We start from the raw sequence: 57,671 nt of genomic DNA, 5'->3' as shown, positions 1-57,671 counted from the left end.
AGTGGAATTGTTTCTTCAGAGCGCGTATGCTGTGCATAATCATAGACCGGCTTTTGAACAGGCCGGCCATTGATCAGCTCATTTACCTGTTCAATCAGCAGGTCATTATCAAATGCAAGCGGATGGTCGTAATTTGTTTGTAAACGCTCTTCAAACGTTAGATGTGATTGGTCTTTATAATAGTAATCCTGCTCGATCATCATAATCGAGCCATCTTGAAAATAATCATGTATCGCACGGGCAACGCTGGTTTTACCAGAGCCTGATCCGCCCGCGACGCCGATGACAATCGGCTTTTTACTCATCAATGTCACAGCCCTTTCCGCATCATATCATCTTTTGAAACAGGACGGTCTACTTTGAAACGGACAATTTGAAGCGGGTGGCGCGCTGCATCCAGTTCATTTCCGTCTTCATCCACAACCGTGCCGATTACTTGCTGGAAGGTTTCCATCTTTGGCCCGAAAAACTCCACTGTATCGCCTGGACGGAAGAAATTACGCTGCTGCAGTGTAACGATTTGTGTTTCTTCATCGTAATCTACAACAAGACCTGTAAAATCGTGGGACGCTTTTTTGCCATGAACGCCGAAAAGCTGTTCGTCAGCTCCTGGTGTTCCTGCAAAGAATGCTGGTGCTGCCGGCCGGTTAGCACACTTCTCCAGTTCTTCAAGCCACTCATCTTTGATGGTGAAATTTTCAGGGTCTGCACAGTATGCGTCAATTACTTTCCGATATACACCGACTACCGTTGCTACATAGTGAATCGATTTCATGCGGCCTTCAATTTTTAAGCTGTCAATGCCCAGTTCAATCAGTCCCGGAATAGACTGCAGCAGACGCAAATCTTTTGGACTCATCGCAAACGGCGAATCGCCTTCCTGCGTGATTGCTGTTTCAACACCGTCTTCCATCTCTACCAGGTTATAATCCCAGCGGCATGATTGACAGCAGCCGCCACGGTTGGAGTCACGCGCAGTCATATGGTTACTCAGTACACAGCGGCCTGAATAAGCAATACACATCGCTCCGTGAATAAACGTTTCAATTTCAATATCGACTTTTTCTTTCATTAAGCGCATTTCTTCCCCGGTTGTTTCACGGGCAAGAACAACACGGTCAAGGCCTTCATCTTTCCAGTATTTCACTGCACGCCAGTTTGAAAGAGACTGCTGTGTGCTCAAGTGAACTTCCACATTCGGCGCTACACGGCGGCATGTTTCAATAATAAGCGGATCCGCTACGATAATACCCGTAACACCAGCTTCACCCACTCCACGCAAGTAGTCTTCCAGGCCGTCGATGTTTTCATTATGTGCAAAAATGTTGGTCGTTACATACACTTTTGCACCGTAAGCTTTAGCAAACTCAACGCCTTCTTTCATTTCTTCAAATGTAAAGTTGCCGGCATTTGAGCGGAGGCCATACTCCTGACCGCCAATATATACCGCATCCGCTCCGTAACGGACGGCGATTTTCAGCTTTTCAAGTGTTCCGGCCGGCGCCAAAAGCTCCGGCTTTTTCACAATGACCCGTTTGCCATCGACGATCTCGGAGATCGCATCGTTTATCAATCCGTTCATTTCCGTTTCCTCCTTTATTAATAAACCGTTTCTTTAAAGAAAAAGCCTGAATCAAGTGGACGGTGCTCGGGCTGAAGTGCTTCCGCAGCTTCAAGCAAGTCCTCTTTTTCATCTTCATATTGATCCGGCTGATCTACGCAAAGGTCAATCGCTTTCCGATACAATTTCGTTGTTTCAAGACGATATTCTTCTGTTTGCAGCACACCGTCAATTTTAAATGAATCGATACCTGCTTCCACAAGTTCCTGCAGTTCATCAATAATGCACATATCGTTCGGGCTCATAATATGAGTGCCATTTGCATCTTCATAAATAGGGTATTTGTTGCTGCGTTCTGGATCGTGAAGCAGCATGTTTTTCGCACCCTGCCGGTTTTCTATTTCCATATTTTTCCCCATGTATTCAAAATAATGGCCTAGAAGCGGACGCTTTGACTGGAACATGCATGTCATCCCATGAACCTGCACTTCAATTTGAACATTCGCCTGTTCTTTCGTTTCAATAACCGCATCCATGCTGAGTTCCCGGGCAAGTACGGCACGAACAGCCCCGCGTTTGCCCCAGTAGTTTGCTGTGTAGTAATTGGTCGCCGTTGTTTCCGGATTCCAATGCATTGGAATAGCCGCGCCTGTTTCCCGAACGGCCATAATAACAGCCGGATCACCGAATACGATAGCATCAGCACCTGCTTGTTCAACAAACGTTACGTATTCATCAAGTTCGTTCGCGATATTGTTATGAAAAAGGGCATTAACTGCCACATATACTTTTTTGCCATGCTCATGCGCAATGCGAATGGCTTCCTTTACCTCCTCACGGGTAAACTCACCCGCAAGGCGCAGACCATACCGCTGCTCTCCAATAAGAAAAGCGTCAGCACCCGCTTCTATTTGTTTGATCAGTTCATCAACACTGCCCGGTGTCACAAGCAATTCTGGTTTTTTCATTTTTCTTCACTCCGTTTTGTGCTGATGGCAATGCCATCACCGGCTGGGATAATAGATGTATCATAGCCGGGATGCGCCATCAGCCATTGATTGTAATCCATAATTTTTTGTGCCATCTTCTCAAGACGTTTCGACGGTGCATCTGTTCCAGCAGCGTACCCTTTAAACAACACATTGTCTGAATAAATAACGCCGCCCGGCTTTAACATCGGTTCGTATAATTCAAAAAAGCGGCGATATTGTCCTTTTGCCGCATCAATAAAGATGGCGTCAAACGGTCCGTCTTCCGCTGCCTGTTCCGCTAGTTCAAGCGCATCGCCTAACAGGATTCGGATCCGGTTTTGCCCGCCTGACTGGCTGATGTATTGAGTAGCTTTGTTAAATCGTTCCTCGTCACGCTCAAGCGTTGTAATGTGCAGCCCCGGAACCGCCTCTGCCATCCGAAGAGCCGAATACCCGATCGCCGTGCCAATCTCAAGCAGACGCCCAGGCTTTTGTAGCTTCATGACAGCCAGCAGTGTGTCCATGCCGACCGGTTCCATAATCGGAACGCGGTGCTCGGCCGCATATTGCTCCATCTCTGCGAGCAAACCCGTACGCGGCTGAAGCAATGACTCAATGTAGCCATGTATATTGTCGTTCATGGTAATAATACCCTCTTTTCTAAGAAAAAGAGAAAGCTATGAAAGCTTTCCCGTGTCTTTTTGCGCCCGAACTATTTTATCATAGAAAGCGCGGAAAATCTATGTGTGCTTTTTCACTCGGCGTTTGTGATATATTTTGCTTTTAATTTATTGTGTTCCTCGAGTGTTTTTGAGTAGTAAACATCTCCTGCCGGTGAAGCAAGGAAGTAAAGGAAATCTGTTTGCTCAGGTGACAGCACAGCTTCCATCGAATCAATGCCGCTGTTGCCGATCGGTCCTGGCGTTAAGCCTTTGACTTTGTACGTATTATATGGAGAATCCACCTCGAGGTCTTCGTATAGAACTCGATCTTTATGCTCTCCTTTCGCGTACAGCACTGTCGGATCTGTTTGCAGCGGCATGTTTGCTTTCATTCGATTATAGAAGACGCTGGCAATTTTCCTGCGGTCCGTTTTACCGGTTGCTTCCTCCTCGACGAGTGAAGCAAATGTTAAAAATTCGTGAACGCTCATGCCGGATGCTTTAATTTGAGCGGAATAGCCTTGTACGACTTCATCCATTTTGGCAATCATTTCTTCTGCGATCTTCTCAACCGGCTTTTCCGGATTTTCTATATCATAGGTCGCCGGATACAAATAGCCTTCGAGCGGATAGCGAATATTTTCATTCATCACTGCGTTTGTGACAAGTGCAGGGTGGTTTGTCATCATTTTTTGAATAAATGCTTCGCTGTTCAGCACAGCCAGCACGTCTTCTGCTTCCCGGTTCGTTTGAACAGCGATCAGCTCCGCAATCTGAGCCAGCTGATAGCCTTCCGGAATGGCTAAGCTGCCGTCCCCCAGTACTTTCCCTTCTTTTAAGGAAGCCATAATGGCGTCAGGGGTCATGGAAGGAGACAACACATATTCTCCCGCCTGAAAATCACCTTCGCCTTTATACTTTACGTAATATTTAAACAGGATTGCATTTTTTACAATGCCTTTGTCTTCAAGCGTTTGTGAAATGGAAGACAGGCTTGAACCAAGCGGAATGGATACATTCACTTGTTTATCATTTCCTGCATCCGCAGGGTCTGATGCGCTTTTCCAGACGTAATAAGCTCCCGCCGCAAGCGCTGCTGCCAGCAGAAGTAGTAAAAAAAACACGATTAAAACTGCTCTTTTCAACCGCCTTTTACGCCCCGAAGGCGGCAGAAAAATATCATTCGACATAAAAATCTCCTTTCGACACCATTTTCTTTTTATAGTATACAAGAATGATGCCCAAAAGAAAAAGAACAGGCGCTTATTTTAGCGCCTGTTCCTGCTGATTATTCTTGTTCTTCATCATCAAGAAATGTGTTAAGCATTTCTTCGATCATGTTCCACTCTTCATCCGACTCGATCGGCTGAAGTTCTCCGTCTTCTCCTTCGTCACCCGGCGTAAAAGAAGAAGCATGAATTTCAATTTCCTCGTTATCGTCTTCTTCTGCGCCTACTGGGAAGTAAAGTACGTAGGACTTGTCAAATTCATCGTTGTGGAAAGTAAATAAAACTTCACAAAGCTGTTCATTACCGTTTTCGTCAATTACCGTGATTTGCTTTTCACCATGTTCCATCAATGGTCACCTCATCATTTTTGGCTGTCGAGATATCCTTGCAGAATCATCACCGCAGCCATTTTATCAATTACTTTTTTTCGTTTTTTCCGGCTTACATCTGCGTCAATAAGCATTCTTTCCGCTGCCATTGTTGTCAGCCGCTCATCCCACAGTACAACCGGAAGGTTAAAGGATTCCTCAAGAAGACCTGCAAACATCTTGGCAGCTTCTCCTCTCGGCCCTACTGTATTATTCATGTTTTTCGGAAAGCCGACAACAAATTTGCTCACTTCGTGCTCCCGCACAAGCTCGCCGATCCGATCAAGACCAAATTCGCCTGCCGCCTCATCAATCTTTATCGTTTCAATGCCTTGCGCTGTCCAGCCAAGTGCGTCGCTGACGGCAATGCCGATTGTTTTTGTGCCGGCGTCAAGGCCCATAGTTCTCATGATGTAGGTTCCTCCTGCTGTTCTTTCAGGTACGTTTTGACAAGCTCCTCAATAATTTCATCCCGCTCAAGCCGGCGGATTAAATTCCGGGCGTCATTGTGACGCGGAATGTAAGCCGGATCTCCGGAAAGCAAATAGCCGACAATTTGATTGATCGGATTGTACCCTTTTTCCTCCAGTGCGCCATGAACCTTTAGCAGCACCTCTTTTACATTTTCTTCATACGGCTCTTCTGGAAAATTAAACCGCATCGTCTTGTCAAAAGAACTCACTGTCAGCACCTCACTTCAGGCGGATCTTACATGCCCGCTTCTGTACGATATGTTTCATTGTACAACAAATGACAACATATTCAAATGGATTTCACCCATTCAATGGCAATTTGCAGTGCTTCGTCAATTTTCGATGGGTCTTTTCCACCTGCCTGTGCCATATCTGGACGGCCTCCACCGCCTCCGCCAAGGCATCCAGCCACTTCCTTCACTAGTTTTCCAGCATGGAAGCCTTTTTCGGTTAAATCGCCTGTCACCGCTGTGACGACGTTTACTTTGCTGTCTGCTTCAGCAACCAGCACAATGACACCTGGCGTGACTTTTTGCTTTAACTCATCCGCCATTGTCCGAAGAGCATTCATATCGGCCGCCTGCACTTTTGCCGCGAGCAGCTGTACGCCATTCACTGTTTCGATGTTATCGGTGAGGCTGCCTGCTTCTATGTTTGACAATTTCTTTGAAAGTGATTCATTTTCACGCTGCAGTTCACGCATTTCTGTCTGCAGGCTGTCCACTTTCGTTAAAATATCTTTCGGATTGGATTTTAGTTTTGACGCTGCTTCTTTTAATACAGCTGCCTGCTCATTCAAATAGCGGAATGCCCCTTCGCCTGTTACCGCTTCGATCCGGCGTGTCCCTGCACCAATGCCGCTTTCAGACAAAACCTTAAACAAGCCGATTTCCGCTGTGTTTACTACGTGGCAGCCACCGCAAAGCTCAAGGCTGTAATCCCCAACTGAAACGACCCGGACAATATCGCCGTATTTCTCGCCGAACAGGGCCATCGCTCCCATTGCTTTTGCTTCTGCGATTGGTTTAAACGCTGTTTCCACCGCGATCCCCTGCCAGATCTTTTCGTTGACAATCGCTTCTACCTGGGCAATCTCATCTGCTGTTACCTGGCCGAAATGCGAAAAGTCAAAGCGAAGGCGGTCTGGTTCAACGAGAGATCCCGCTTGGTTTACGTGCGTGCCAAGTACATCTTTTAATGCTTGGTGCATTAAGTGTGTAGCTGTGTGGTTTTTAATAATTTTGCCGCGCGACAGTACATCTACTTTTGCTGTAGCCGCACTTCCCGCTGACAATGTTCCGCTTTCCACGACCGCACTGTGAACGTTTTGGCCGTTCGGTGCTTTTTGCACATCTTTTACCACAACACGCGCTGTTTCCGATACTAAAATTCCTTTATCGGCAATTTGGCCGCCGCTTTCTGCGTAAAATGGCGTTTCTTTTAGAATAAATTGAATTTCTTCTCCTTCGTGCGCTTCCTCAACAAGAACACCGTCTTTGATTAAAACCGCTACAGTGGTATCGACGGTCAATCGGTCGTACATAAATGTGCTTTCTTCTTTCACAGAGGACAGCACACCGCCCTGCACCTGCATGGACTCGGTATCCTGACGAGCGGCACGTGCACGCTCACGCTGCTGCTGCATCTCACGCTCAAAACCGGCTTGGTCTGCTTTCATGCCTTCTTCTTCCGCATATTCTTCCGTCAATTCAACCGGGAAGCCATACGTGTCGTATAAACGGAAAACATCCGCGCCTTCAATGGTATTCGAGCCGGCCGCTTTCGCTTTTTCGATGACAGCTGAAAGAATGGCAAGCCCTTCGTTAAGCGTTTCATGGAAACGTTCTTCTTCATTTTTGATGACTTTTTGAATGAACGCCGATTTTTCTGATACTTCCGGATAATAATCATTCATCACTTCACCGACTACCGGTACCAGTTCATACATAAATGGACGGTTAATGCCAATTTGCTTTGCATAACGTACAGCACGGCGAAGTAGACGGCGAAGCACGTAGCCGCGGCCTTCGTTTGATGGCAGCGCGCCATCGCCAATCGCAAATGCAACCGTACGGATATGGTCGGCAATCACCTTAAATGCTGTGTCTTTCTCCGGATCCACCCCGTATTGTTCACCCGAAACCCGCTCTGTTTCACGAATAATCGGCATAAAAAGATCGGTATCGAAGTTGGTCGGCACATTTTGCACAACAGAGGCCATGCGCTCAAGACCCATACCTGTATCAATATTTTTCTTTGGAAGCGGTGTGTAAGTACCGTCTGGATTATGGTTAAATTCAGAGAATACAAGATTCCATACTTCTAAATAACGTTCATTTTCGCCGCCAGGATATAACTCGGGATTGTTTTCGTCGTCTCCATATTCGGCGCCGCGGTCATAAAAGATTTCCGTGTTTGGACCGGATGGGCCTTCTCCAATATCCCAGAAGTTTCCTTCTAAACGGATAATCCGTTCGTCCGGCACACCCACTTCGTTTTTCCAAATAAGATATGCTTCTTCATCTTCTGGATGAATCGTAACAGACAGTTTCTCCCGATCAAAACCGATCCATTTTTCGTCTGTTAAAAACTCCCATGCCCAGTGAATCGCTTCCGTTTTAAAATATTCACCGATGGAAAAGTTGCCAAGCATCTCAAAAAATGTATGATGACGCGCCGTTTTACCGACATTTTCAATGTCATTCGTCCGGATTGACTTTTGCGCATTTGTAATACGCGGATTGTCCGGAATAATACGCCCGTCAAAATATTTTTTTAGTGTTGCCACCCCGCTGTTAATCCAGAGCAGACTTGGATCGTCAATCGGCACAAGCGGCGCGCTCGGTTCAACACGGTGTCCTTTTTCTTGGAAAAAGTCTAGATAAAGGCGGCGGATCTCCGCACCTGTTAATGTTTTCATGATCAAAATCCTCCTTATCGTATGTACACAACCGAAAAAAGACAACAAAAAAAGCCCCATCCCCCAACAGGGACGAAGCTTGTTCGCGGTACCACCCTGATTGCCAATTCCTTCACTGGAATTCGCCTCTCAAATGCCTTAACGCGGCAGACGGCAGTGTTTGCTGCACTCAGGACCCAGCTTTCCATCATTCTTCATCCGAAATATTTCTCAGCCATGAATATTTCTCTCTTTGAATGGGCTATGATGTACTCCTGTCCTTCTTCGATTTGTCACAATTCATATACCCGAATTATAAAAAGGAATGGGACGTTTGTCAATGACTCAAGACCACTCATCAATCTGAACAAGTGTCCCGTCTTCTTCTACTTGGTGAATCACAAGGCCGCCTTCAAGCTCGGACATTTCCACACAGCAGTCATGACAGTAATAATGGTCGGAGCCGATACGACCTACTTCCCGGCTTCCACAGTTCGGACATGATTGCACGATGATCCCTCCTGTTTTTGCCATCAGTATGTCCGAAACAGCTCCCTCTTATACCACCATAAAATCGAAAGGCGTAATACCTTTCATGCCGATCATTGGATCGATCGACATCCATGTTTCTTCTGTCAGTGCTTCTGCTTCTTTTTCGGGGGCTTCTTGACCGGAGAGCCGGTCCGCAAGGCCTGTTTTTCGCACCAGGTCATCGTTGCGGGCAATGCCGATTCGAAACGCTTCTTCTTCGCCGCACAGGATTAAAAACTGCCGGCTTCTCGTAATGGCTGTGTACAGAAGATTCCGCCTCAGCATGCGGTAATAACTTTTAACGACCGGCAAAATCACGATCGGGAATTCACTTCCCTGCGACTTATGAATTGAGCAGCAAAACGCATGTGTGATTTGGTTTAAGTCATTGCGTGTATAGGTTACTTCATTGCCTTCGTATGAAACAATGACCATGTCTTCTTTTTCTGTGTTTTCTTTTGCATAAAAAATGGCGACAATCTCCCCGATATCTCCATTAAATACATTTTGCTCCGGCTGATTTACAAGCTGCAGCACCTTGTCGCCAATTCGATATTTAACCGGGCCAAACGCAATTTCTTTCCGCCGGCCGTCTTCGTTTGGGTTGAGCACCTGCTGGAGCACCTCGTTGAGCTTATCGATGCCTGCCGGTCCTTTGTACATGGGGGCGAGCACTTGAATGTCCCGCGGCTCATATCCTTTCCCCGCAGCATTTTTCACGACTTTTTCGATGACATCCGCAATTTGTCCAGTTCCGCACCGGAGAAAAGAACGGTCTTTCTGGGGAGCCGTGAGTGTTTCTGGAACCACGCCGTCTTTGATACTGTGGGCCAGGCTAATGATGGAAGAGCCTTCTTCCTGGCGGTAAATATCCGTCAGGCGCACGGACGGAATGACGCCTGAGGCAAGCATATCTTTTAATACCTGCCCTGGTCCAACCGATGGAAGCTGGTCTTCATCTCCCACTAGTATGACCTGCATATCGTCTGGTATGGCTTTAAACAGCTGATGGGCAAGCCATATATCTACCATTGACGTTTCATCGACAATCAACAGCCGTCCTCCAACTGCATTGCCTTCTTCCTCCGGATCTTCCTGTCCATTGAATCCAAGAAGCCGATGGATGGTCACAGCAGGAAGCCCGGTTGACTCCATCATCCGCTTTGCCGCACGGCCCGTCGGCGCGCAAAGCTTGATTGGAAAAGGCTCGTCTTTGTCATATTTTTTCGGGTCGAGCGATAAGCCATGAAGTTCACCGTACAATTCAACAATCCCTTTTATAACCGTTGTTTTCCCCGTTCCAGGCCCTCCTGTTAAAATCATCACCGGTGAAGTAAGCGCGGTTTGAATGGCTTCCTTCTGGGAAGGCGCGTAAGAAATGCCGGTACGGTCTTCGAGCTCACCGAGCGCAAGCAAAAACTCCGACTCCGGAAACGAATGAGGCTCCTGCTCCATTACACGCTGCACGTTGGTAACGAGCCCTTTTTCCGAAAAATAAAGAGACGGCATATAAACCCGCTGCTCTTCTCCAGCTACTTTCCCTTCTTCCTCCAGCTCAATCAGCCGTTTGGCGATCGCCTCGAATTCCGCTGTGCCATTCGCGCTTTTATCGAGCAGCTCCTTTACGTTTTTCAGCAGTTCTTCTGCCTCTATATAGCAGTGGCCATCTTGAAGACACTGCTGTTCAAGAGAATATAAAATCGCAGCTTTCAGGCGGTCGGGATGCCCTCCGCTAATGCCAATTTGAGCACCGATTTCATCAGCCCGTACAAAACCGATTCCTTCGATGTTTTCCACAAGCCGGTATGGATTTTCTTGAATGACGTTCAATGACTCTTCGTAATACATTTGATAAATTTTCATAGACAGCTGCGGTCCGAAGCCAAATTCATTCAGAGCCACCATAATCTGTTCAAGCCCTTGGTGCTTCATCAGCGTATCGTAGAGTACATCCGCTTTTTCAGCCGGGAGGCGCGGTACATTTTGCAGGCAGCTTTTATCCGCAATAATTTTGGAGATCGCCTGCTCGCCGAGGATCTCTACAATCGATTCAGCCGTTTTTTTGCCGATGCCTTTAAATAAGTCCCCGGATAAATAAGCCACAAGCCCCTGCTTCGTCTGCGGCATTTCTTTTTGAGCCGTGCGGGCAATAAACTGCCGCCCAAACCTTGGATGATCTTTGAAATGACCGCGAAACTCATACATTTCATGCTCATGGACAGCAGGGAAATAGCCGGTTACCACCGCTTCTTTTTCATCATACGTTCCGTCCGTTTCGGTCACACGGACACGCAGAACGGTATAAAAGTTTTCATCGTTCCGGAAAATCGTGACAATATGCCGGCCTTTTAAAAACTGCTCTCCTTCTGTGAATAAATCCCGTTTTTCCTGCACGGTGCTGACCACCTCTTTTTATTCTGCTTTTTCCAGCATTTTTTTGCCGTACCCTGCCAGCATATGGTCCGGCTGAATCTCTAACGCCCGATCAAAAAATTGAGCTGCTTTGTCAGCTTGTTCGTAATGACCGGCATATAAAACACCGAGGTTATAAAAAGCATCAGCATGCTCCGGATCCTGCCCGACGACTTTTTGCATGTTTTTCTCTGCTTCTTCATATTGCTCTGTTTTTGCCAGAGCAAGCGCATATTGAAAGCGCGCTTCCACATCGTCTTCATCCAATTCCACCGCACGCATTAAATACGGCAGCGCCATCACAGTTTGATCCAGATATAAAAAAGACAGCCCCAGCATAAAGTAAGCATCCGCTTCTTCCATTCCGCTCCGAATGGCCTTTTCAAAGCGCTGCGCGGCTTCTTCAAAACGCTCATTCGTAAAATAAAAAGAGCCAAGCGCGTATTGGGCTGAACTCGAGTCAGGAGCGACCTCAACCGCTTTTTGATAAAATCTTAATGCCCGTTCACCATCATTCATCTCAGCCAGTACATGGCCAAAATTAATATATGCAGCTGGTTCTTCCGGCTTTTCTTCAATTTGCTCGGTGAAAAGCTTAAGTGCTTCTTCCCATTTTCCTTCTTGTAACAATTCAATACCCTGCTGATTTTTATCCATGTGAAGCCTCCCAGTTTTTCTTTATTATAACAAAGAAAACCGCTCCACGTAGAGAGGAGCGGACTGCAATCAGCCGACATAATCGAGCTGTTTGTTTTCTTTATATACTTTATCGATTGTTCCGCCGCCAAGACAAACATCTCCATCATACAGTACAACCGCCTGACCCGGGGTAATCGCACGAACCGGTTCATCAAAAACGACCCGCGCTGTTCCGTCTCCGGTTTGTGTTACCGTCACGCCGGTATCCGCCTGGCGGTAACGGAATTTCGCTGTACAATGGAACGTCTCCGGCATTGGTTCATTTGTTGTAAAGCCCACTTGCACAGCGTCAAGCGAATCGGAGTACAGTGATTCATGATGGAAGCCTTGTACAACATACAGTTCGTTTGTTTTTAAATTTTTCCCGCCAACAAACCATGGCTCACCGCTTCCGCCAATCCCAAGACCGTGCCGCTGCCCGATTGTATAGTACATGAGTCCGTCATGACGGCCCATTTTACGGCCATCGAATGTAACCATATCACCCGGCTGAGCAGGCAAATACTGACCTAAAAACTCTTTGAAATTGCGCTCGCCAATAAAACAAATACCAGTCGAGTCTTTTTTCGTCGCAGTTGCAAGTCCGGCTTCTGCTGCCAGCTCCCGCACCCGTTTTTTCTCAAGCTCGCCGATAGGGAACATTACTTTTTCCAGCTGGCTTTGAGACAACTGGTTTAAAAAGTAGGTCTGATCCTTGTTATCATCCACACCGCGCAGCATTTTCACTTCACCGCCGGAACGGTCAATACGCGCGTAGTGGCCGGTTGCCAAGTAATCAGCGCCCAGCTTCATCGCATGATCAAGAAAAGCTTTAAATTTTATTTCTTTGTTGCACATCACGTCCGGATTAGGGGTCCGGCCCGCTTTATATTCATCTAAAAAGTAGGTAAATACTTTATCCCAGTACTGTTTTTCAAAGTTAACCGCGTAATACGGAATACCAATTTGGTTGCAGACACGAATAACGTCCTCATAGTCTTCAGTCGCCGTGCAGACACCAAATTCGTCTGTATCATCCCAGTTTTTCATAAAAATGCCGACTACATCATACCCTTGTTCTTTTAATAAAAGCGCCGCTACCGAAGAATCAACGCCTCCTGACATACCGACGACAACACGGGTGTCTTTCGGTGCTTTCATTGCTTCATCCTCTTTCTATTGAAGCCGCTTCGCGATTTTCGCTGTTTCAAGAGCGGCTTGTTCAATTTGTTTCGTTGTATTATTAAACCCAAAGCTAAAGCGGATTGACGACCGAAGTTTAGGTGAATTCTCCCCAAACATCGCCGTTAAAACATGCGACGGCTCAATGGATCCAGCTGTACAAGCCGACCCGCTTGATGCGGCGATACCAGCCATATCCAGGTTCACCAAAAAAGCTTCTACATCTGTTTCGGGAAAAAACAAGTTTAGCACATGCGGCAGGGAATGTTCAACTTTGCCGTTTACTGAAAAAGAAGCGCCCTGCTCGGAAAGTGTATCGATAAAAAGCTTTTTCATTTCTATATAACGGGCAGCTCGTTCTTCCCGTGTTTGTTCCGCGATTTTGGCGGCTTGCGCCATACCAGCAATGGCCGCTGTATTTTCCGTTCCTGCACGGCGTTTACGCTCCTGCTCTCCTCCGTATAAAAGCGGCGCAAGCGCTGTTCCCGGTTTAACATAAAGAGCGCCGATACCTTTTGGGCCGTTAATTTTATGCCCTGAGACGGAAAGAAAGTCGACGTTCAATTTTTTTACATCAATTGGCAGGATACCATATGCCTGGACAGCATCTGTGTGAAAAAGAGCGGAATGGCCCGAAAGCAGCTGTCCGATAGCCTCGATTGGCTGAAGAGCACCTGTTTCGTTGTTGCCATACATGATAGAAACAAGAATGGTATCCTCCCGCAGCGCATCTTCTACTGCTGAAAGAGATACAATTCCTTCTTCATTGACAGGAAGATACGTTACTTCAAATCCTTCCCTCTCAAGGGCTTCACATGCATGCAAAACCGCGTGATGTTCAATAGTGGTAGTAATAATGTGGCCCGCCCCTTTTGAACGCGCGGTACCCAAAATGGCCAGATTATCTGCTTCTGTACCGCTCCCCGTAAAAATGATGTCGTTAAAGCCGGCATTTATCGTAGCAGCAATCACCGTTCTTGCTTCATCGACAATCCGGCGCGATTCCCGGCCAAACGAATGAATGCTTGATGGGTTTCCATAAGTTTCGGTTAAAACTTCTGCCATCGCTGCGGCCGCTTCTGGATGAACAGGCGACGTGGCTGCGTGGTCTAAATAAATTCTTTCCATATTGACACCTCGTTAAATATAAAACATATATGCGTCAGATTCACCGGTTACGGTGTGATTCGCCAGGTCATCGAGTGTTGTATTTTCCAAAACACCCTTGATCGCTTCGCTGATCCGGATCCATAGCTCCCGTTTCGCCGGCTCTTCGTCTTCAATTCCCTCCACAAGCGTGATTGGACCTTCGAGCACCCGTATAATATCGCCTGCTGTAATGTCCTGCGGCTCGTGTCCAAGCACATAGCCGCCATAGGCACCACGAATACTGCGGACAAACCCGGCATTGCGGAGCGGCGCAATCAGCTGCTCAAGGTAGTGTTCCGACAAATCATGGGCTCCAGCAATTACACGAAGAGAAGTTGGCCCATCACCGTGGCGCTTAGCCAATTCAATCATAATGGTTAGTCCGTATCTTCCTTTGGTTGAGATTCTCATTTATTTGTGCCTCATTTCTTTTTTAATCCAACGATCCCTATAGTATATCATTTTATAGGTACAAAAAACATGCCGGAATACTCGGGATATGATACAGTGAATCTACCAAATAAGAAAGAGGGATTCATATGAAGCCGCTCGCCTACCGAATGAGACCGCGCACCATTGATGAGGTAGCCGGACAGGAACACTTAACAGGTGAAGGCAAAATCATCAGACGAATGACTGAAGCCAAAAAATTATCTTCTATGATTTTATACGGTCCCCCCGGAACCGGCAAAACATCGATTGCCAGTGCCATTGCGGGCACAACACGGTATGCGTTTCGCATGCTTAATGCTGTTACCAGCAACAAAAAAGATATGGAAATTGTTGCTGCGGAAGCTAAAATGTCCGGGACCGTCATTTTGCTTTTAGACGAGGTTCACCGCCTTGATAAAGCCAAGCAGGATTATTTGCTGCCTTTTCTTGAAAATGGCATGATTATTTTAATCGGCGCAACAACAAGCAATCCGTATCATGCGATAAATCCGGCGATCCGAAGCCGCTGCCAGATTTTTGAAGTAAAGCCGCTCCAGCCCGATTCGGTCAAACGGCTGTTGAGGGAAGCTCTGCGAGACGAAGAGCGCGGGCTGGGCATGTTCAAAACGGAGATTACAGACGAAGCACTTTCTCATTTTGCCCAAGGTTCCGGCGGTGATGTACGCAGTTCACTAAACGCGCTTGAACTGGCTGTGTCGTCAACCAAGCCGGGTGCAGACGGGATCATTCGTATCTCGCTTGAAACAGCCGAAGAATGTCTTCAGCAAAAAAGTTTTGCCCATGATAAGAACGGCGATGCCCATTATGATGTTTTGAGCGCTTTTCAAAAATCAATTCGCGGCAGCGATGTGAATGCTGCACTTCATTATCTGGCCCGCTTGATTGAAGCTGGCGACATTGTCAGCATCGCCCGGCGCCTTGTTGTAATCGCGTATGAAGATATCGGCCTTGCAAGCCCGCAGGCTGGTGAACGCACACTGGCCGCTGTCGAAGCGGCCGAACGGCTCGGATTTCCGGAAGCGCGCATTCCCCTTGCCAATGCAGTAGTAGAGCTTTGCTTATCGCCGAAATCCAATTCCGCTTACAAAGCGATTGATGCCGCACTGGCCGATGTGCGGGCCGGGCGGTCAGGTACAGTTCCTGACCATTTAAAGGACGCTCACTATAAAAGTGCGGCCAAACTGGGCCATGGAGTGGGCTATCAGTACCCGCATGATTTTGACGGCGGGTGGGTCGCACAGTCTTATCTGCCGGATACCTTAAAGCACAAGCGTTATTTTGAACCGAAAGCAACCGGTAAATTCGAAAAGACATTGGCCGGTATATACGAAAAAATTGAAAAAAGCAAAACATAATATTCCGGTGTACAGTCAGACAAAAACACCAGCCTCTTTTTAGAGGAGCTGGTGTTTTTCATCTGCATCAGTTCATTGCCTCACTGACCTGGCTCATTTCTCCCGCCCACTGCCGGGCCTCTTCATAAATCATTTTCACCGTTTGCGCATTCAGCCCAAGCTCTTGCGCTTTTGTTTCAATGATCTTCCAATCTACAATATCCATCCCGACCACAAGCTCTAAATAAGGAGTGATAGGCGTGATAGTTCCCCTTAACGTTTCATTTACCTGATCAGATAATGAAATTTGTGCTAAAATATCTGAAATGGTGCAGCCAAGCAGTACATCCACGAGTGAAAACATACCTGCAAGAAAAAACTCAGCCGCATTCCCAGTTTGCGTCTCCTTAGCCAGCTCCTCACATGCTTTTGCGCGAAACAGCGCAGATTCCATTAATTCTTTTGTTGTGGCCGGCATGTCCTTCTGAATTTCCCGCAGAGCCAGCATATACAGCCATTTCGTCAGTTCAGTAAACCCAAGCATCATAATTGCTTGTTTAATAGATTTGATCTTGGCTCTTGTGCGCAATGCAGGTGAGTTGACCAGCTTTAATAATTGGTATGACAGTGACACATCCCGCTCAATCAGGCCAGTAATGTTTTCAATATCGATTTCCTCTCCCTGCAAAAGCCTAATCAAATGAAAATAAGTGACTGCATTGATCGGCAGATCTGCTGACTGAATCAGCTGCGGCTTCGCGAAAAAGTAGCCTTGAAACAGCTCATAACCTGCACTTTTTGCCCTCTCGAATTCTTCATGTGTCTCGACCTTTTCTGCCAGAAGCACAATATGCGGAAAATTATTTTTCACTTTTTGTTCGACGGCCAGCCGCTCAGCGGGTGTTGTATGTAAAAAATCTATCTTTATATATGTAGTCAGGTTAAACAGTTCATTATACAGATCCGTCTGCCCGCGTAGAACAAAATCATCTAAAGCAATTGAGTATCCTTTTCGTTTCAGCCGCCGAAGAACGTCAATTAACTGGGGCGTAATCGGAATATCCTCCAGCACTTCAATAATAACATGCTCCGGCGGAAAGTTTTCAGCCACTCTTTCTTTTAACAGCGTTTCTGTGAAGTTAATAAAACAGGGGTGCCCGTGTGCTATTTTTTCTACTCCAACCGTTACAAATGAATGAATTAACACTTCAATTGTTGCCTGATCCGGAGATACATCCGGAAAAGTACTGGCTTCGCTGTTTCGGTACAGCAGCTCATAACCAAATACGTGCTCATGAACGTTGAAAATGGGCTGGCGGGCCATAAATAAATTCATCTTTTTGCACTCCGATCGTTATTAATCTATGACATTATAGCAAAATGTAGATAAAAAGTCCCTTTTTTCAAGCAAAAAAAGTCATCCTTGGAAAAGGATGACTTTTTAGTCGTTTACACGGGTGATTTTCACATCTTTTAAAATATCGCGAACAACATAGCTTGCTGCGATTAAGCCCGCAACAGATGGGACAAAAGCGTTTGAAGCGGGAGGCATTTTCGCTTTGCGAATTTCCGCCTCATCGTTGCCGACGACCTGACGTACATCTTCCCGGATCACAATTGGGCTTTCATCCGAGAAAATAACGGGAATGCCTTTTCGAATGCCTTCTTTGCGCAGGCGTGTGCGAATCACCTTTGCAATAGGATCCGTATGAGTTTTGGAAATATCGGCAATGGTAAACCGTGTCGGGTCTAACTTATTAGCCGCCCCCATGCTGGAGATAATCGGAATATTTCGGTTTAAACATTCTTTCATTAAGTGAATTTTGTAAGAGATCGTATCGGACGCATCAACAACGTAATCAAGTCCGTAACTGAAAAACTGCTCATATGTTTCTTCTGTATAAAACATTTTCAGTGCAATCACTTCACATTCAGGATTGATATCCGCAATTCGTTCTTTCATTAAATCCGCTTTTGGCTGTCCGACTGTTGATAAAAGTGCCGGCAGCTGGCGATTAATATTTGTAATATCGATCACATCTTTATCGACCAGAATTAAGCGGCCGACTCCCGACCGGGCGAGTGCTTCCGCTGCAAATGAGCCCACTCCGCCAATGCCTAAAACGGCAACGGTTGCATTTTTTAATAGGTCAAGCCCTTCTTTTCCGAAGGCAAGTTCATTACGGGAAAATTGGTGAAGCATTTAAACGATCACTCCTGTTTTTAAGCATAAAAAAAGACGGCGAATCCCAATCGTGCCGTCGTTGTAATACATATGTTTTGAACCCGCTCTACAGCAGGTGGGTGCCCTGTTCTGGGCGTTGCAAGTCCCCGCAAAGGGCATGTGCGCTGTCCAAAAACTCAGACTCCCTAACATATAGTGTTCGGTCAAAACAGAATGTGTAACTAACGTACACATCAGGATCCGCCTCATTGGAATCATATTATCATACGTTTTTTTGAAAATCAACTAATGACTACTGCTAATTTATCAGAAAATTAAAAACACTACTTTTTTCTTATTTCGCTGTTTGGCTGATACGCAGATGCAGTTCTTCAAGCTGGGCATTGGACACTTCACCCGGCGCATCTGTTAATACGTCTGCTGCACTTGCTGTTTTCGGGAAAGCAATGGTATCACGCAGATTTGTACGGCCGGCAAGAAGCATAACCAAACGGTCTAAGCCAAGCGCAATACCGCCGTGCGGAGGCGTACCGTATTCAAATGCATCCAGAAGGAAGCCGAACTGTTCTTTCGCCTGCTCTTCTGTGAAACCAAGCAGCTTGAACATTTTTTCCTGCACATCACGTTCGAAAATACGAATCGAGCCGCCGCCGAGTTCATAGCCGTTTAACACAATGTCATAGGCTTGCGCACGTACCGCGCCCGGGTCTGATTCCATTTTCTCGATATCTTCACGGAATGGCATTGTAAATGGATGGTGCGCTGCGTAGTAACGTCCTTCTTCTTCATCATACTCGAGCAGCGGCCAGTCTGTTACCCAAAGGAAATTGTACTTAGATTCATCGATCATGCCAAGCTCTTTACCAAGTTTTAAGCGAAGCGCACCTAATGCATCGGCTACAACCTGCTTTTTGTCTGCGACGAACATGATTAAATCGCCTGTTTTTGCTCCGGCTGTTTCCAGCATCTTCGCTTGTTCTTCATCCGTGAAGAACTTAATAATTGGCCCTTTCATGCCATCTTCTTCGACTTTCAGCCAAGCAAGGCCTTTCGCACCGTAAATCGCTGCAAACTCTGTTAGATGATCAATATCTTTACGAGAATACTTTTCAGCACCGCCTGGTACACAAAGCGCTTTTACTTGTCCGCCTGACTCCACAACCTGCGCGAATACTTTAAATCCAGATCCGCGAACTACATCGGCCATATCGATCAATTCAAGACCAAAGCGTGTATCCGGCTTGTCAGAACCAAAACGGTTCATCGCGTCTTCATATGTCATGCGTTCAAAAGATCCACTGATGTCAAGGTCTTTCACGCGCTTCATCACTTTTTTCAGCATTTCTTCTGTCATTTGCATGATGTCTTCCTGACTCATAAAGCTTGTTTCAATATCAACTTGCGTGAATTCAGGCTGACGGTCTGCACGCAAATCTTCATCACGGAAGCAGCGGGCAATTTGATAGTAACGGTCTACACCAGATACCATAAGCAGCTGTTTGAAAATTTGCGGTGACTGCGGCAGCGCGTAAAACTCGCCTGGGTGCACACGGCTTGGAACCAGATAATCACGTGCGCCTTCCGGTGTTGACTTTGTTAAAATCGGTGTTTCCACATCAAGAAAACGATTTTCGTCTAAATAATCACGAATTGTTTTTGTTACATCGCTGCGCATTTTCAGTGTTTCAAACATCACGGGGCGGCGAAGATCCATGTAACGATATTTTAAACGGACGTCTTCGTTTACTTCCGTTCCGTCTTCAATCATGAACGGAGGTGTTTTCGCTTCGCTCAGTACGTTGATTTCCGTTACGTGTACTTCAATCGTACCAGTCGGGATATTTTCATTTACGGTTTCCGCATCACGCTTTACAATTGTCCCTTTGACATCAAGTACATATTCATTGCGGACTTTTTCTGCTACAGCAAGTGCTTCTGCTGAAATTTCCGGGTTAAACACGATCTGCATGATGCCTGTACGGTCACGCAAATCAATAAAAATGACGCTCCCAAGGTCACGGCGGCGCTGCACCCATCCTTTTAATGATACTTCTTTTCCAATATGTTCTTCGGTCATTTCACCGTTATAAAACGTGCGTCCAAACATTTACTTCGCCTCCATTTTTGTTTTAATATAACCAGCCAGCTCATTCAGTGGCACCTGGTCCTGCGAACCTGCCGCCATGTCTTTGAGGGTAATCCGGTTTTCCGCCAGTTCATCTTCGCCCAAAATCGCTGTAAAGCGGGCGTGCTGGCGATCAGATGCTTTAAGCTGAGCTTTCATTTTTCGGTCCTGGTAGTCACGGTCTGCTGAAAGACCTGCTGTACGCAGCTCATGAACAAGCGAGACGGACCGGTCTTTTGCTGCATCTCCAAGCGCTACTACAAAACAGTCAATTCCTTGATCGATCGGCCATTCTACGCCTTCAGCCTCCATCGCGGCAATAAACCGCTCAATACTGAAAGCAAAGCCGATTCCCGGTGATTCCGGACCGCCAAGCTGCTGGACAAGACCGTTGTAGCGTCCTCCTCCGCACAGCGTCGTGATGGCCCCGAAGCCCTCTGCCTCGCTCATCACTTCAAAAGCTGTGTGGTTGTAGTAATCAAGCCCGCGGACAAGCTTTGGATCTACGGTATACGAAACGCCGATTGCATCTAAATAGCCGGTTACTTTCTCAAAGTACACTTTTGATTCTTCGTTTAAGTAGTCCAGAATAGAAGGTGCTGTCTGCATCAGCTCATGATTCCGGTCTTTTTTGCAATCTAAAATCCGGAGCGGATTTTGCTGCAAACGCGTCTGGCAGTCGCTGCAGAATTCCTCAATACGCGGTTCAAAATGACCGATGAGCGCTTCCCGGTGTGCATTTCGGCTGTCAGCATCGCCAAGAGAATTAATAACGAGATTTAACTTTTGAAGCCCTGCTGCTTTGTAAATATCCATTACAAGTGCAATCACTTCCGCGTCTATGGCCGGATCTTCGCTGCCAATCGCTTCTACACCAAACTGGACAAACTGGCGGTAGCGGCCCGCCTGGGGACGTTCATACCGGAACATCGGGCCTGTGTAAAACAGCTTGACCGGCTGATCCGGGTGGCCAAACATTTTGTTTTCCACAAACGAACGGACAACCGCGGCTGTTCCTTCTGGGCGAAGAGTTAAACTGCGCTCTCCTCTGTCTTCGAACGTGTACATTTCTTTCTGAACGATATCGGTTGTATCGCCGACGCTGCGCTTGAACAATTCGGTATGCTCAAAAATCGGTGTGCGAATTTCTTTATAGTGATAACGGCGGCAGACGTCTTTAGCAATGGATTCTATGTACTGCCATTTTTCTGACTGTCCTGGCAAAATATCCTGCGTACCACGTGGAATATTCACTGACATGGTCGTTCCTCCTTTATTTGTAAAAGCACATAAAAAAACTTCCATCCCTGCACTGCGCGCAGGGACGGAAGTTTTCCGCGGTACCACCCTCGTTAAAGCCGAAGCTTTCCCTTTTTTGATAACGCAATACGCGGTTTTTCCTACTATTGTTTCAGAAAAACGCCTCAGAAGTGTCTGTTCATGAAGGTGCACCGTAAATGCTCTCAGTCGCGGCATTTTTCTCTGTCCGGGCATGGGCTTCACTACTTTTCTTCGTCTATGGCTTTTCATATGTTCTTTTATAATGGACTGGATATCCAGCCGATGAAAAGATTATAAAAAACTTTTCTCCTGATTTCAACCTTAATCTTTTGTATCAAGAATTAAGGTAACCGGACCGTCGTTCACAAGCGACACATCCATCATGGCGCCAAACACACCTGTTTCCACCTGTACGCCTTTTTCGCGGATGAGGCGGTTAAAGGCATTATATAGCCCTTCTGCCTGGGCACCGGCTGCTGCCTTCATAAAATTCGGACGCCGCCCTTTTTTGCAGTCACCGTACAAGGTAAACTGGGAAACCGATAAAATCGATCCGCCCCGCTCAAGTAGTGATTGATTCATTTTTCCCGACTCATCTTCGAAAATACGCAGATGCACAATTTTTTCGGCGAGCCAGGCTGCATCCTGCTCCGTATCCTCATGTGTTACACCGACTAGAAGGACAAGGCCTGAGTCAATGGCTCCTTTGATTACTCCGTCCACCGTCACGCTTGCTTGATTGCTTCTTTGTAAAACCACTCTCATTCTTCTACACCTGCCAACGTTAATTCATAATGCGGCGGACCGCATAAATGTCCGGAATTTGTTTGACCCGTTCCACCACTTTTTGCAGGTGATTCACATTACGAATAAAAATAGACATATCGATTTTGGCCATTTTATTCCGGTCTGAACGTCCAGATACCGCGGAAATATTTGTTTTTGTTTCACTGACTACATGCAGCACTTCATTTAAGAGACCTTGACGGTCGTAGCCAGAAATTTCAATATCAACCAAATACTCTTTTTGATTTGCACCGCCTGACTCCCACTCAACCGGGATCAAGCGATTTTCTGCATCGTCATCCGCCGTCACGTTTGGACAGTCTTCCCGGTGAACAGAGACACCGCGCCCCTTTGTAATATAGCCGACGATATCATCACCCGGCACAGGGTTACAGCAGCGGGACAGCCGAATCAGCAAGTTGTCGATGCCTTTAACCGTAACACCGGCATTTTTCTTTTGAGCGGCTGGATTTGGCGGCGTTTTAATTTCCTTCACCACTTCACTCAGCGCCGCTTCCTGATCACGCTGCTTGCGAAGCTTTTCAGTCAGCCGGTTGGCTACTTGAAGAGCGGTGACTCCGTTATAACCGACTGCTGCATACATGTCTTCCTCATTTAAGAAGTTGAACTTTTCCGCCACTCGCTTTAAGTTCTGCTGCGACAACACTTCTTTTACATCGAATTCCATATTTTTAATTTCATTCTCGACCATTTCCTGGCCTTTTTCCACGTTTTCTTCACGATTTTGCTTTTTGAAGAATTGGCGGATTTTGTTTTTCGCCTGCGACGTCTGCGCCATTTTGATCCAGTCTTTACTCGGGCCGTATGAATGCTTTGATGTCAAAATTTCTAAAATATCGCCTGTTTTTAATTTATAATCAAGCGTAACCATCTTCCCATTTACTTTTGCGCCAATGGTTTTATTGCCGATTTCCGAGTGAATACGGTAGGCGAAATCAATCGGGACAGAACCGGCCGGCAGCTCAAGCACATCGCCTTTTGGCGTAAACACAAACACCATATCCGAGAACAAATCGAGCTTTAATGATTCCATAAACTCTTCTGCATCCTGCGATTCATTTTGAAAATCGAGAATTTCACGGAACCACGTCATTTTCTTTTCAAACGAAGCATTTTCGTCTACCGTTCGCCCTTCTTTATAGGCCCAATGCGCCGCGACCCCGTACTCGGCAATTCGGTGCATCTCTTCTGTGCGAATCTGCACTTCAAGCGGATCACCTTTCGGGCCGATGACCGTCGTGTGGAGAGACTGGTACATGTTCGTTTTTGGCATCGCTATATAATCTTTAAAACGTCCTGGCATCGGTTTCCAGCATGTATGAATAATGCCGAGCGCTGCATAGCAGTCTTTGATGCTGTCTACGACAATACGAACCGCTAATAAGTCGTAAATTTCATTAAACTGTTTGTGCTGCATGGCCATTTTCCGATAAATACTGTAAATATGTTTAGGGCGGCCGGAAATTTCCGCGCTGATATCCATCTCATCGAGCCGTGTTCTCATTAAATCAATGACGTCATCTAAATACTGCTCCCGCTCCTCGCGCTTGCGTTTCATCAAGTTGACAATCCGGTAATACTGCTGTGGATTCAAATAACGAAGTGCTGTATCTTCCAGCTCCCATTTAATCTTCGACATTCCAAGACGATGGGCAAGAGGAGCAAAAATTTCCAGCGTTTCGTTGGAAATACGGCGCTGCTTTTCCTGCGGCAGGTGTTTCAACGTTCTCATATTGTGCAGACGGTCTGCCAGCTTGATTAAAATCACACGAATATCCTGTGCCATTGCGACAAACATTTTCCGGTGATTTTCCGCCTGCTGTTCTTCTTTTGACTTATATTTAATTTTCCCAAGCTTTGTGACACCGTCTACCAGCATTGCTACTTCCGCATTAAATTCATTCGCCAAATCCTGCAGTGTCACATCCGTGTCTTCTACCACATCATGCAGAAAACCGGATGCGACCGTTGCCGGGTCCATTTCAAGATCAGCCAATATGCCCGCAACCTGGATAGGATGAATAATGTACGGTTCGCCCGATTTACGAAACTGGTGCTTATGCGCTTCTTTTGCGTACTCAAACGCACGCCGGACAAATCCGACATGCTCTTCGTTCAAGTAGGCACGGGTCCGGTCGATGACCTGGTCGGCGGTTAATATCTGGTCTTTCGCCATATGTTTTGTTCACCTTCGCCCTTTCCGAAAAAAAACTGATTGTTCTTATTATCGAAAAAAAAGTGCAGGATGTAAAGTCATCCTGCACTTTTTTTGTGAATTAGGCGATTTTTGTCGAATCAGTCGTACGGAATGATGGTTAATATATCATATCCATCCAATTTTTCGCGCCCGTTCAAGTAATTTAATTCAATTAAAAATGCAATACCTACTACAATACCGCCAAGCTGCTCTACAAGCTTGATCGTCGCTTCAATCGTACCGCCTGTTGCCAGCAGGTCATCTGTAATAAGAACACGCTGACCCGGCTTAACGGCGTCTTTATGGATCGTCAGCACGTCTTTTCCATACTCAAGCCCATATTGTACTTTGATCGTCTCACGCGGCAGCTTGCCTTCTTTACGGACCGGCGCAAAGCCAACACCAAGAGAGTAGGCAACCGGGCAGCCTACAATAAAGCCACGCGCTTCCGGACCTACAATTAAATCTACTTGTTTATCTTTTGCATATGTGACAATTTGGTCCGTTGCATAACGAAATGCCTCGCCATTGTCCATAAGTGGTGTGATATCTTTAAACTGAATGCCCGGCTTTGGCCAATCCGGCACAATTTTAATATACTCTTTTAAATTCATGTTAATCGTTCCTCCCAGTGTCTAGCGGGCTGCTTCATCCATTCATCCAGAATTACTTTTAATTCACGGTAAGATGAGTACAGCAGCTTTTGTTCAAGGTTAAATTGCGTCTGCTTTCGTAGGTAGGCAGGCGACTCGCTCAAATCACGCTTGTCCGCTTCTCTTTGCACTTCAATCTTTCCATTCTCTAGTTTAACAAATCCAAGCTCTAAAAACACGTTTGACATAAAACGAACAGCAGCATAAGACCAGCCCTGCTTTTTTGCCAGCAGCTCACCATGCTGTTTCACGTCAAATGAGCCTCTTTTCAATAAAAACGCGTAATACCATTTGAAATGATCCCGTGTTGGCATCGAACTGAAGAAATGATTCTCCTGCGTGCTGAAATGGGCATAAATACGAGCCGGCGACTTTCCGCCCAGGAGTGACCTGATCACTTCTTCCCTTTCCGGCAAATCTAACAGTACTACATTTTTGCCATCCATTTCAACGGCTTGGGCGTCCTGTTCGTTTTGAACAAATACGACATTAGGATCCCCTGGTGCACGGCTGAAGGATACAGCGACCTTTACATCGGGTATGTTCTTGTACCAGCTTGAAACATTTTTTCCGCCGCGCATATCAAACAGCTGACATTCGTCCACTCGAAGGTCGCGAAGCATAAGCTGCGGGCGGCGCATATTATTCCATTCATTAATAGACAGTTCGCCAATCACCGAGATGTCTGATGTTTTCGCTATTTGATCGGCGTACTCTCCCATGCCAAAACCGACTCCGTCAATGGTCTGCCCATTTTGTTCAAACGCTGCTTTTAAGTGCGTTTGGTTGGCGCCAATTTTTTTCATCGAAGCAATTTTAGCATCTTGGATCATAAAAAGCGGTTTCGGGTTGTTCATGCCAAACGGCGCCAGCTTATTCAGCTCCTCAATCCCCTGCACTGTAATATCCGACACCGAGGCCTGTGCATCGACTTGAACAATCGGCGTAAAATCCTCTTCCGTAAGTGTATCCTTAGCGATACGAACCATACGGCTGCGCAGCTCATCTACATCATGAATCGACAGGGTCATGCCGGCAGCCATTGGATGACCGCCGAAATGCGGCAAAATATCCCGGCAGGTTGACAGGCTTTGAAACAAATCAAAGCCTTTAATACTTCTGGCTGAGCCTTTCGCAATGCCTTTCTCAGAATCAAAACCAAGCACGATAGCCGGCCGATAAAATGTGTCAGTCAAACGGGACGCAACAATTCCGACAACGCCCGGATTCCACCCTTCCTTGCCTACCACTATGACCGGGTACTCATCCGGCGGAAACTCCTGGTTTACCATGTCAATTGCTTCTTTTGCCATATCATTGACGATAGACTGCCGTTGTTTATTCATCGCGTCGATTTCTTCTGCAAGCATCATCGCTTCTTCTATGTCTTCCGTTAACATTAATTCTGCAGCAGGACCCGCATCATCAAGGCGGCCGGCTGCATTAATACGCGGTCCGATCATAAATCCGACCGTTTCTTCATCAATAGATGACTGCTCTGTGCCGGTCTGTTTACAAAGCGCGACAATCCCCGGCCGCTCTGTCTGGCGCAAGGCGGACAGCCCTTTTTTGGCAATCAGCCGGTTCTCTCCATACAGCGGCACCAGGTCGGCAATGGTGCCAATCGCAGCCAAATCAAGCAGATGTTCCGGTACTTTCCCATATAACGCATGTGCCACCTTCAGCGCCACCCCTACGCCGGCAAGATATCCAAATGGATACGTGCCCTCTGGATGCTTCGGGTGGATAATCGCTAATGCTTCCGGCAGTACAGGTCCGGGTTCGTGATGATCGGTAATAATTAAGTCAATGCCAATCTCCTTGGCCACCTGTGCTTCATGAACGCCTGAAATTCCGGTATCAACCGTAATAATTAAACCAAAGCCACTTTCTTTCGCATGACGAAAAGCCGGCTCATTCGGACCATAGCCTTCAGTGAACCGGTTCGGAATATAATAATCAGCGAGAACACCATAATCGCGAAGCGCTGTTAAAAGCAGCGACGTACTGCTGACACCGTCAGCGTCATAGTCACCAAAAACAAGAACAGCTTCTTCCCGCTCTTTCGCCTGACGAATGCGTTCGATTGCTTTGTTCATATCTTTTAACAAAAAAGGATCGTGAAAAGCGACACCTTCATCAAACAAAAATGCACGCGCTTCTTCTTTTTCTGTGATTCCCCGTCCCAATAAAAGCGATGCAGCGAGAGGGCTTGTTCCAACTTCTTCCGCAAACGCTTCACTTTTTTTGCGATCCACTTCTTTCAAGGACCAGCGCATTTTTGGTTTCAGCATAATTTCACCCCATAACGTACTCATTATACGGGTCAATTGAACAAATGACAATATGATTCAAAAGAAGAGAGCTGAGTGGGTTTCACTCAGCTCTTCTTTTTCTATTATGAATCACCGTCCGGCGCCAGCCGGGTTGACGTAGCAGCGGGTGTTCTCTGCTCCCGATGCTCAAGCTTTAATTCATGCAATTCTTTTTTCAGCTGCTCATTTTGCCGGACCAGCTCCTTACGCTGCCGCTTAAGCGCCAATGTACGAAACAAACTAAACATAAAGATAGCGAGTCCGCCAAGCAGCACAGAAAACAAAATAACAAGAATAAGCGGCCATTGTGCAGAACCAAATAGGTAATTTACCGTTACCGGATTTACATTAATGACAGCAAAAACAGCGATAACAAGTGCGAAAATCAATCCTAAAATAAGAGCTGTTTGTGTTTTCATCTTTTCCCCTCCTTACATGTCTTTACTTTTCCTTTTTCGAATTCACTTCAAACATTGGCCGGCCGCTTCTCCCTTGAATTCTTTTTCCAAAACAGGCACGATAAGAGAAAAAGAAAGCAGGAGTAGCATGCAGCGTTTTTATATCGACATTCTTCAAGGAAGAGGGAGTTATTATGAGCTCGGGCTTCTTGCCGGCGAAAAATTAAAGGAATCACCGCTTTTTGCGGCTCATCAAAAACGGCGCCAAAAGTCTCTTCGTTCTTATGATATTGATTTCAAAAAGGTAAAAGCCTACTTTCAATCCTTCCTTCCTCTTATATGGGAAGAGCTTGAGGGCCTTGCAGAGTCCCTTGGCTGGTCTTTATATGAGGTGGTTCACGAATACAGCGGTTTTCAAGCTGATGATGTAAACAGCGGATGTTCTGCCCTGATGAACAACGGCATTTTCGCAAGAAACTATGATTATCACCCGAAAACCTATGAAGGCAGACTTTTATTGTGGCAGCCTGATCATGGCTACGCTTCAGTCGGTATAAGCGGCAGGATGATTGGGCGGATTGACGGAATGAATGAAAAAGGGCTTGTGATTGGCTTTCACTTTGTAAACCGGCGCCGTGCCGAAGATGGATTTACATGCAGCGTTATCGCTCGCATGGTGCTGGACTCGTGTGCGACAACAGACCAGGCGATCGACCTGCTTCGTTCTATTCCGCATCGTCATGCATTTAATTACTCTCTTTATGATGCCTCCATGCATAGTGCAGTTGTCGAAGCGTCACCCCGGGGGGTACAAGTGCACAAGCAGGCTGCAGCTTGTGCGAATCATTTTCTCTCGGACACTTTATCGTCCGAAAACCGCCATCATACAGCTGAGTCTAAAGAACGGCTGCAGACGCTGCAGCACTTTTCCGGAACCGCACAAAGCGCCATGGAACGATACAAGCTTTTCAATGATCCTGCTTATGGCATTTTTAAAAAGAAATACGCCAGCTGGGCGGGAACACTTCACACAACCGTATATGAACCGGCTTCTCTCCGGATACTTCTTGGCGTCGGCGAAAGCGCCCATCCTCTTCCCATTGACTTCGGCCGCTGGCTGGCTGGAGAACGGCTTCCCATTACCCGTTTGTTCGGAAAAATTGATTCGAATGAGTCGTTTTTGCATATGTAATGAGCGTACAAAAAAAGACAGGCTTTTTCAGCCTGTCTTTTCTTATTATGCAGATTTCGATTGCTGCATTTGACGCACTTCCTCGAGGTATTGTCTCCCTTTCACTTCATTGTACTGTCCTTCCCATTTAGACATTACAATAGCAGCAAGAGAGTTACCTACGACGTTAACCACTGTACGGGCCATGTCCATGATCCGGTCGATTCCTGCGATGAATGCCAAGCCTTCAACCGGGATTCCCACGCTTCCAAGTGTAGCAAGAAGCACGACGAAGGAAACGCCTGGAACTCCTGCAATCCCTTTAGAAGTAACCATTAACACAAGTACAAGTGAGATTTGTTCTGCCATCGACAAGTCGATTCCATACATTTGCGCGATAAACAAAGCTGCAATCGCCTGGTAAAGGGTAGATCCATCAAGGTTAAATGAATAACCCGTCGGAATAACGAATGAAACGATCGCTTTCGGGCAGCCGAACTTCTCCATTTTTTCAATTAATTTCGGCAGCACTGTCTCCGAACTTGACGTTGTATACGCAAGAATCATTTCGTCTTTTAAAATTCTAAATACGTTAAAAATATTTACTCCAGCGATTTTCGCTGTAATTCCCAATACAACAAGGATAAAGAAAATCATCGACCCATATACAAGAATAACCAGTTTGCTTAGCGGGATCAGTGATTCAACCCCGAATTTAGACACAGTTACACCAATCAAGGCAAATACGCCGAACGGTGCAAATTTCATGATTTGGTTTGTAATATAAAACATCGCTTCTGCCGTTCCCTGGAAAAATTGCAGAACCGGCTTTCCTTTTTCACCGATTGCGGCAATACCAAGACCAAATACAACAGAGAAAAAGATGATGGCCAGCATATCACCTTCTGCAAGAGACGTGAATAAGTTTGACGGCACAATATTGACAAACGTTTCCGCAAATCCATGGCTGGATGTTTCTTCTGTTGTGTCTACGTAGCTGCTGATATCAGTTTTATCCAAATTGGACATATCAACTCCAGCACCAGGCTGGAAAATATTAGCGGCAAAAAGACCAACCAAAATCGCGATTGTTGTAATGATTTCAAAGTAAAGAATGGTTTTACCGCCCAGTCTTCCAAGCTTTTTCGTATCGCCGACACCGGCTACCCCGACAATAATGCTGGAAATGACAATCGGAATGACAATCATCTTAATGAGACGCAGAAAAATATCGCCAATTGGTTGCAGATACGTGGCAACATGCGGGTTTCCGAAAAACATGGCTCCGACCGCTATACCAAGAATTAAACCAATTAAAATCTGCCATGCTAAACCTATTTTTTTCATTTCATCAATCCCTTCCCCTTATTTATCATCCATCGCTGCATTCGGCTGTCCGCCAAATGCGGCTGGTTATTCCCTAAAAAACCAGCTGTCAACCGTGCTTTTTTTGTTTACATCCAGATGACAGGTATACTTCCATGTGTATAACTATATTTCACTACCTACAAAATCATACAGTTACCTACAAAGGGAGCGTTTTTTTTATAAAAAAAAACGTTAAGTTGTATTACGCATCGCCCAATTGTATACTATTCTTCATAAATCGAAACAAAAGGAGGGGTTTTTATTTTTCCTTCCCGCGCCTTTTTGAAAAATGAGCGGCTCCTGGTACTGATTATGATTTTGGCTGTTCCAGCAGCAGGAGAACTGAAGATTTATCCATTTGGAGAAGTATTCCGGATTGGCCTGGGTCCGCCGGTTATGTTTTTCTTTTTGTTATATTTAAGGAAAGAACGAATCATATGGGCCGGCCTGCTTACCGCTGCAGCGGTCTTTTTATTTCGTACCGGACTTGAGACAGCCTCTTTTCATGAACAAGATCTCATCCTTTCTTTTTCGCATCATGTTCCAGCTTTTATTTATTATTTTTCACACGCATGTTTGTTCCGCCTTTTTTACGTAAAAAGTCATCGACATCATCTGCTTGGCGTCGGATTTGCCATGCTTGGAATTGACCTGGCTTCTAATTCTATCGAGCTGTTTGTTGATTATCTGCTGTTTGAAATTTCTCTTTCTTTCGACGACATAAAAGAAATTGTTTTTATTGCACTTGCACGCAGTTTTATCGTTGTTAGTTTGCTGAACATGCTGAAACTAAATGAAGCGTATACAAGAGAAAAGCATATCACGGAGCGAAATGAGTATATGCTCATGCTTATTTCCAGCTTATACGAAGAAACCGTTTATTTAAAAAAAACCCTCACTGATGCAGAAGAAGCGACAAAAGAATCCTATCATCTCTATCGCTCTCTAAAACAGGAAGATCATCCGGGAAGCCAGGAGGCATTGAAGCTGGCAGGTAAAATTCACGATATTAAAAAAGATAATCAGCGGATTTATGCCGGGCTTTCCAATGTGATTACAAACGAAAGCCCGAAAGACTTCATGAGTGCTGAGGAACTTCTTCAACTAACAGTCCAGATCAATGAAAAGTATGCTGTTGCCTTAAAAAAGAAGGTGACCTTTTTATCTACAGTATCGGGGAAGCATCCTCCATATCATGCTTATACGTTCCTATCCCTTCTCAATAATTTGGTTTCAAATGCCGTCGAGGCCATACCGAAGGAAGGGTTTGTCCAGATCAAGCTTTTATCAGAGCAGGAGCACATTGAGCTTCAGGTGCGCAATAGCGGTCTTCCTATTTCCGACAAATATCAGAAGGTAATTTTCGAGCCGGGCTTTACCACAAAGTATGATGAGCAAGGAAACCCTTCAACAGGCATTGGGCTTGCCCATGTAAAAGAGATCGTGAATGGCTTTCATGGCAGCATTGAATTAAAAAATGAACAGGGCAGTGTTTTGTTTCAAATTAACATTCCGGTTCAGGCGTTTATGCAGAAAGGTTGATTACATATGCGTTTTTTTCTTGTAGATGATGATGATGCAATTCGTCTTACGCTGACGAAAATTATTGAAGATGAGGATTTGGGAGAAGTAGCCGGAGAACAAGCAGATGGCGATGGATTAACCGGCGCGTTTTTGAGCATGCAAAAAATTGATATCCTTTTTATTGATTTGCTGATGCCGATCAAAGACGGCCTGGAAACGATCCGCGACCTGGCAGGGTACAATGGCAAAGTGATTATGATTTCACAAGTGGAAACGAAGGAACTGATCGGTGAAGCATACGCCCTTGGTGTAGAATACTACGTTATGAAACCGATCAACCGAATTGAAATCATTACCGTTATTCGAAAAGTAAAAGAGCGGATTCAGCTTGAAAAGTCAATCCAGACGATTAAAACATCCTTAAACAGCCTGCTGCCGCCCGAAGAAGCGGACAAACGCACCGTACAAAGCGAAACGAGCTTAATCGATACAGGAGAGTACCTGCTGGCTGAACTGGGGATTGTCGGCCATAACGGTGCGAAGGATTTGCTTGATATTCTTTCTTTTTTATTTTCAGACGAGGAAGCAGCCTTCGATCAAAACTTCCCTTCTTTAAAAACCATTTTTGAAAAGACAATTCAAAAAAGACTGGGTGAATCTGCTCCCGCCCAGGCGGTTAACAGGGAAATAAAAGCTTCGGAGCAGCGGGTTCGCCGGGCTATTATTCACTCTATCGTCCATTTTGCTTCACTCGGGCTGACTGATTATGCCAATCCTAAATTTGAGTTCTATGCGGCCAAGTTTTTTGACTTTATGACCGTCCGCCAAAAAATGATGGAACTGCAAAAAGATCCAAACGCCGCTTCTGCTCCCGTTAAAGTGAATATGAAAAAATTTATCCAAATGTTCTTTTTTGAAGCAAAACGCTTAAGAACTGAAACAAGCCATCTATACTAACAGAAAAAACCTGCAGGCTGATGCGTCTGCAGGTTTTTTGCATTTATACTTGTAATTCGTCTTTGTTTGCTGCTTTTTCTTTGTACGTAATTAACTTGCCTTTTTTCTTTAATTCTTTCTTTTTCCAAATCAGCCATAGCTGGGAAGCAATAAAGATAGACGAGTATGCTCCACCAATCAAGCCAACCAAAAGTGCAATAGAGAAGTTTAAGATCGACGGGCTTCCAAGCACAATCAGTGCGATAACAGCAATGACGACAGTCAAAACTGTATTGATAGAACGGGCCAGCGTCTGCCGGATACTTTTATTGACAATAACGTCCAGCTGCTCCGGTGCCGTGATTTTCTTTGCTTTCGTCATATTTTCGCGAATCCGGTCAAATGTAACGATCGTATCGTTAATCGAATATCCGACAATCGTCAATACAGCCGCGATAAAAGTAATATCGACTTCAAGGCGCGTTAAACTGAAAAACGCAATGATGAAGAATACGTCATGCAAAAGTGCTAAAACGGCAGCAAGGCCCATATAGAATTCAAAGCGGAACGCCACATACAAAATAATTCCTATTGTGGCAATGGCAAGTGCCTTCATTGCATTTTTCGCCAGCTCTTTTCCAACGACCGGCGAAACGGTGCTGATATTTGGCTCAGATCCAAATTTTTCATTCATGCCTGCTTTGACTTTAGCAATTTCCTGCTGCGCCAGCGCTTCATCAAACCGGGCAGACGCAATGGTTTGATTGTCCCCGCCAAGCGTTACATTTACGTCATGGCCAAGCTTGTCGAGCTCTGCTTCAACCGCCTCCTCGGTTAACGGTTTCTCAGACAGCAATTCCATCCGGGAACCGCTGGAGAAATCAATACCCAGGTTTAAACGGAACACAGCCAGTACAATCATGCCGGCAATAATCGCAACAGCCGACAGTGCAAACAGCTTTTTATGCGGTTTAACAAAATCCAGCTTGTCAAATTTAGTTGGCAGATCCAGTGCATCATATCCTTCACTGATCGGATGAATATCTGCTTTTTTCACGCCAAACCAGCCCGGCTTATTATTTAGCCAGTTGCTTTTTACAAGAATGCTCATCAGCACCCTTGCACCCCAGATAGCGGTAATAAAGCTGACAAGAATACTGATAATCAAAGTTGTCGCAAAGCCTTTTACAGAGCTTGTCCCAAAGTAAAATAAAACGCCGCCTGCCAGCAGTGTCGTTAAGTTTGCGTCAACGACGGTCAGAAAGGCATTGCTGCTTCCTGTCTTGAAAGCGGCTTTGATCGGCCGGCCGATCTTAATTTCTTCCTTGATCCGCTCTGCGGTAATGATGTTCGCATCTACTGCCATCCCAACCCCAAGTATAAGAGCCGCGATACCCGGCAGCGTCATGACTGCACCGAGCAAATCAAAAATAAGCAGTGTTAAGTAAAGAAAGGCTACCAGTGTAATGACTGCTACGAATCCCGGCAAGCGGTAATATAGAATCATAAATAAGAAGATGATCCCGATACCAACAATACCAGCAAGAATCGTTTCATTGAGTGCTTGTTCACCAAACTGTGCCCCAACGGACGTTGAATATATTTCTTTCAGTTTGACCGGAAGAGCCCCCGCATCCAGCAGTGCTGCAAGTTCCTGTGCTTCTTCTACTGTAAAATCCCCTTGAATGGTGACTTCTGTTGTATTGAATACCTCGTCAACATTTGGGGCCGACAAAAACTTCGGATTTTCTTTTTGAACTTCCTTGGCAAAGGAATCTTTGCCTTCTTCAAAATCAAGCCAGATGACCAGCTGATTGTTTGGTGTCATGGAAACAATTTTTTCTGTTACTTCTTTGAATTTATCCTTATCTTTTAACTTAACAGCAACGTTGGGCTGTCCTGTTTCCGTAAAGGACTGTTCAGCTCCACCTTCGACAAGATCGCTTCCATCCATCATCAACTTGTCGTTTACATCGCGAAAAGATAAATTTGCCTGTGTAGACAGCATGCTTCGTGCCTGCTCCTGATCCTCTATACCAGCCAGCTGCACACGAATCCGATTGCCTTCCTCCACTTGAATGCTTGGCTCGCTGACACCGAGAGCGTTAATTCGCTTATCCAGCGCTTCAGCGGTATCCGCTACTACACTTTCCGTTATTTTCTGTCCTTCTTTTGCAGGCTGTACTTCATACAGCACTTCAAAACCACCTTGCAAATCAAGCCCCAGCTTAATATCCTGGACGATGTTTTTTGCCGTGGTACTCATCGCTCCTAACAAAACGAGGACCACGAGCAAAAAAGCAACGATCCGGCTCCGTTTTACCATTCTACATTCCCACTCCTTATGATATATAAAAACCAGTTGATAAAAAAAATTCCGGTAACGAATACCAGAATCCCTCAGCCCTCTACATTATGAATGAGAACAAACAGGCTGTCAATTTACTCCCTTTCTTTAGGCGGAACAAACAAAGCAGCTATTTCCTCATCAGACAGCGGTTCACTCCATTCCGGCGCTTTAAAGGCCGTCAGCTGCGTGTAATTCATATATTCCCCCGGCTTCACCGATAAGATATCTCCTACTAAACGGGAAATCGAACGCTCTGTGTCCATTGATTTCCACCTTTTTTCTTTCAAAAACCGCCATAGCATATCCGTTTCTGCAGTTTCATAGTGAAGCAGCCGAAACTCTTCAACTTTGCTGATTAGTGCCGGCAGCAGCTTGTCGTAATACACATCGTACGGATGATTTCCCATCATGAATGCCCCCTGTCATGCTCGTCCACCTTTGTACATATATCTCATTATACAATACTTTCCTCACAATTACTTTCTTAGAAAAGGCGGTGGCAGATTGTCATCATTTATAAAAGGAACGATGTGGCTTGCAGGCGCTATTTTCCTTGTAAAAATCCTTGGCTTCGTCAACCGGATGGTCATTGCCCGGTTAATTGGCGAAGAAGGCGTCGGCTTGTATATGGCTGTATTTCCAGCTTTTATATTAACAATTACAGCCGTTCAGTTCGGACTGCCGGTGGCTGTTACACGAAGCGTTGCCGCTGCAGAAAATGATGCACAGCGAAAGCATATTTTCTGCACATCGCTTTTTATTACCCTTTCACTGGCAGCCGTTTTAACACCTTTATTTTGTTTGCTGGCACCCTATCTTGCTGAAAACTTATTTCATGATAAACGGGCAGTCCTGCCGCTTTATGCCATAGCACCGTCAATTCCAATTATCGCCATTTCATCTATTGTGCGCGGCTATTTTCAAGGAAAGATGAATATGAAGCCAGCTGCTCTCTCACAGCTGATTGAGCAGATCGTCCGAATTGGCTTGATTATCGTATCAGGGAGGCTTCTTCTGCCTTATGGAATCGAGTATGCTGCAGCAGGTGCCATGGCAGCTGCTTCAGCTGGAGAGCTGATTTCCCTCCTTTATCTTCTCGGCTCCTTTCGTTCGGAGTGGCGGAAAGTCCGGAAGTATCCCGGCAGGCGGACAAGCCGGCCTCTTTTTGGCGAATTGGCGGAAACGGCTCTTCCTGCTGTTGGAAGCCGGCTGATTGGGTCGGGCGCCTGGTTTTTAGAACCGATTGTCGTCGTGAAGAGCCTGGCCATTGCAGGGCTTGCTTCGAATGAAGCGATGAAAGAATACGGGGTGTTGACAGGTTACGCGCTGCCGCTCATGTTCCTGCCGTCTTTTTTAACGGTTGCTCTTTCCTCTTCACTCGTTCCGGATATTAGCGAGTCTTTCAGTAAAAAAAGATTCAGCAACGTTGCCTGGCGGGTAAATGAATCTATCCGCTTTTGCTTGTTTTCAGGCGGATTCGCTACGATTATTCTGTTTTTGTTTGCAGAGCCTTTTATGCTGGTGATGTATCATACCCAAAAAGGAGCCGATTTAATTCAGGTTATGGCACCCTTTTTTCTTCTTTATTACTGCCAGGGACCGCTCCAGGCTGTTCTTCAAGCACTTAACTTGTCACGTGCTGCCATGCTGAACAGCTTTTATGGTGCTGTGGTAAAACTTCTCGTCATCTTTCTTTTATCAAGCCAGCCTGTGTTTGGTATTCGCGGAACAGCTATTGCCATAGCGGCCGGCATCGTGATTGTTACACTTCTTCACACAGCGTCTATGCTAAAAGCCGTACCGTTTTCCCTTCAATATGGCTTATACGCAAAAATTGGTTTGCTGCTTCTCTTTACCTTTTTCAGCGCCCAGGCGTTTCTTCCCTTTCTTAAAGAGAGTACCTTCCTTTATGTAGGAGGTGGAATGGCCGGCTGCCTGCTCGTTTATGTGGCTGGTGCTGTTGTACTTGGTATCTTTAAAAAAGACGACTTGTCCACGCTACTTTTTTGGCGCACATAAAAAAAGCCCGGATTCTTATCCGGGCTTTTGCATGTTAGGCATTCGTTTTGTTTACTACATCACGTACCGCAGAGCGGTCAAATGTTAAACGTGTACCATCGCCGACTACAATGGTGATCGTTGTTTCGTCGGTTGATTCAATCATACCGTGAAGACCGCCAATTGTAACGATCTTGTCTCCTTTTTGCAAATTGTTCTGCATTTCCATCACCGTGCGCTGACGCTTTCGCTGCGGGCGGATCAATAGGAAATAAAACAGTGCAAACATAATAATCAAAGGGAGAAACTGAGCTAATGCTTCCATTCGTATTCTTCACTCCTTTCCAAAAAACAAACAACGTCAAAAGTTTTTTGCATCCGGACGATTGAACCCGTATTGCTCAAAGAACTCCTCGCGGAAATCACCAAGCCGGTCCTCTCGGATCGCTTGACGTACGTTTTCCATTAATTTTATCAGAAAATGTAGGTTATGGTAAGTCGTAAGTCTAATTCCAAATGTTTCATTACAGTGAAGCAAGTGGCGGACATACGCACGAGAATAATTTTTACATGCATAGCAGCTGCAATTTGGATCAAGCGGCCCAAAATCACGGGCATACTTGGCGTTTTTCACAACAAGTCTTCCTTCACTTGTCATCAAGGTGCCGTTGCGGGCAATGCGTGTCGGCAGTACGCAGTCGAACATGTCGATTCCGCGTATCGCTCCATCAATTAACGAGTCTGGCGATCCTACCCCCATTAAATAGCGCGGCTTGTCTGCCGGCAAATGAGGCGTCGTAAACTCAAGTACACGATTCATGACATCTTTTGGCTCGCCGACCGATAAGCCGCCAATGGCATAACCCGGGAAGTCAAGCGACACGAGATCACGAGCGCTTTGTTTACGAAGATCTTCATACTCACCGCCCTGTACAATACCAAACAGCCCCTGATCCTGCGGCCGTTGGTGTGCAGTAAGGCAGCGTTCCGCCCAGCGGGATGTGCGCTCTACAGATTTTTTCATATATTCATACTCTGCCGGATACGGCGGGCACTCGTCAAATGCCATCATAATATCAGAGCCGAGCGCATTTTGAATCTCCATCGCTTTTTCTGGAGATAAAAACAATTTGTCGCCATTAATGTGATTACGGAAATGAACGCCTTCTTCTTCGATTTTCCGGAATTCACTTAACGAAAATACCTGGAACCCACCAGAATCCGTTAAAATAGCGCCATCCCAATTCATGAATTTATGGAGGCCTCCTGCCTCCTTCACAATATCATGCCCAGGGCGGAGCCACAGGTGGTACGTATTGCTGAGCAAAATGTTCGCGCCCATCGCCTTAATATCTTCCGGCGCCATTGTTTTAACCGTGGCAAGCGTTCCAACCGGCATAAAAACCGGCGTCTCGAAGCTGCCATGCGGCGTATGTACACGGCCAAGACGCGCTCCTGTTTGTTTACATGTTTTAATGTGTTCATATTTAATGGCTGTCATTCGTTTTGTCACCTTTCACATCGATAATAAGCATCGCATCTCCAAAACTGAAAAAGCGGTATTTTTCCTTTACGGCTTCTTCATAAGCTGCGAGGACACGCTGCTGTCCGGCCAGGGCACTGATTAACATAATGAGCGTAGACTTTGGCAGGTGAAAATTCGTAATCATGCCGTCAATCGCCCGGAATTCAAATCCCGGATAAATAAAAATATCGGTCCAGCCGCTTGATTGTTTCACTTCACCGTGTTCGCGCGCAGCCGTTTCAAGCGTACGAACCGAAGTTGTTCCGACCGCAATAACCCGGCCGCCTGCTCGTTTTGTTTCGCGAATCGCTTCTTCCGTTTCGGCAGAAATGGTATAGTACTCCGCATGCATGTCATGGTCTTCGATTGAATCAACCGAAACCGGTCGGAATGTCCCAAGACCGACATGGAGCGTAATAAACTCGATTCGCACGCCTTTTTCTTTTAACTCGGCTAAAAGCGGCTCAGTAAAATGAAGACCCGCCGTCGGTGCAGCTGCAGAGCCGCGCTCTTTTGCATATACGGTCTGATAGCGGTCCCGTTCTTCAAGCTGTTCTTTAATATACGGAGGGAGCGGCATTTCACCAAGCTCGTCAAGCACTTCATAAAAGATTCCTTCGTATTCAAAGCGAAGCATCCGTCCGCCCTGCTCTTTTTCTCCTACACAGACCGCTTTCAGTTTACCATCTCCGAATAAGATGACACTGCCTTCTTTAATACGCTTGGCCGGCTTCACCAACGTTTCCCATACATCCGTTTCATCCTGCTTCAAAAGAAGCACTTCGATATTAGCGCCTGTTTCTTCTTTGACGCCATGCAGACGAGCCGGCAGCACTTTTGTGTCATTTAACACAAGTAAGTCGCCCGGCTGTAAATAGTTTGTGACATTTTGGAACGTTTCATGAGTGACGCTTCCCGTGCCCTTATCGAGCACCATCAAACGACTCTTAGCCCGCTCTTTCAGCGGTGTCTGTGCAATTAACTCTTCAGGAAGCTCAAAATCAAAATCTTCTACTTTCATTTCTTACACCTCTAATTTATCTCCATTTTCCAATTACATAAAAAAGAAGCGACAGCACAATGCTTGCCACGATCGATGTTACAATCGGAAAATAAAAGGTTGCGTTTTCTTTTTTAATCACAATATCGCCCGGCAGCCGGCCGAGCTTTCCAAATTGGACAAGAAGCCCAATGAGGAATAAAACGGCCCCGGCTGCCATCAGCATTTTGCCCATACCTGTCATAATGCAGGCATCTCCATTCCAAAATGCTCGTAAGCCGCCGGCAGGGCGATTCTTCCACGCGGCGTCCGCTGCAGAAAACCAATTTGCAATAAATAAGGTTCATATACATCTTCTATTGTAGCAGATTCTTCACCAATGCTGGCAGCCAGAGTATCAAGCCCTACCGGACCGCCTTTAAAACGGCTTAATATCGTGTTAAGCAATTTATGGTCAATATGATCAAGGCCAAGGCGGTCGACCTGCAGAAGCTCAAGCGCTTCGTTCGCTTTTTCGATCGTAATGTGCCCTTCTCCACGGACTTCCGCATAATCGCGCACCCTTTTTAATAATCGATTGGCAATACGGGGTGTACCGCGTGAGCGGCGCGCCAGCTCACCGGCTCCTTCTGCATCAATTGAAGTGCCAAGTATATCTGCCGTCCGCATGACTACTTCCTTGAGCTGATCAGGCGTATAGTACTCTAACCGGGAGTGAACGCCAAACCGGTCGCGAAGCGGCGCAGAAAGTGCCCCGGCCCTTGTGGTTGCGCCAATAAGCGTAAACGGAGGCAGGTCAAGCCGCACTGACCTTGCTTCCGGCCCTTTTCCAATTACAATATCAAGACAGAAGTCTTCCATTGCCGGATAAAGGACTTCTTCAATCGAGCGTGGCAGCCGGTGAATCTCATCGATAAACAGCACATCGCCCGGGGCGAGGGCTGTTAATACTGCGGCCAAGTCTCCTGGACGTTCAATGGCCGGACCGGATGTTGTCCGGAATCCGGACCCCATTTCATTGGCAATGACCGCTGCCATCGTTGTTTTGCCAAGTCCGGGAGGCCCATACAGAAGCACGTGATCCAGTGTTTCTTCCCGTTTCAATGCTGCTTCAATAAAAATAGACAAGTTTTGTTTAACTTGTTCCTGTCCAATATATTGACGTAACGTTTGCGGCCGGAGCGACTGCTCTTCAAATCGTTCTTCTGCTCCGGCTCCGCCTGATAATACCCGCTGATCTTCCAATCCAGTCCCTCCTTCTTATCCAAGCAGCAGCTGCAGTCCTTTTCGAATGTACTCATCAGTAGACGTAGCTGCTTCTTTCTCGAGCCGGCCCGTAATGCGCTTGATTTCCCGCGCTGAATAGCCCAGCGCCTCAAGCGCAAGCAGCGCTTCATCAAGCGCAGCATTCCCCGATGAAGCAGGTTCCGGCTGTTTTGGAGCAAATAAACCGGTTAAAGAATCCGATACCACGTGATCCAGTTTTCCTTTTAAATCTAAAATCATTTGGCGCGCCGTTTTTTTGCCGATCCCCGGGAATTTCACCAAATAGGGCTCATCTTCGCGTTCGATTGCACTGACAACATGTGATGGTGTTCCAGAAGCCAGAACCGCCAGTGCTCCTTTTGGACCAATGCCGGACACACTAATCAGCTTTTCAAACAGCCTTTTTTCTTCCATCGTTGCAAATCCAAACAGAATATGAGCATCCTCACGAACATGCTGGTACAAATAAACCGTTTTTTCCTGCTGCTCATGTTTTGAAAAAGCAAACGGGTTCGGTGTAAGCACCCGGTAGCCGATGCCATTGTTTTCAACAACAATATACTCAGGCCCTACAAATGTAATAAATCCTTTAATATACTCGTACAAATTCCTGTCTCCTTTATACGCTTGTTCATTGTATCATATCATATCAGCGCTAAAAAAGAAACATTTGTTCCCTGAATATTCAGTCACCTTTAAAAAACTCATCAACTGCTACAACAAGTGCTCCCATTCGCTCATGTTCCGGTGCTACCACCCGGGTGACGCCATATTCGCTTAGCGTTCCAGTTGTAACCCTGCCAATCGAGCCAGCAACCGCTTTTTCATTAAAAGCCTGCGCCAGCTGCCCGGCCAGCCCCTGTTTTTCCGCTTCTTTAAATAAAACACGCACTTGCGGCGTCGCCGTAAATAAAACAGCATCGATGTCACCGTCAATGATTTCATGGACCAGTTTCGTAACTACTTCAGGATATGGAACCGTCGTTTCGTACGGCATAATGCATGTTAAATCTGCTCCTTTTTCTGCAAACCCCTGCTCAAGAGCCGGCACCCGCTCTCCATGAAGCTGCAAGAACACGCGCTGTCCAGCTAAATCCACTCCTTCAAGCGCCCCAAGCAGGCCGGCGTTTGTGCCGTCACCATCAATAATTTCCGGAGCTAACCCATGTTTTTTTAACTCCTGCACAGTTTTGTAGCCGCGCGTTGCAATTCGGGAAGTCGCTACCGCTTTTTGAAGCGGCTCGCTCAGGCCAAGCGAGGCAGCTGCTTCAAAAAGAGCCGCTGTTCCGACACCCGTTGTGAAAACACTCCAATCTGTTCCGCTTGCGATTACAGCTTCAAGAATTCCCTGCATATCCTCCGGCTTACATTTTATTGTTTCCTGAAGTGGCCGTTCGTAAGCCGTGCCGCCTTTTTTTTGAACCATCATGCTCATTTCTGCCATTTTCCGTGAGCCAGTAATGGCAATTTTTTTTTCATGCAAGTTTCCCATTTTATCTCTCCGTTTCTCTTTTCTTTTAATACTATCCGTTTCCCAGGCTTTTTTCCATAGAAAAAGGCGGTTCAACCTCGGTTGAACCGCCCTAGTTTCTTATTTAACTGGCTTTTTCAAAACAGCAAGAAGGAGAGCTGTTACAGCTGCGCCTACCAGGACTGCTACCAGGTAAAGAAGCGGGTTGCCTTGTACAACAGGGAAAACGAAGATTCCGCCGTGCGGTGCAGGCAATTTAACGCCAAAAATCATTGTCAGCGCACCGGCTACTGCTGAACCAGCTACTGCCGCTGGAATGACGCGTGCCGGATCTTTTGCAGCGAACGGAATCGCTCCTTCCGTGATAAAAGAAAGACCCATAATGTAATTTGTTTTACCCGCATCGCGTTCTTGTACAGTAAAACGATTTTTAAAGAATGTTGTCGCAAGCGCGATACCAAGCGGCGGAACCATACCACCTGCCATAACCGCTGCGTGCGGTGCAAAGTTGCCGGCATCAATCATGGCAATACCGAATGTGAAAGCGGCTTTGTTAATCGGACCACCCATATCAACAGCCATCATACCGCCAAGAATCACACCAAGAAGAACGAGGTTGCTTGTTCCCATGCCGCCAAGGGCATCTACAAGCCATTGGTTCAGGGCACTTACAGGACCATTAATCACATAAACCATTGCCATACCGGTAATAAAGATACCGAATAGCGGGTACAACAGAACTGGCTTAATTCCATCTAATGCCTGAGGAAGGCCAGCAAAGACTTTTTTCAACAATACAACTGCATAACCAGCAAGGAAACCGGCGATTAAACCACCAAGGAAACCGGAGCCGCCATTTGCAGCCAGCATACCACCAACTAAACCAGGAGCAAGGCCAGGACGATCCGCAATACTCATCGCAATGAATCCAGCAAGAATCGGAATCATAAGAGCAAACGCACTGCCGCCGCCGATATCCATTAATGCTTTTGCAAACGGATTGTATGTTGGATCATCAGGATTTACTGCATTAATACCAAAGAAGAATGAAATCGCGATTAAAATACCGCCGCCGACTACAAGTGGAAGCATGGCGGATACACCGCTCATTAAGTGCTTGTAGAATGCGTTGCCAGCTGAAGAATCGCTTTTCGATGAAGACGCTGTAGCACCACCGCCGCCCTGGAATACAGGTGCATCCTGCTTTACGGCACGGTCAAGCAGTCCATCCGGGTTGCGAATCCCTTGTGCCACTGGCACTTGAATCACATGCTTGCCTTTAAAGCGCTCCATTTCTACCTGCTTGTCCGCTGCGACGATAATGGCTGACGCTTTCGCAATTTCATCGGCTGTAAGCGCGTTTTTCACGCCGCTTGAACCGTTTGTTTCCACTTTAAAGTTTAAGCCTTTTTCTTTCGCTTTTGCTTTCAGTGAGTCTGCTGCCATATACGTATGCGCAATCCCTGTCGGGCAGGCTGTTACCGCCAGTACAAGCGGTGCATCCGCCTCAGCAGGAGCAGTTGTTTCTTCTTTTTCTTCTACATTTTCACGCAGGTCAAACGCTTGAATAATTTCGTCTTCATTTTTAGCATTCATTAGCTCATCCCGGAAGCCAGGATCCATTAAAAAGCCGGATAAGCTTGAAAGTGTTTCTAAGTGCGCTTCGTTTGCGCCATCTGGAGCCGCGATCATGAAGAAAAGTGTAGCTGGCTGTCCATCTAATGATTCATAATCAATTCCATTTTTCGCACGGCCAAATGCTACAGCCGGTGTTTTAACAGCTGCTGTTTTCGCATGTGGAATCGCAATGCCTTCTCCAACACCTGTTGTGCTTTGTGCTTCACGGGCTAAAATAGCTTCTTTATAAGCAGCACGGTCGTTTAAACGGCCGGCTTGATCTAGTTTCGCAACCAATTCATCAATAACAGACGCTTTATCCGTTGCAGACAAGTCCATGATGACTGTGTCTTTTTTCAGCAAGTCTGTGATTTTCATACTAATCCCTCCTGCTCTGATTTTACAATCGTCACACGGCTGTACACGTCTTCTACTTCTTCTTTTGTGCACAGATCATCGGAAAACGCTGTTGCGCTTCCTGCAGCAACCGCCCAGCGGAACGCTTCATGGGGCGCTAAACCCGCATCGATTTTAGCCATGAAAGCAGCTACCATGGAGTCACCGGATCCGACTGTGTTTTTCACTGTGCCTTTTGGTGAAGAAGCGAAATAAACGCCTTCTTTATGAACAAGAACAGCACCGTCGCCACCCATAGAAACGATCACGTTTTGGGCGCCTTCATCTACAAGTTTTTTCGCAATAGAAGCGGCTTGTTCTTTTGTTTCTACTTTTGTATCGAACAATTCACCGAGCTCATGATGATTCGGCTTTACGAAAAACGGCTTGTATGGAAGAAGTGCTTTCAGAGCTGCGCCGCTCGTATCCACGACAACCCGTGCCCCTTTTGCTCTTGCCGCATCAATTAATGTTCCTGCATAGTCTGCTGGCAGTGAAGACGGTACACTTCCGCCGATGTGAAGCCAGTCCCGATCCGTTAATTCACTCGTTAGCTGAACCAGCTGCTTTGCATTCTCGTCTGAAATAAGAGGTGATGGACCATTGATTTCTGTTTCGCTGTTTGATTTCAGCTTTACATTAATACGCGTGGCGCCTTCAACAGGTGTAAAGCGGTGAGCTACCCCTTCGCGATCCAGTTCGCTTTTGATAAACTCTCCTGTAAATCCTCCTGCAAAGCCAATCGCGCACGTGTCGCTTTCAAGGCGCTTTAAAACACGCGATACGTTAATTCCTTTTCCTCCGGCATACATATCGGCGCTTTCAGAGCGGTTTAATCCGCCTGCTTGAAATTGATCGACCCGTATCACGTAATCAATGGCCGGGTTTAGTGTGCATGTGTAAATCATGATAGTGCCTCCTTGATGTCCGTTACTTTCTCGAACATCCGTCTTGTTTTCTCCGGGATTTTGCCCGTAATAATGACTGCGTCTTCAAGATTAGCAATATGAGCAAACGTGCTTTCCTGAAACTTCGACGCATCCGCTAAAATAAACGGCTGCTGTGCACGCTTTATTGCCTCTGTTTTCACAGCTGCTTCTTCCGGATCCGGTGTAGTATACCCTGCTTTTAAATGAATCCCGTTTACACCAAGAAATGCTTTGTCAAACCAATATTGCTGAAGGCCGTGCACCGCTCCAGTTCCCGTTAAAGCTTCCGTAGACTTCTTTAACCGGCCGCCGGTTCCGTACGCTTCAATTCCCTGTGCAGCTAAGAGACGCAAATGATCAAAACCGCTCGTGACGGCGACAATGTTTTTCGCTTGAATATATGGAATAAGAGCAAGTGTTGTTGTTCCCGCATCAATAAACACGCAGTCATTGTCTTCAATAAGGGATGCAGCCAGGCGTCCGGCCGCACGCTTTTCTTCTGAGAAACGATTACTTTTTTCACCCATCGATGGTTCAATACGTTTCCTGGATACTTTTGCAGCGCCGCCGTGAACCCGCCTAAGGAGTCCTGATTCTTCCAGATCCGTCAAATCGCGGCGGATGGTAGATTCTGACGCCCCTGTTGCTTCCGTTAGTTCTTGAATCTTAACCACTTCTTTTTCTTTTAAAAGATTTAAAATCGTGGCGTGGCGTTCTTCTGTCAGCACTGGCTGCATCCCTCCTTTGTTTTTGTTACTCTCATTATATAACCGCTTTCATACAAAAACAATCATTTTCAATCATTATTTCTCAAAAACATTCATATTTTGATTATTTGTGACTGATTCACGAAAAAAACGGGCAATTCCCGTACTATTTTATCTGAAAATTATGTGAATATACAAAAACATACTTTTTTCCATCCATACAAAAAAAGACGTGCGAAAGAGCACGTCTTTTCAGTCAACGATGACAGTATGGGCATTTTGGCATCATCATTTCCGGATAATGCATGTTGTCATGATGCTCTTGTTCTTCCTCATCTTCCATCTCTGGCATCAACCCGTAAGGCTGGTGCATATACGGCACTGGGCAAGGCACCGGCACAAAGTAACATGGTATTGGCGGACAAGGCATCATCATCTCGTGTTCAAGCTGTGGCGGTGCGGATGGCATGGATGGCATCTGCGGTACAGATGGCATCGATGGCATAGACTGTATCGGCGGCACAGACGGCATCGATGGTGTTGGTACTGGTTCTGCCGTTGGTGCCGGTACCGGCTCTGTCATCCAGTCTTCCGGCATGGTCAGTTCAGGTTCAGATTTCATGTCTTCTTCCATTCCCTTTGCTTCTTCCATCCCTTTTGTTTCTTCCATTCCCTTCGCTTCTTCCATTCCTTTTGTTTCTTCCATTAAAGGTGGGTATGCAAATGGCTTATTGTTTGCATATGGATGGCTTTTTTCCATTATCGCAGCCGTGTCGGGTAATTTAATTTTCATACCCGGAACGATCATATCCGGATTGGCCAAATGGGCATTTAGTTTTTGTACTTCTTCAAACGTCACTCCATGTTTCTCGGCAATCGACCATAGCGTATCACCGCGCTGCACAATATGGATCTTCATTGTGTCCCTCCTCAATGATCATTCACCCATATTGTATGCGCCCGGTAGGCCGGTGTGCGAAAAAATCAGTATGCTCGTGCCAGCATACGGTCAAGCGACCATTTGGCTTCTTGGGCCGTGCGTACATCCACTTGAATAACGTTTCCGCTCTTTCCTTCTGCAATGGTTTCCAGTGACCAAAGCAGGTGTGGCAGATCAATCCGATTCATGGTGAGGCACGGACACATATTTGGATTTAACGAGATGATTTCTTTGTCCGGATGCTGCGCCATAATCCGTTTGACAAGGTTCATTTCTGTTCCAATAGCCCAGGCTGTACCTGGTTCTGCCTGCTCAATCACATCGATAATATACTTTGTGGAGCCGTTATCATCTGCCAGCGCCACTACTTCTCTACGGCATTCTGGATGAACGATAATCTTCATGTCCGGCCGTGTGCGGCGCAGTTCTTCAATATTAGCGACTGTGAAATTTTCGTGAACCGAGCAGTGTCCCTTCCATAAAATGACCCGGACTTTTTCTATATCTCCTTCATATTCCAATGTATCGGTAATCGGGTTCCAGACCGCCATTTCTTCAAGCGGTACACCAATGTCGAAGGCTGTATTGCGCCCAAGGTGCTGATCCGGCAAAAACAAAATACGCGGCTTTTCCGTAAACGCCCATTCTACCATTGACCTTGCATTGGATGAAGTAACACATGACCCGCCATTGCGTCCGGTAAAAGCTTTTATCGCTGCGGTTGAATTGACATAAGTCAGGGGAATCATCGTGTCACCGAACAACGCCTGAAGGGCTGTCCACGCGCGCTCTGTCTGGTAAATATCAGCCATATCCGCCATGGAGCATCCTGCACGCATATCAGGCAGGTAAACCGTTTGTTTTTCACTTGTTAAAATGTCGGCTGTTTCCGCCATAAAATGAACACCACAAAACACAATATGTTCTGCTTCACGGTTCGCTGCTGAGACCTGTGCAAGTTGAAGAGAATCTCCTACTGCATCCGCGAATTGAATGACTTCGTCTTTTTGATAATGGTGGCCAGGAATAAATAACGATTTGCCCATTTCCTTTTTAATTTCCCGCACCCGTACTTCCATATCCTCCTGCGCCATTTGCCGATATTGATCCGGCAGCATCCCTTTAACCAGTTCAGTTAATGCCATGCAAAACCTCTCCTTTCATTTCTACTCTTGCGCTAATATCAAGTGCTTGAACGGAATGTGTTAATGCGCCAAGCGAAATCCATCCGATTCCCGTTAATGCGTAGTCACGGATTGTTTCAAGCTCAATGCCTCCTGATGCTTCTGTTTCAATATGGGCCGGCACAAGCGGGAGCCATGCTTTGATCTGTTCCGGCGTGCAGTTATCAAACATAATAATATCTGCACCTGCCTGTACAGCTTCTCTGAGCTGTTCCTCCGATTCAATTTCCACTTCAATTTTGATGGTGTGTCCGCATGCCTGCTTCGCTTTTCTAACAGCCTGCTTAATTCCGCCTGCAAATGCAATATGGTTATCTTTCAGCATAATGGCATCATAGAGCCCGTTGCGGTGATTGAATGCACCGCCTGTCCGAACTGCATACTTTTCAAGCATACGAAGGCCGGGAACCGTTTTTCTTGTATCACATATTCTCGCCCTTGTTCCTTCTGTTTCTTTTACCGCGGCCGCCGCAGCTGTGGCAATCCCGCTCATTCGCTGAACCAAATTTAAAATGACCCGCTCTCCTGCTAAAAGCGATCGATACGGCCCTGTAATTCTTGCAAGGCATTCTCCTTTTTTCACCTGGTCGCCGTCCTGTTTCAGTACACTTGTTGAAATGGTTTCATCTACAAGCCGGAATCCCCGTTCAATCACAGCTCTTCCGCAAAAAATACCGGCTTCTTTTGCCCAAAAAGAAAACGTCCCTGCTTCGTGTTCACTAAAAATGCTCTCCCCTGTCAGGTCGCGATCCCCTATATCCTCAATAAAAAAAGCTTTCAGCATATCGTCCAGTTTCATGCCATTCATGTTCTTCACTCCTTGTATACAGCCATTTATTTTGAAAGGTAATCCATGTTTTTGCCCATTGCTCATTTTTTTCCGGGTAATCAGCCCGAATATGGGCGCCGCGTGACTCAGTACGTTTTAACGCGGCGGAAACAATCAAATAAGCGGTTATATGCATAAAGAAACGCTCGATTTTCTCGATCGGCCAGCCGCTGATATCCCCTTTTTGTGTTCCTGCCTGCTTTAAGCAGTCTTCGAGTTCTTGAAGTGTTTTCTTTGTCCGGATAATACCGGCTCCCTCCATCATAGCCTCCTGAAGCTCTTCTTTTTGTAAAAGCGGCGGAGGGGAAGGCGGCATCACCGGCTCCGGTCCATAAACGCTTCTTTTCTCTTCTTCGTCGTGAAGCACCGCTTCAACAAAACGTTTTCCGAAGGCAAGGCCTTCAAGAAGAGAATTGCTTGCTAAACGGTTTGCCCCATGCACACCTGTACAGGCTGTTTCTCCAATCGCATACAGCCCTTTTACGCTTGTACGGCCGCATATGTCTGTTTTTACGCCGCCCATTAAAAAGTGGCTTCCAGGTGCAACAGGGATGCGTCCTTTTGTAACGTCTACACCGTGCCGGCGGCATAACGCGGCAATAGACGGGAAACGGCGGTCAAACTCTTCGATCATCGAGATATCCAAAAAAACATCTCTTCCCTGCTGCCGGGCTTTGTAAATCTCAAAAGCTGTTACATGACGGGGTGCTAAATCTTCGAGCGGATGTATATCCTTCATTATTTTGCAGCCCTGCTCATCGACCAGTATAGCCCCCGCTCCCCTGACCGCTTCTGAAACGAGTCCTTTCGTTTCGCCATTTATAAATAAAAGAGTCGGATGAAATTGCATAAATTCCATATCGGTTACTGCGGCTCCAGCCCGGCAGGCCAAAGCAATCCCGTCACCCGTAATCGTCTCCTGGTTAGAGGTAAACGAATAAAGAGCACCGGCCCCGCCCGTTGCCAGCACAATATGGTCTGCATCATAGTGATACAAATCCCCTTGACTGGATTTTGTTTTAACACCCGTGCAGATACCGTCATAAACGATGAGTTCAATCGCCATTTCTCCTTCACGGATCGTGACCTGCTCTGGCAGGTGTGCGATTAAATGCTCAATTGTCCACTTCCCGGTTGCATCGCCGCCCGCATGAATAATCCGGCTTGTGCTGTGTGCTCCTTCTAAACCGAATGAGAGACTTCCATCTGCTTGCCGATCGGCCGGAAACCCTTCCCTTAATAAGCTGTTTACTTCACGTGCTCCTTTTACAACCAGCTCTCTGACGGCTTCTTTATTGTGATGGTATTCACCCGCCGCGAGAGTATCTTGTATGTGAGATTCATTTGTATCAGATAAAGACAAAACGGCTGCAATACCGCCTTGTGCATAGTAAGAGTTGCTTTGCCGAATCGTCGTCTTTGTGATAACAATCACATTCATATGCAGCGCTAAATGTCTAGCGGCCTGCAGCGCCGCAATCCCGGAGCCGATAATGACCGCCTGTGGCATTTTTTTCATTGCCCACCCTCACTTTACAGTTGTCTTGACACCTATCTTTACATAAAATAAAAAGAAAGACAAGCTTTAATTTTTTGCTCAGAAAGCAGGGATAATATGTATTTTGATTATGCAGCCACCTCCCCAATGAAAAAGGAGGCACTCGATATATATATAGAAGCAGCAAGTCGTTTTTGGGGAAACAGTTCCAGTCCGCATGATGAAGGAACACGCGCTTCCCTCCTGCTTGAACGAAGCCGGGCTCTTATTGCTGAGCGGGCTGGTGTGCAAAAAGAGGGGATTTACTTTACAGGCAGCGGAACGGAAGGGAATTTGCTGGCCATTCTCTCTTTAGCGCGAAGCAGCGGAAAAAAACATATCATCACCTCTATGGCAGAGCATACATCTGTGCATTCTGCGATGTCCGTTCTGCAATCAGAAGGGTTTTCTGTGACGAAGCTGCCGATGACCAGGGAAGGAATTGTTGCTGCAGAATCGGTAAAAGCATCGCTCACCCCCCAAACCGGGCTCATTTCCATTCAGCATATTAATCCGGAAATCGGTACGATTCAGCCGGTGGAAGAACTGGCTGTAGCGGCAAAGAAGCGAGGGATTTTTTTTCATACAGACTGTGTTCAATCGTTTGGCAAAATGCCTCTTCATTCCATTCACGCCGACGCCATGACTTTTTCAGCCCACAAAGTCGGCGGCCCAAAAGGCTGCGGGGCAATTTATCTGTCTCCGTTTCATGCGTTAAAGCCTGTGTTTCCCGGTTTAACGCATGAAAAAGGCGTCCGCGGCGGTACAGTGGATACACCGGCTGTTGCAGCTTTTGCAGAAGCTGCCCAAACGAATTCATCTCTTGAGAGGCTTTCCTCCCTGCGCCGTCTGCTGAAGAAGGAGCTGAAGGACTCTTCGATTCGGTGGATTGAAGGGCCAGACAGCAAGCAGTACCCGGGTGTAATTGGTATGTGTATTCCCGGCGTGGAAGGGCAGCTGGTGATGCTCGCTTTAAATGCCCGGAATATGTATATCTCAACCGGGAGTGCTTGTGACGCTTCTTCTGCATCAGGCATGAAAGCAGCACTTGCGATGGGAATGTCCATGGAAGAAGCACGGCAGTTTTTCCGCGTTTCCTTTGGTTCCGAGACGACAGAAGACGAAGTCCGGCAGCTCGGACAGGCACTTATTCATGTTGCAAAACAAGCGGTTGTGCTATGATTACCGGTGGAGGGATTGCATCATGATAGATAAAAGAAAACTGATCGGCGAAAATCGGCGTGAGCAGATTTTGCACTGGCTTCAATCAAGCCAGAATCCGCTGACCGGGAGTGAGCTGGCCGAACGGGCACAAGTGAGCCGTCAGGTTGTAGTCGGAGATATTACGCTGCTTAAAGCCCGCGGCATTCCAATTGTGGCGACAAGCCAAGGGTATGTATATATGGATTCACCTAAGAGCGGACAAGTGGAACGGATCGTTGCCTGCTCGCATCCGCCCGGTCAAACAAAAGAAGAGCTTCTTCTCCTCGTAGACCTTGGTGTTCTTGTTAAAGACGTTAAAATTGAACATCCGGTTTATGGTGATTTAACCGCGTCCATTATGGTATCAAATCGAAAAGAAGCAATGCAGTTTTTGGATAAAATCAATCAAACAGGTGCGGCTTACTTGTCTGAGCTGACAGAAGGCGCTCATTTGCATACATTGTCCGCCAAAGAAGCCGCGGTGCTTGATGAAGCCGAGCAGGCTTTGCGTGAAGCCGGATTTTTGCTTCAATAAAATAAAAAAGAAGCCCGTTTTGAAACAGGCTTCTTTTTTATGCTTTTTCTGCGGCTTGTCCTACTTCATAGCCGTAATAACTTCCGAGCACCTGCACCTTGCATCCGAGTGCTTCCATCTCAGCGAAAGCGCCCGGCACTAACACATCGTCAATGCGCTGTGCAACATCAATAATGAAAAAGTAATTGCCCAGACCTGTTTTAAGAGGGCGAGACTCAATTTTCGCAAGGTTCAGATTTCGCCAGGCGAACGTTGCCAATACTTGATGAAGCGTCCCCGGCCGGTCTGTCGGCAGCGTAACAACAATGGTTGTTTTACCGCCTGTTTTAGGAAGTGAAAACGATAACTCTTCGTGTGTTTTAGATAAAACAAGAAAACGAGTATGATTAAACGCAAAATCATGAATATCTGCTTTTGCTGTATACAGGCCATATTCTCTTGCTGAAAGTGAATTGGCTATGGCTGCAATGCATTCTTCCGGATGCTCACTTACATATTTCGCTGCGGCCGCCGTCGAAGTCATTTGCTGCGACGGAACGCCATAAAAGTAACGGTGCAAAAATTTGTGGCATTGCGCAATGGCATGCGGATGCGACAAAACTCTTTTAGCCTCTGTCCATTTTTGGGCGTTGTCCGGATGAACAAGCAGGTGCTGCTGAATCGGAGCCGTTAGTTCGCCGACAATGGTTAAATCCGCTTCATGAAACAAATGATCGATGGTCATATTGACTGTACCTTCTAAGGCGTTTTCAATCGGTACAACAGCCAGATCTGCTTTTCCTTCAATAACATAGTCCATGCATTCCGGGATAGTCACACATGGAATCCGCCCATCATTCGGGAATGCTTCTGATACTGCAATATCAGTGAATGTAGCCGCGGGACCTAAAAAAGCAATTTTCCTCAAAACAGTTCACTCCAGTCTTCTCTTCAAACAACTTATGCGCCCGAACCGAGCACTTCTACTGTATCAACAAATTCCAATTTTTTTAATTGAGATAATAGCTCGTCCAGCCCGGTAATCATACCGGTCACATTCAAGGACAGCGTCACGTTTGCGCGTCCCTGCAGCGGAATCGTCTGGTGAATCGTCAACACGTTTCCGCCGCAGCTCGCGACAACGGCCAGCAGTTCAGATAAGGTACCCGACCGGTCTTCCAGGTGAAAAAATAAAGTAATGATCCGCTCTTTGACAACGGTGTGAAACGGAAACACCGTGTCGCGGTATTTATAAAAAGCACTGCGGCTCAAATCCACTTGTTGAACCGCGTCCCAGACAGAGTCTGCTCGTTTCCGTTCGATTAATTCTTTTGCATCAAGCGTTTTTTTCATCGCTTCCGGAAGTACATCTTCGCGGACAAGATAAAATTTTTCATTCTGTTCTTTCTTCCCCATGTCGCTCCCCCTCAAAACCGCCGGCTGCAGCTTTTAATCGACAAATTCAAATTCGTAATCAAGCAGACGGACGATGTCGCCGTTTTCAGCACCCCGTTCACGCAGCGCTTCATCTACCCCCATTGAGCGCAGCTGGCGGGCAAAGCGTTGAACGGATGGTTCCCGCGAGAAGTCCGTCATTTTAAACAATTTTTCAATTTTGCTGCCTGTCAGCTCAAACGCTCCATCCGGACCGCGTGTAATCACAAACTCAGCGGCCTGCTTGTCATGGCGGTACATCACCCGGTTTACAGACAAATCTTCTTCCTCGTGCTCAAGCGGGAATTCAGGCGTCTCTTCCACTTTATCGGCAATAGCAAACAGCAAGTCGCGCAGCCCGCTGCGTGTCAGCGCAGAAATTGGGAAAATAACCGCATCTTCTCCTACTTTTTCCTTGAACTCTTTTAAATTTTCTTCTGCTTCCGGCATATCCATTTTATTGGCTACAATAATTTCCGGACGCTCTGTCAGCCGAAGATTATATTCTTTAAGCTCATTGTTAATGGTTACGTAATCCTCATACGGATCACGGCCTTCCATCGCAGACATGTCAAGTACGTGAACAATGACGCGCGTCCGCTCGATATGACGCAGGAATTGATGGCCAAGCCCGGTTCCTTCATGCGCACCTTCAATTAATCCTGGCAGATCCGCCATAACAAAACTGCGGCCGTCTTCGGTCTCAACCATGCCGAGATTTGGAACGAGCGTTGTAAAGTGGTAGGCCGCGATTTTGGGCTTAGCCGCCGTTACAACTGAAAGAAGAGTGGATTTACCCACACTCGGAAAACCGACAAGTCCTACATCTGCCAAAAGCTTTAATTCTAACGTAACATTACGCTCGATGCCCGGCTCCCCGTTTTCAGAGATTTCCGGTGCCGGATTAGCCGGTGTCGCAAAGCGGCTGTTTCCACGGCCGCCGCGGCCGCCGCGTGCAATAATGGCCTGCTGTCCATGTTCTACCAGATCCGCAATTACTTCTCCCGTTTCATCATCTGTTACGACTGTGCCCGGCGGAACCTTGATAATCATATCTTTTGAATTACGGCCGTGCATGTTTTTGCTCATGCCGTGCTCGCCGCGCGGCGCTTTGAAATGGCGCTGGTAACGGAAGTCCATTAATGTGCGGAGTCCTTCTTCCACTTCAAACACTACATTCGCGCCGTTTCCGCCATCGCCGCCGGCCGGGCCGCCGTTCGGTACGTATTTTTCACGGCGGAATGCGACCATTCCGTTTCCTCCGTCGCCGCCTTTAACATATATTTTAACCTGATCTACAAACATATTGTCTGTTCCTCCTAAAATGTCACTTCCATTAGTATATCCCCGGAATCCGTTTCCCACACAGCACTTTTAAGCTCAAGACTATGCGCAAATTCCTTTATTTTCTTCAGAAGCAGCGGCCGGTTAGCCACTTCTCCCATCCATTCCATCTCTGCAGCAAGAGACCCCTCTTTTTCAGATAAATGAACAAACAGCTCGTGCTCGTTAAATTCTTTTACATGCTGCTCCAGCAGCGAAAATAACCGATTAAAGAAACGGCACGCTTTTTGGTCGTCCGCCGTGCCGGCTGCAACGGATTCATCCAGTTCATATTCAAGCCGGAATAAGTGCTGCGACCAGTTAAACGTCATAAACAGCTCCGCCATCCCCGGCATGCCAAGATTACACAGCCTCGACTCCTGTACAGCCTTTAAAATGATATGATCTGTAGCTCGGGCTGCGGCATCAATGTTATTAAGAGAAAGATACCCTTTGACAATTTGTATATCATTCATCCAGTCATGACGCGCATGACGAAGCGTTTTTAACAACGTCCATTTTTCATTTTCCACTTGGCTGATCACACCCCCCGCTCGTTCCAACGTTCACACATTCTTTTTTAGTATAGCAGAAAAATGTCCCAATTGAACGGGAAAACCTCAAAGCCTGCACACAAAAAAATAGAGGCGCTCCGAAAGGTTGACTTTCAGAACGCCTCCATTCGTTCATCCAATTATTGAGCAGCAGGATAAACACTTACTTTTTTACGATCGCGTCCAACGCGCTCGAAACGAACGATACCGTCTGTTTTCGCAAACAATGTATCATCGCCGCCACGGCCAACGTTTTCACCTGGGTGAATTTTTGTGCCGCGTTGACGGTAAAGGATTGAACCACCTGTAACGAATTGACCGTCAGCACGTTTAGCGCCAAGGCGTTTTGCTTCAGAGTCACGTCCGTTCTTTGTAGAACCTACCCCTTTTTTGGATGCGAAAAATTGAAGATCCAATTTCAACAACATGTGATTTCACCTCCTATAGAAAATTTATCTTAATATACTGTCCGTGCCCTTCTTCAATCGTCTGCAGTGAAACGACCATGCCTTCGAGCAGAAGCTGAATCTGGCTGCGCTTGTCTTCAGGCAGTCCGTCCGGCACCTTGCAGTAAAGCAGGCCGCCATCTTCCCCCAGTTCAATATGAGGTGTAATACCGGTCAATGCCTGTACTGCATTAATGGCGCCGAACGAAACAGCTGATGCGCCAGCGCATACAAGATCTTTGCCGCTTTCATCAAAGCCGGCATGTCCTTTCATCGTAAATGACTGAATGAGCCCGGCCTCGTTTTTGTTCACATCTACATAGATCATTGCATCATCGCCTTATGCGTTGATTTTTTCAATGACTACTTTCGTGTAAGGCTGACGGTGTCCTTGCTTTCTGCGGTAGTTTTTCTTCGCTTTGAATTTGAAAACGATGATTTTCTTCGCGCGTCCTTGCTTTTCAACCTTCGCCGTTACAGTTGCGCCTTCTACGACTGGGCTGCCGACTTTCACGTCGTTGCCACCAACGAAAAGAACTTTATCAAAAGTGACAGTGTCACCATCTTGTGCGTTCAATTTTTCGATGTAGATTGCTTGACCTTCTTCAACTTTAACCTGCTTGCCGCCTGTTTCAATAATTGCGTACATTTCTGCACCTCCCTGTTTACTCAGACTCGCCACTTGACAGGTGATCGATCGATACTTAAAACCTGCTGTGCGCGGTTGTAGCACGGGTGCTACAAACAATAACATATGAATTCTATCATCTTTTAAAAGAAGTGTCAATCTATATTTTCATCAACTTCCCGGATGTATTTTTTTCCCGCAAAAAAGGATTGAAGTAATTGCTCTTCTGTCATATCCCTGCCGCCTTTCACATTAAGCGTGTGCGTCCGGTTCCGTTTAAACCTTCTGACCGTGTAAAGCAGGCGGTCTGATTTCAATACAGGCAGATCAAGCAGGCGCAGTGAAACCGGCTCATAATAGCGGGCCGTTAAAAATCGGATAAACATTACTTCTTTTTCTTTCCACATAACAAGAAGCTGGACGGCCACGTAGGAAGCCGTTAAAACGAGCTGGACGTAAAAGGGAAGAAGAACAATAGCTGCCCCCATCAGCAAAGCAAGCGATGCAAATGAAAAAAAGATCGACTGCTTGTACGCTTTGTAGTAAGGGTGAAGTGTACATAAAAGGAGCTGAACCATTTTTCCCCCGTCAAGCGGCAGGACCGGAAGCAGATTAAACAAAAAAATAAAAGCATTTAATTGAAACAGCAATTGCGACACATCTGCGCTGATCCAGCCGGCTTTTTGCATAAGTGTGCTTGCCGCAAGCATGGGGACATGCATAAAAGGACCAGAGATGACAACGAGCCATTCTTCGACAAGCGGCCGCCCTGCATGCTCATCTGTTTCAAGTTTTCCGCCAAATGGCAGAAACTCCATTTTGATGATGCGCCAGCCTGCTGCTTTAGCAGCAGCAGCATGCCCCATTTCGTGGACAAACAAAATGAGGGCGACACAAAGCCCTTCTAAAAAAAGACCTGTAGCAGCAGCAACAGCCCCAAACAGCCAGGTGATTGGAT

The 57,671-nt window shown here is 46.4% G+C and carries 55 protein-coding genes, 1 other RNA gene, 1 pseudogene and 3 other annotated features (2 of these 60 running past the window's edge); of the genes and pseudogenes, 7 read left to right on the top strand and 50 right to left on the bottom strand.

Annotated elements, in window-relative coordinates; all coding sequences use genetic code 11:
* From udk to cymR, 15 genes are all read right to left on the bottom strand, one after another.
* Nucleotides 1–305 carry the beginning of a uridine kinase gene (gene udk / locus L2D08_RS08795; protein WP_242233385.1) on the bottom strand. Its footprint begins 331 nt before the window's first position, so 305 of the gene's 636 nt are visible here — the first part of the coding sequence; it begins with the start codon at nucleotides 303–305; its stop codon lies off the left edge, out of view.
* A 5-nt stretch (nucleotides 306–310) separates the two neighbouring features.
* Nucleotides 311–1,582, bottom strand: coding sequence for a peptidase U32 family protein (locus L2D08_RS08790; RefSeq protein WP_242233384.1), 1,272 nt, complete (start codon nucleotides 1,580–1,582; stop codon nucleotides 311–313).
* Nucleotides 1,583–1,599: 17 nt separating this feature from the next.
* Nucleotides 1,600–2,529 carry a peptidase U32 family protein gene (locus tag L2D08_RS08785; RefSeq protein ID WP_242233383.1) on the bottom strand — a complete coding sequence of 310 codons (930 nt, stop codon included), beginning with the start codon at nucleotides 2,527–2,529 and terminating at the stop codon, nucleotides 1,600–1,602.
* Nucleotides 2,526–3,173 (bottom strand): O-methyltransferase, encoded by a 648-nt coding sequence (locus tag L2D08_RS08780; protein WP_242233382.1) that lies wholly within the window; start codon nucleotides 3,171–3,173, stop codon nucleotides 2,526–2,528. The genes L2D08_RS08785 and L2D08_RS08780 overlap by 4 nt, the downstream gene beginning before the upstream one ends.
* A gap of 113 nt (nucleotides 3,174–3,286) precedes the next feature.
* Complete coding sequence (mltG, locus tag L2D08_RS08775) at nucleotides 3,287–4,384, bottom strand: endolytic transglycosylase MltG (RefSeq protein ID WP_242233381.1); 1,098 nt, start codon at nucleotides 4,382–4,384, stop codon at nucleotides 3,287–3,289.
* 98 nt (nucleotides 4,385–4,482) lie between these two features.
* On the bottom strand, nucleotides 4,483–4,770 hold the full coding sequence (locus L2D08_RS08770) for a DUF1292 domain-containing protein (protein WP_242233380.1): 288 nt from the start codon (nucleotides 4,768–4,770) through the stop codon (nucleotides 4,483–4,485).
* A gap of 14 nt (nucleotides 4,771–4,784) precedes the next feature.
* Nucleotides 4,785–5,201 (bottom strand): Holliday junction resolvase RuvX, encoded by a 417-nt coding sequence (ruvX, locus tag L2D08_RS08765; protein WP_242233379.1) that lies wholly within the window; start codon nucleotides 5,199–5,201, stop codon nucleotides 4,785–4,787.
* Nucleotides 5,198–5,473 (bottom strand): IreB family regulatory phosphoprotein, encoded by a 276-nt coding sequence (locus tag L2D08_RS08760; protein WP_242233378.1) that lies wholly within the window; start codon nucleotides 5,471–5,473, stop codon nucleotides 5,198–5,200. Before L2D08_RS08760 ends, ruvX begins: the two co-directional genes overlap by 4 nt.
* Nucleotides 5,474–5,553: 80 nt before the next feature.
* Complete coding sequence (gene alaS, locus L2D08_RS08755) at nucleotides 5,554–8,184, bottom strand: alanine--tRNA ligase (RefSeq protein ID WP_242233377.1); 2,631 nt, start codon at nucleotides 8,182–8,184, stop codon at nucleotides 5,554–5,556.
* Nucleotides 8,185–8,249: 65 nt separating this feature from the next.
* Nucleotides 8,250–8,458: a binding site (T-box leader), on the bottom strand.
* A 50-nt stretch (nucleotides 8,459–8,508) separates the two neighbouring features.
* On the bottom strand, nucleotides 8,509–8,673 hold the full coding sequence (locus L2D08_RS08750) for a hypothetical protein (protein ID WP_242233376.1): 165 nt from the start codon (nucleotides 8,671–8,673) through the stop codon (nucleotides 8,509–8,511).
* Between the two features lie 48 nt (nucleotides 8,674–8,721).
* Nucleotides 8,722–11,088 (bottom strand): SF1B family DNA helicase RecD2, encoded by a 2,367-nt coding sequence (gene recD2, locus L2D08_RS08745; RefSeq protein WP_242233375.1) that lies wholly within the window; start codon nucleotides 11,086–11,088, stop codon nucleotides 8,722–8,724.
* 18 nt (nucleotides 11,089–11,106) lie between these two features.
* A complete protein-coding gene (locus L2D08_RS08740) occupies nucleotides 11,107–11,763 on the bottom strand; it encodes a tetratricopeptide repeat protein (RefSeq protein WP_242233374.1) in 657 nt (218 codons plus the stop codon).
* A gap of 69 nt (nucleotides 11,764–11,832) precedes the next feature.
* Nucleotides 11,833–12,945, bottom strand: a complete 1,113-nt coding sequence (gene mnmA / locus L2D08_RS08735; RefSeq protein WP_242233373.1) for a tRNA 2-thiouridine(34) synthase MnmA — start codon at nucleotides 12,943–12,945, stop codon at nucleotides 11,833–11,835.
* A gap of 15 nt (nucleotides 12,946–12,960) precedes the next feature.
* Nucleotides 12,961–14,094 carry a cysteine desulfurase family protein gene (locus tag L2D08_RS08730; RefSeq protein ID WP_242233372.1) on the bottom strand — a complete coding sequence of 378 codons (1,134 nt, stop codon included), beginning with the start codon at nucleotides 14,092–14,094 and terminating at the stop codon, nucleotides 12,961–12,963.
* Between the two features lie 12 nt (nucleotides 14,095–14,106).
* Entirely contained in the window at nucleotides 14,107–14,526 is a 420-nt protein-coding gene (cymR, locus tag L2D08_RS08725; protein WP_242233371.1) for a cysteine metabolism transcriptional regulator CymR, read from the bottom strand.
* A 122-nt stretch (nucleotides 14,527–14,648) separates the two neighbouring features.
* Here cymR and L2D08_RS08720 point away from each other — a divergent pair, with 122 nt between their 5' ends.
* The gene (locus tag L2D08_RS08720; protein WP_242233488.1) at nucleotides 14,649–15,923 is read left to right on the top strand and encodes a replication-associated recombination protein A; all 1,275 of its coding nucleotides are present in this window, start codon (nucleotides 14,649–14,651) and stop codon (nucleotides 15,921–15,923) included.
* A 67-nt stretch (nucleotides 15,924–15,990) separates the two neighbouring features.
* Here L2D08_RS08720 and L2D08_RS08715 read toward each other — a convergent pair whose 3' ends face one another.
* From L2D08_RS08715 to L2D08_RS08670, 10 genes are all read right to left on the bottom strand, one after another.
* A complete protein-coding gene (locus L2D08_RS08715) occupies nucleotides 15,991–17,238 on the bottom strand; it encodes an EAL and HDOD domain-containing protein (protein ID WP_242233370.1) in 1,248 nt (415 codons plus the stop codon).
* A gap of 105 nt (nucleotides 17,239–17,343) precedes the next feature.
* On the bottom strand, nucleotides 17,344–18,105 hold the full coding sequence (locus L2D08_RS08710; protein WP_242233369.1) for a tRNA threonylcarbamoyladenosine dehydratase: 762 nt from the start codon (nucleotides 18,103–18,105) through the stop codon (nucleotides 17,344–17,346).
* A 39-nt stretch (nucleotides 18,106–18,144) separates the two neighbouring features.
* Nucleotides 18,145–18,330: non-coding RNA, 6S RNA (ssrS, locus tag L2D08_RS08705), on the bottom strand.
* 91 nt (nucleotides 18,331–18,421) lie between these two features.
* A complete protein-coding gene (gene aspS, locus L2D08_RS08700; RefSeq protein WP_242233368.1) occupies nucleotides 18,422–20,194 on the bottom strand; it encodes an aspartate--tRNA ligase in 1,773 nt (590 codons plus the stop codon).
* The gene (gene hisS, locus L2D08_RS08695) at nucleotides 20,195–21,472 is read right to left on the bottom strand and encodes a histidine--tRNA ligase (protein ID WP_242233367.1); all 1,278 of its coding nucleotides are present in this window, start codon (nucleotides 21,470–21,472) and stop codon (nucleotides 20,195–20,197) included.
* Between the two features lie 57 nt (nucleotides 21,473–21,529).
* Nucleotides 21,530–21,740, bottom strand: a binding site (T-box leader).
* A gap of 74 nt (nucleotides 21,741–21,814) precedes the next feature.
* A complete protein-coding gene (dtd, locus tag L2D08_RS08690; protein ID WP_242233366.1) occupies nucleotides 21,815–22,258 on the bottom strand; it encodes a D-aminoacyl-tRNA deacylase in 444 nt (147 codons plus the stop codon).
* Nucleotides 22,259–22,277: 19 nt separating this feature from the next.
* A complete protein-coding gene (locus L2D08_RS08685; RefSeq protein WP_242233365.1) occupies nucleotides 22,278–24,476 on the bottom strand; it encodes a RelA/SpoT family protein in 2,199 nt (732 codons plus the stop codon).
* Nucleotides 24,477–24,595: 119 nt separating this feature from the next.
* Nucleotides 24,596–25,111: an adenine phosphoribosyltransferase gene (locus L2D08_RS08680; protein WP_242233364.1), complete on the bottom strand. Its 516-nt coding sequence runs from the start codon at nucleotides 25,109–25,111 to the stop codon at nucleotides 24,596–24,598.
* Nucleotides 25,108–27,444, bottom strand: coding sequence for a single-stranded-DNA-specific exonuclease RecJ (recJ, locus tag L2D08_RS08675; protein WP_242233363.1), 2,337 nt, complete (start codon nucleotides 27,442–27,444; stop codon nucleotides 25,108–25,110). Before recJ ends, L2D08_RS08680 begins: the two co-directional genes overlap by 4 nt.
* Before the next feature lie 104 nt (nucleotides 27,445–27,548).
* Entirely contained in the window at nucleotides 27,549–27,884 is a 336-nt protein-coding gene (locus L2D08_RS08670; RefSeq protein WP_242233362.1) for a LapA family protein, read from the bottom strand.
* A gap of 127 nt (nucleotides 27,885–28,011) precedes the next feature.
* Here L2D08_RS08670 and L2D08_RS08665 point away from each other — a divergent pair, with 127 nt between their 5' ends.
* Nucleotides 28,012–29,055, top strand: a complete 1,044-nt coding sequence (locus L2D08_RS08665) for a C45 family autoproteolytic acyltransferase/hydrolase (RefSeq protein ID WP_242233361.1) — start codon at nucleotides 28,012–28,014, stop codon at nucleotides 29,053–29,055.
* Between the two features lie 45 nt (nucleotides 29,056–29,100).
* Here the strand turns inward: L2D08_RS08665 and gltP are convergent, their stop codons facing one another.
* Nucleotides 29,101–30,381: a glutamate/aspartate:proton symporter GltP gene (gltP, locus tag L2D08_RS08660; RefSeq protein WP_242233360.1), complete on the bottom strand. Its 1,281-nt coding sequence runs from the start codon at nucleotides 30,379–30,381 to the stop codon at nucleotides 29,101–29,103.
* Nucleotides 30,382–30,714: 333 nt separating this feature from the next.
* Between gltP and L2D08_RS08655 the strand changes: the two genes are divergently transcribed.
* Together L2D08_RS08655 and L2D08_RS08650 are read left to right on the top strand one after the other, a co-directional pair.
* A complete protein-coding gene (locus L2D08_RS08655) occupies nucleotides 30,715–31,944 on the top strand; it encodes an ATP-binding protein (protein WP_242233359.1) in 1,230 nt (409 codons plus the stop codon).
* A 6-nt stretch (nucleotides 31,945–31,950) separates the two neighbouring features.
* Nucleotides 31,951–32,883 (top strand): response regulator, encoded by a 933-nt coding sequence (locus tag L2D08_RS08650; protein WP_242233358.1) that lies wholly within the window; start codon nucleotides 31,951–31,953, stop codon nucleotides 32,881–32,883.
* A 43-nt stretch (nucleotides 32,884–32,926) separates the two neighbouring features.
* Here the strand turns inward: L2D08_RS08650 and secDF are convergent, their stop codons facing one another.
* Nucleotides 32,927–35,188, bottom strand: a complete 2,262-nt coding sequence (gene secDF / locus L2D08_RS08645; protein ID WP_242233357.1) for a protein translocase subunit SecDF — start codon at nucleotides 35,186–35,188, stop codon at nucleotides 32,927–32,929.
* Nucleotides 35,189–35,304: 116 nt separating this feature from the next.
* Nucleotides 35,305–35,619, bottom strand: coding sequence for a post-transcriptional regulator (locus L2D08_RS08640; protein ID WP_242233356.1), 315 nt, complete (start codon nucleotides 35,617–35,619; stop codon nucleotides 35,305–35,307).
* A 121-nt stretch (nucleotides 35,620–35,740) separates the two neighbouring features.
* Here L2D08_RS08640 and spoVB point away from each other — a divergent pair, with 121 nt between their 5' ends.
* A complete protein-coding gene (gene spoVB / locus L2D08_RS08635; RefSeq protein ID WP_242233487.1) occupies nucleotides 35,741–37,231 on the top strand; it encodes a stage V sporulation protein B in 1,491 nt (496 codons plus the stop codon).
* A gap of 34 nt (nucleotides 37,232–37,265) precedes the next feature.
* On the opposite strand, the gene yajC is transcribed toward spoVB, so the two are convergent.
* The 14 genes and pseudogenes from yajC to nadB form a co-directional block, all read right to left on the bottom strand.
* Entirely contained in the window at nucleotides 37,266–37,535 is a 270-nt protein-coding gene (yajC, locus tag L2D08_RS08630; RefSeq protein WP_242233355.1) for a preprotein translocase subunit YajC, read from the bottom strand.
* 36 nt (nucleotides 37,536–37,571) lie between these two features.
* Nucleotides 37,572–38,711: a tRNA guanosine(34) transglycosylase Tgt gene (tgt, locus tag L2D08_RS08625; RefSeq protein ID WP_242233354.1), complete on the bottom strand. Its 1,140-nt coding sequence runs from the start codon at nucleotides 38,709–38,711 to the stop codon at nucleotides 37,572–37,574.
* Nucleotides 38,698–39,756 carry a tRNA preQ1(34) S-adenosylmethionine ribosyltransferase-isomerase QueA gene (gene queA / locus L2D08_RS08620; RefSeq protein WP_242233353.1) on the bottom strand — a complete coding sequence of 353 codons (1,059 nt, stop codon included), beginning with the start codon at nucleotides 39,754–39,756 and terminating at the stop codon, nucleotides 38,698–38,700. The genes tgt and queA overlap by 14 nt, the downstream gene beginning before the upstream one ends.
* Nucleotides 39,757–39,772: 16 nt before the next feature.
* Complete coding sequence (locus tag L2D08_RS08615; RefSeq protein WP_242233352.1) at nucleotides 39,773–39,979, bottom strand: DUF2905 domain-containing protein; 207 nt, start codon at nucleotides 39,977–39,979, stop codon at nucleotides 39,773–39,775.
* Nucleotides 39,976–40,980, bottom strand: a complete 1,005-nt coding sequence (ruvB, locus tag L2D08_RS08610; RefSeq protein WP_242233351.1) for a Holliday junction branch migration DNA helicase RuvB — start codon at nucleotides 40,978–40,980, stop codon at nucleotides 39,976–39,978. The genes L2D08_RS08615 and ruvB overlap by 4 nt, the downstream gene beginning before the upstream one ends.
* 15 nt (nucleotides 40,981–40,995) lie before the next feature.
* Nucleotides 40,996–41,607: a Holliday junction branch migration protein RuvA gene (ruvA, locus tag L2D08_RS08605; protein WP_242233350.1), complete on the bottom strand. Its 612-nt coding sequence runs from the start codon at nucleotides 41,605–41,607 to the stop codon at nucleotides 40,996–40,998.
* Between the two features lie 79 nt (nucleotides 41,608–41,686).
* Complete coding sequence (locus L2D08_RS08600; protein WP_242233349.1) at nucleotides 41,687–42,493, bottom strand: uroporphyrinogen-III synthase; 807 nt, start codon at nucleotides 42,491–42,493, stop codon at nucleotides 41,687–41,689.
* A gap of 99 nt (nucleotides 42,494–42,592) precedes the next feature.
* On the bottom strand, nucleotides 42,593–44,467 hold the full coding sequence (locus tag L2D08_RS08595; RefSeq protein ID WP_242233348.1) for a PTS fructose transporter subunit IIABC: 1,875 nt from the start codon (nucleotides 44,465–44,467) through the stop codon (nucleotides 42,593–42,595).
* On the bottom strand, nucleotides 44,464–45,393 hold the full coding sequence (pfkB, locus tag L2D08_RS08590; protein WP_242233347.1) for a 1-phosphofructokinase: 930 nt from the start codon (nucleotides 45,391–45,393) through the stop codon (nucleotides 44,464–44,466). Before pfkB ends, L2D08_RS08595 begins: the two co-directional genes overlap by 4 nt.
* Nucleotides 45,390–46,142 (bottom strand): DeoR/GlpR family DNA-binding transcription regulator, encoded by a 753-nt coding sequence (locus L2D08_RS08585; RefSeq protein ID WP_242233346.1) that lies wholly within the window; start codon nucleotides 46,140–46,142, stop codon nucleotides 45,390–45,392. Before L2D08_RS08585 ends, pfkB begins: the two co-directional genes overlap by 4 nt.
* A gap of 760 nt (nucleotides 46,143–46,902) precedes the next feature.
* A pseudogene (locus L2D08_RS24670) lies at nucleotides 46,903–47,040 on the bottom strand (LysM peptidoglycan-binding domain-containing protein); the annotation flags it as partial.
* Nucleotides 47,041–47,105: 65 nt separating this feature from the next.
* A complete protein-coding gene (gene nadA, locus L2D08_RS08575; protein ID WP_242233344.1) occupies nucleotides 47,106–48,206 on the bottom strand; it encodes a quinolinate synthase NadA in 1,101 nt (366 codons plus the stop codon).
* Nucleotides 48,193–49,053, bottom strand: a complete 861-nt coding sequence (gene nadC, locus L2D08_RS08570; protein WP_242233343.1) for a carboxylating nicotinate-nucleotide diphosphorylase — start codon at nucleotides 49,051–49,053, stop codon at nucleotides 48,193–48,195. The genes nadA and nadC overlap by 14 nt, the downstream gene beginning before the upstream one ends.
* Entirely contained in the window at nucleotides 49,007–50,593 is a 1,587-nt protein-coding gene (gene nadB, locus L2D08_RS08565) for an L-aspartate oxidase (RefSeq protein ID WP_242233342.1), read from the bottom strand. The genes nadC and nadB overlap by 47 nt, the downstream gene beginning before the upstream one ends.
* 96 nt (nucleotides 50,594–50,689) lie before the next feature.
* Between nadB and L2D08_RS08560 the strand changes: the two genes are divergently transcribed.
* Nucleotides 50,690–51,793 (top strand): IscS subfamily cysteine desulfurase, encoded by a 1,104-nt coding sequence (locus L2D08_RS08560; RefSeq protein ID WP_242233341.1) that lies wholly within the window; start codon nucleotides 50,690–50,692, stop codon nucleotides 51,791–51,793.
* Between the two features lie 22 nt (nucleotides 51,794–51,815).
* Nucleotides 51,816–52,349 carry a transcription repressor NadR gene (locus tag L2D08_RS08555; protein ID WP_242233340.1) on the top strand — a complete coding sequence of 178 codons (534 nt, stop codon included), beginning with the start codon at nucleotides 51,816–51,818 and terminating at the stop codon, nucleotides 52,347–52,349.
* Nucleotides 52,350–52,386: 37 nt separating this feature from the next.
* On the opposite strand, the gene pheA is transcribed toward L2D08_RS08555, so the two are convergent.
* The 8 genes from pheA to L2D08_RS08515 form a co-directional block, all read right to left on the bottom strand.
* Complete coding sequence (gene pheA, locus L2D08_RS08550) at nucleotides 52,387–53,256, bottom strand: prephenate dehydratase (protein WP_242233339.1); 870 nt, start codon at nucleotides 53,254–53,256, stop codon at nucleotides 52,387–52,389.
* A 32-nt stretch (nucleotides 53,257–53,288) separates the two neighbouring features.
* Nucleotides 53,289–53,744, bottom strand: a complete 456-nt coding sequence (locus tag L2D08_RS08545) for an ACT domain-containing protein (protein ID WP_050181236.1) — start codon at nucleotides 53,742–53,744, stop codon at nucleotides 53,289–53,291.
* Between the two features lie 33 nt (nucleotides 53,745–53,777).
* Nucleotides 53,778–55,067, bottom strand: a complete 1,290-nt coding sequence (gene obgE / locus L2D08_RS08540; RefSeq protein ID WP_242233338.1) for a GTPase ObgE — start codon at nucleotides 55,065–55,067, stop codon at nucleotides 53,778–53,780.
* 14 nt (nucleotides 55,068–55,081) lie between these two features.
* Nucleotides 55,082–55,648, bottom strand: a complete 567-nt coding sequence (locus tag L2D08_RS08535; protein WP_242233337.1) for a Spo0B C-terminal domain-containing protein — start codon at nucleotides 55,646–55,648, stop codon at nucleotides 55,082–55,084.
* A 131-nt stretch (nucleotides 55,649–55,779) separates the two neighbouring features.
* Nucleotides 55,780–56,064 (bottom strand): 50S ribosomal protein L27, encoded by a 285-nt coding sequence (gene rpmA, locus L2D08_RS08530; RefSeq protein ID WP_242233486.1) that lies wholly within the window; start codon nucleotides 56,062–56,064, stop codon nucleotides 55,780–55,782.
* A gap of 16 nt (nucleotides 56,065–56,080) precedes the next feature.
* The gene (locus tag L2D08_RS08525; RefSeq protein ID WP_242233336.1) at nucleotides 56,081–56,413 is read right to left on the bottom strand and encodes a ribosomal-processing cysteine protease Prp; all 333 of its coding nucleotides are present in this window, start codon (nucleotides 56,411–56,413) and stop codon (nucleotides 56,081–56,083) included.
* Nucleotides 56,414–56,425: 12 nt separating this feature from the next.
* The gene (gene rplU / locus L2D08_RS08520) at nucleotides 56,426–56,734 is read right to left on the bottom strand and encodes a 50S ribosomal protein L21 (protein ID WP_242233335.1); all 309 of its coding nucleotides are present in this window, start codon (nucleotides 56,732–56,734) and stop codon (nucleotides 56,426–56,428) included.
* Nucleotides 56,735–56,746: 12 nt separating this feature from the next.
* Nucleotides 56,747–56,821, bottom strand: a sequence feature (ribosomal protein L21 leader region).
* 47 nt (nucleotides 56,822–56,868) lie between these two features.
* Nucleotides 56,869–57,671: the 3' portion of a site-2 protease family protein gene (locus tag L2D08_RS08515; RefSeq protein ID WP_242233334.1), read on the bottom strand. Its footprint extends 19 nt past the window's final position; the window shows 803 of its 822 coding nt (coding positions 20–822); its start codon lies off the right edge, out of view; its stop codon occupies nucleotides 56,869–56,871.

The sequence above is a fragment of the Domibacillus sp. PGB-M46 genome (assembly GCF_022668875.1).
Taxonomy (GTDB): Bacteria; Bacillota; Bacilli; order Bacillales; family Domibacillaceae; genus Domibacillus.
The sequence above is the reverse complement of the archived record's forward strand: the minus strand, read 5'-3'. Positions and strand labels throughout refer to the sequence as shown.

Bases quoted from the DNA above. Each gene is read 5' to 3' on its own strand.
- L2D08_RS08790 (WP_242233384.1), bottom strand. From the start codon at position 1,582: ATGAACGGATTGATAAACGATGCGATCTCCGAGATCGTCGATGGCAAA.
- L2D08_RS08785 (WP_242233383.1), bottom strand. From the start codon at position 2,529: ATGAAAAAACCAGAATTGCTTGTGACACCGGGCAGTGTTGATGAACTG.
- L2D08_RS08780 (WP_242233382.1), bottom strand. From the start codon at position 3,173: ATGAACGACAATATACATGGCTACATTGAGTCATTGCTTCAGCCGCGT.
- mltG (WP_242233381.1), bottom strand. From the start codon at position 4,384: ATGTCGAATGATATTTTTCTGCCGCCTTCGGGGCGTAAAAGGCGGTTG.
- L2D08_RS08770 (WP_242233380.1), bottom strand. From the start codon at position 4,770: ATGGAACATGGTGAAAAGCAAATCACGGTAATTGACGAAAACGGTAAT.
- ruvX (WP_242233379.1), bottom strand. From the start codon at position 5,201: ATGAGAACTATGGGCCTTGACGCCGGCACAAAAACAATCGGCATTGCC.
- alaS (WP_242233377.1), bottom strand. From the start codon at position 8,184: ATGAAAACATTAACAGGTGCGGAGATCCGCCGCCTTTATCTAGACTTT.
- L2D08_RS08740 (WP_242233374.1), bottom strand. From the start codon at position 11,763: ATGGATAAAAATCAGCAGGGTATTGAATTGTTACAAGAAGGAAAATGG.
- mnmA (WP_242233373.1), bottom strand. From the start codon at position 12,945: ATGAAAGCACCGAAAGACACCCGTGTTGTCGTCGGTATGTCAGGAGGC.
- L2D08_RS08730 (WP_242233372.1), bottom strand. From the start codon at position 14,094: ATGGAAAGAATTTATTTAGACCACGCAGCCACGTCGCCTGTTCATCCA.
- cymR (WP_242233371.1), bottom strand. From the start codon at position 14,526: ATGAGAATCTCAACCAAAGGAAGATACGGACTAACCATTATGATTGAA.
- L2D08_RS08715 (WP_242233370.1), bottom strand. From the start codon at position 17,238: ATGAATTTATTTATGGCCCGCCAGCCCATTTTCAACGTTCATGAGCAC.
- L2D08_RS08710 (WP_242233369.1), bottom strand. From the start codon at position 18,105: ATGCTTCACCAATTTTCCCGTAATGAACTTGCCTTCGGAAAAGAAGGG.
- aspS (WP_242233368.1), bottom strand. From the start codon at position 20,194: ATGTTTGGACGCACGTTTTATAACGGTGAAATGACCGAAGAACATATT.
- hisS (WP_242233367.1), bottom strand. From the start codon at position 21,472: ATGTCAGTGAATATTCCACGTGGTACGCAGGATATTTTGCCAGGACAG.
- dtd (WP_242233366.1), bottom strand. From the start codon at position 22,258: ATGAGAGTGGTTTTACAAAGAAGCAATCAAGCAAGCGTGACGGTGGAC.
- L2D08_RS08685 (WP_242233365.1), bottom strand. From the start codon at position 24,476: ATGGCGAAAGACCAGATATTAACCGCCGACCAGGTCATCGACCGGACC.
- L2D08_RS08680 (WP_242233364.1), bottom strand. From the start codon at position 25,111: ATGAATTTAAAAGAGTATATTAAAATTGTGCCGGATTGGCCAAAGCCG.
- recJ (WP_242233363.1), bottom strand. From the start codon at position 27,444: ATGCTGAAACCAAAAATGCGCTGGTCCTTGAAAGAAGTGGATCGCAAA.
- L2D08_RS08670 (WP_242233362.1), bottom strand. From the start codon at position 27,884: ATGAAAACACAAACAGCTCTTATTTTAGGATTGATTTTCGCACTTGTT.
- L2D08_RS08665 (WP_242233361.1), top strand. From the start codon at position 28,012: ATGCAGCGTTTTTATATCGACATTCTTCAAGGAAGAGGGAGTTATTAT.
- gltP (WP_242233360.1), bottom strand. From the start codon at position 30,381: ATGAAAAAAATAGGTTTAGCATGGCAGATTTTAATTGGTTTAATTCTT.
- L2D08_RS08655 (WP_242233359.1), top strand. From the start codon at position 30,715: ATGATTTTGGCTGTTCCAGCAGCAGGAGAACTGAAGATTTATCCATTT.
- L2D08_RS08650 (WP_242233358.1), top strand. From the start codon at position 31,951: ATGCGTTTTTTTCTTGTAGATGATGATGATGCAATTCGTCTTACGCTG.
- secDF (WP_242233357.1), bottom strand. From the start codon at position 35,188: ATGGTAAAACGGAGCCGGATCGTTGCTTTTTTGCTCGTGGTCCTCGTT.
- L2D08_RS08640 (WP_242233356.1), bottom strand. From the start codon at position 35,619: ATGGGAAATCATCCGTACGATGTGTATTACGACAAGCTGCTGCCGGCA.
- spoVB (WP_242233487.1), top strand. From the start codon at position 35,741: ATGTGGCTTGCAGGCGCTATTTTCCTTGTAAAAATCCTTGGCTTCGTC.
- yajC (WP_242233355.1), bottom strand. From the start codon at position 37,535: ATGGAAGCATTAGCTCAGTTTCTCCCTTTGATTATTATGTTTGCACTG.
- tgt (WP_242233354.1), bottom strand. From the start codon at position 38,711: ATGACAGCCATTAAATATGAACACATTAAAACATGTAAACAAACAGGA.
- queA (WP_242233353.1), bottom strand. From the start codon at position 39,756: ATGAAAGTAGAAGATTTTGATTTTGAGCTTCCTGAAGAGTTAATTGCA.
- L2D08_RS08615 (WP_242233352.1), bottom strand. From the start codon at position 39,979: ATGACAGGTATGGGCAAAATGCTGATGGCAGCCGGGGCCGTTTTATTC.
- L2D08_RS08600 (WP_242233349.1), bottom strand. From the start codon at position 42,493: ATGGGAAACTTGCATGAAAAAAAAATTGCCATTACTGGCTCACGGAAA.
- L2D08_RS08595 (WP_242233348.1), bottom strand. From the start codon at position 44,467: ATGAAAATCACAGACTTGCTGAAAAAAGACACAGTCATCATGGACTTG.
- pfkB (WP_242233347.1), bottom strand. From the start codon at position 45,393: ATGATTTACACATGCACACTAAACCCGGCCATTGATTACGTGATACGG.
- nadA (WP_242233344.1), bottom strand. From the start codon at position 48,206: ATGGCATTAACTGAACTGGTTAAAGGGATGCTGCCGGATCAATATCGG.
- nadC (WP_242233343.1), bottom strand. From the start codon at position 49,053: ATGAATGGCATGAAACTGGACGATATGCTGAAAGCTTTTTTTATTGAG.
- nadB (WP_242233342.1), bottom strand. From the start codon at position 50,593: ATGAAAAAAATGCCACAGGCGGTCATTATCGGCTCCGGGATTGCGGCG.
- L2D08_RS08560 (WP_242233341.1), top strand. From the start codon at position 50,690: ATGTATTTTGATTATGCAGCCACCTCCCCAATGAAAAAGGAGGCACTC.
- L2D08_RS08555 (WP_242233340.1), top strand. From the start codon at position 51,816: ATGATAGATAAAAGAAAACTGATCGGCGAAAATCGGCGTGAGCAGATT.
- L2D08_RS08545 (WP_050181236.1), bottom strand. From the start codon at position 53,744: ATGGGGAAGAAAGAACAGAATGAAAAATTTTATCTTGTCCGCGAAGAT.
- obgE (WP_242233338.1), bottom strand. From the start codon at position 55,067: ATGTTTGTAGATCAGGTTAAAATATATGTTAAAGGCGGCGACGGAGGA.
- L2D08_RS08525 (WP_242233336.1), bottom strand. From the start codon at position 56,413: ATGATCTATGTAGATGTGAACAAAAACGAGGCCGGGCTCATTCAGTCA.
- rplU (WP_242233335.1), bottom strand. From the start codon at position 56,734: ATGTACGCAATTATTGAAACAGGCGGCAAGCAGGTTAAAGTTGAAGAA.